The organism is Verrucomicrobiota bacterium (genome assembly GCA_016200005.1).
GTDB lineage: Bacteria > Verrucomicrobiota > Verrucomicrobiia > Limisphaerales > PALSA-1396 > PALSA-1396.
Map to the genome: position 1 here is coordinate 1 of JACQFP010000034.1, position 57,671 is coordinate 57,671.

The following is a 57,671-nucleotide window of genomic DNA, read 5'->3' on the forward strand; positions in this document are numbered from 1 at the left end:
CGCAGCCAACAACCCAAAGCACAATACAAAACCACCACCGACTTCCAAGCTGCCATGGGAGAAAACAACCTCGCCAAAGCCATGCGATTCGTCACACGCAAACGTCCATGCCTCTAAAAACACGCTCATGCATACGCGCTGAACATTTGCCTTCGTCGCTCTTTAGTGTTGGCTTTGAGGCTGATTTTTGATTAAAGAGTGGGCCGGAGTTTTGATGATTTGAAAAAAGCGATGGAAACGGGAACGAACGGTTTATGAGTCTGCCGCCATCCCATGTCTTGTTGGTGGAGGATGACCTTAAAATGCAGGAGGTGCTCGGCGCCCTGTTGCAGGAGGACAACATAGTGCTCGCCAACGCCGCTACGGCGGAACAGGCATTGGCTCAGGTGCGGGAAAGCAAATTCGACCTGGTGTTGTTGGATCTGGGTCTGCCCGGCACCAACGGCTTCGAGGTGTTACGCGAGCTTAAGAGCAATCCCTCGACCCAATCGATTCCGGTTATCGTCCTGACCGCCTGGAACAGCACGACCGACAAATTGCGCGGATTTGAGCTGGGCGCGGTGGATTATCTTACCAAACCGTTCGAGGCCGCGGAGCTGCGTGCCCGCCTGTGCGCCGCCTTGCGCGCCAAACATCTGCAGGATGAGTTGACGCAGACCAACCGGGAATTGGAAGCCGCGCGAGTGGCCGCCGAAACCGCCATGCGCGCCAAGGCGGAGTTTCTGGCCAACATGAGCCATGAAATCCGGACGCCCATGAACGGGGTGATCGCGATGGCCGGTTTCCTCCGCGAGACGCCGCTGAACAACGAGCAGCTCGGCTACGTGGAGACCATCCATGCCAGCGGTCAATCCCTGCTCACGATCATCAACGACATTCTGGATTTTTCCAAGATCGAGTCCGGCAGGATGGATCTGGAACATCAGCCGTTCGATCTTCGGGCCTGTATCGAAAGCGCGCTGGATCTGCTGGTGCCCAAGGCGGCGGAAAAGCAACTGGACCTCGCCTATCAGGTGGACGACGCAATCCCCGCGATGGTTCTGGGTGATGTCACGCGGCTGCGCCAGGTGTTGGTCAACCTGATTGGGAACGGAATAAAATTTACGGCGGCCGGCGAAGTCATCATCCAGGTCAAAGTCGAGGCGTCCACCCAACCGGCCACGCTGACGCCACCGCCGGAATCAGTGCCGGCGCCGGCCAAACCTTGGGAACTTCATTTTTTTGTCCGCGACACCGGCATTGGCATTCCGTCTGACCGGGTTGACCGGCTGTTCAAATCGTTCAGCCAGGCGGACGCCTCCACGACGCGCCAGTACGGCGGCACGGGACTGGGACTGGCCATCAGCAAACGGCTCGTGGAACTGATGGGCGGGCGGATCTGGGTCGAGAGCGTGCCCCAAAAAGGTTCCACCTTTCATTTCATTGTTCCCTTGCAAGCTTCGCCCGAGATCGCGCGGTTTTCCTTGCGCGGACCGCAACCGCAATTGGCAGATTTGCGGGTGTTGATCGTGGATGACAATCCGACGAACCGTCGCATCCTCACCCTGCAAACCGGCAAATGGGGGATGATCCCGTGCGGCGCGCAGAGCGGCAGGCAGGCTTTGGAATGGCTGCGCCAAGGCGAGCCTTTCGACCTCGCCATCCTCGATATGCAGATGCCGGAAATGGATGGATTGATGCTGGCCGGGGAAATCCGCGCGTTGCCCGGAGCGCGTTCCATGCAACTCATCTTGTTGACTTCGACCGGGGTCCGCGCCGACGATCCGGCTTTCGCCCGCCTCGCCTTCGCCGGGTGCCTGACGAAACCGGTCAAACCAGCGCAACTGTATGAAACGCTGGTGCGGGTCATTTCCAACACCCAGCCGGCCCCCAAGAAAGCCGTCGCGGCGCCGGCCAGGCCGGACATCAAGCTGGCCGACCGATTGCCATTGCGCGTGCTGGTTTGCGACGACAACCTCATCAATCAAAAAGTTGCGGTGCGCCTCGTCCAACAACTGGGCTACAAAGCGGATGTGGCCAACAACGGACAGGAAGCCCTCGAGGCTTTGGAACGTCAACCGTATGATTTGATTCTCATGGACGTGCAGATGCCGGTCATGGACGGCATGATGGCCACTCACCAGATCCGCCAGCGGCAGCAGGAAAAACCTCGATTTCCCAACTTTAAGTCCCCCATCATCATCGTCGCCATGACGGCCAAAGCCATGCCGGGAGATCGGGAAAAATGCCTCGAAGGCGGCATGGATGATTACCTCGCCAAACCGATCCGGTCGGAGGATATTTATTCCATCATTGAACGATGGGGTTCCATCGCGGCCGCCGCCGTGCCGGCCCAGCCCTCGCCCACCGTGGCCGTCACTCAACCGCCGCCCGCCGCGGCCCCACCAGTGGACGCGTCTCCGGCGGTCCCCGACGCGGAGCCGCCCGTCAACATGGAACGGCTGCTGGATTTCGCGGGCGGGAGCGCGGATAATTTGCGCGAACTGATCACCCTCTACCTGCAACAAACCGGGGATCAAATCGAAAAACTCGAAACGGCCGCTCGCGCCGGCAACGCCCCGGAAGTCAAACGCCTGGCCCACAGTTGCGCCGGCGCCAATGCCACCTGTGGCATGGTCACCATCGTCCCGCTGCTGCACAAACTCGAACGGATGGGCAATGAAGCCGACTTGACCGAGGCCTTGCCGGTTTGCGACGAAGCGTTCCGGCAATTCGACCGCATCCGGCGTTTTTTGTCCGAGTATCAGGACCGGCATCTCACCAACAACCTTTCCGCTTGATCAACTCACCATGAACAAACTGCTTTTAGTCGATGACGATAAAATGATCGCCAATATCTATCGGAACAAATTTTCCCTGGAAGGCTTCAAGGTGGAAATTGCCGGGGATGGACAAGAGGGGTTGGACCTGATGCAAACGTTCCAGCCGGACGTGGTCATCCTCGATCTTATGCTTCCCAAGATGTCTGGGGTTCAACTCTTGACGGCCATTCGCGCCATGCCGGGGTGTCAAAAATTGCCGGTCATTGTTTTTTCCAACACTTATCTGAGCGGCACCATCCAAGAGGCTTGGAAAGCCGGCGCCACCAAATGCCTCTCCAAAGGCAGTTGCAGCCCGGCCCAACTCATCAAGCTCGTCCAAAACACCTTGCGGCCCCCGGCACCGGCAGCCGAGGCCGAGCTTAAAACCGTCCCCGACCAAACGCCCGCGCCGGCGACACCCGGAGACGCCGATACCGCGTTTCAGACGAAATTGCGCGAGTCCTTTATTGAAAGCTTGCCGGCGACGTTGAACATCCTGCGCGCACAGCTTCGCGGATTTTCCAAAGCCGGGAACGAATCCGAGCGCCTGAAGCTACTGGAGGAGTTATGCCGCAAGGTTCACGCCTTGATCGGCAACGCGGGCATTGCCGGGATGCAGCAGGTCGCACATTTCTCCGACGCGGTCGAAGCCCTGCTCAAAGAACTGTCCGAGAAACCCAAAAGCATCAACGCCTCCACCTTGCGCACCGTCGCGAGCGCCATCGATTTTCTCGGCGTGCTGTTTGAACCGGCTCATTTTTCCAAGAACCTGAATACCGACACGGCCAGTGTCCTGGTGGTGGATGACGAGGAACTCTCGCGGCGGGCGGTCGTTCACGCGTTGGAAAAAGCAAAACTCACGTCCGTGAGTGTGGAAGACCCGCTGGAAGCCTTGAGATTGCTTGGCGAAAAATCCTACGATCTGGTCCTGCTGGATGTTGATATGCCGGGCATCAACGGCTTCGAACTTTGCACCAAGTTGCGCACCATGCCCGCGCAAAAGGCCACGCCGGTCGTCTTCGTCACCCGCCTCACCGACTTTGAAAGCCGGGCAAATTCCATGATCAGCGGCGGCACGGACCTGATCGCCAAACCGTTTTTGTTCATGGAATTGGCCGTCAAAGCTTTGGTTTATATCATGCGCAGCCGCCTGGGCGCAAACTCGTGAACCGTGTCATTGAAGCACCGTGCCATACTCGTTTCGCAAGCCGGCGACACCCGGGACTTTGACTTTCCCCGTTTCCCTGACTAGGGTCTGAATCATGGAAACACTGTACGCGCCCTGGCGAATTGAATATATTCTGGCGCCCAAAGCGTCCGTCACCGAGCGCTCCATTTTCAGCCAGCTCGCCCAGTCAAACGATGATGCGGCCAATTACATCATCGCCCGTGACCGGACGTGCTACGCCGTCCTCAACACGTATCCTTACACCGGCGGCCATCTGCTGGTCGTGCCGTACAAACAAACTCCCGACCTCGACGGCCTCACCGACGCGGAACTCACCGATCTGTGGAAATTGACCCGCCGATGTCTCAAGGCCCTCTCCCAAGTGATGAAGCCGGACGGCTTCAACATCGGCATCAACCTCGGCAAGGTCGCCGGCGCCGGCATCATGGACCATCTGCACATCCACGTCGTCCCACGCTGGAACGGTGACACGAACTTCATGCCTGTCATTGCCAACACCACCGTCCTGCCGGAAGCTCTGGCTGATCTGGCAACTAAACTCCGCGCCGCACTCGTTCAATGAATTTTTCAATTTGCATCTTTAATTTTTGATTTCATCAATGCCTTCCGAAACACTCCATTTCGAAACCGCCCGCCTCGCCCAGCAACTTTTCAACAACGACACCCGCAATCTCCAGGCGCTCGAACACCAGCTCGGCGTGAAAGCCGCCGCCCGCGATGGCTGGATCAAACTGGAAGGCCCCGCCGACGCCATTGAACGCGCCAAGCAACTGTTTCTTCTGCTGGAAAGTTCGTTGAAAGCCGGTTCGCCCGTGCGCAATCGGGAATTTGCCCACGCCCTCGACGTCATCCGGCACGAAGGCGCGTCCACCCTCAAAGACCTGATGGCCGACCGCATCCAGACTTCCGACAAGAAAACGAACGTCACCCCAAAAACCGTCGGTCAAAAAAAATATCTCGAAGCCATCCGCCAGCACGACGTGACTTTGGGGATTGGCCCGGCCGGCACCGGCAAAACCTATCTGGCCATGGCCATGGCGGTGGCCGCCCTGCGGGAAGGCAAGGCGGCCCGCATCATTCTCACCCGCCCGGCCGTCGAAGCCGGTGAAGCGCTCGGTTTTCTGCCGGGCGACCTGTACGAAAAGATCACGCCCTATCTGCGGCCACTGCACGACGCGCTGCACGACATGATGCCGCCCGATGAAATTCAAAAAAACATGGAGCGCGGCACCATAGAAATCGCACCCCTGGCCTACATGCGCGGCCGCACCCTCAATCACGCGTTCATCATCCTGGATGAAGCCCAGAACGCCACCACCGAACAGATGTTCATGTTCCTGACCCGTTTGGGCCACGGGGCCAAGGCGGTCATCACCGGCGACATCACCCAAATCGACCTGCCGCCGCACAAATATTCCGGCCTGGTCGAGGCGCATCGCGCTCTGCAACGCATAGACGGCATCGCCATCGTGGAGTTCAGCAAGCGCGACGTGGTCCGGCATCCGCTCGTTCAACGCATCATCGCCGCCTACGAATCGCACCGGAACCAGACCAATGAGCGGTGAACTCTCGCTGCAAAACCGTCAGCGTATCCGTGCCGTCAATCTGCGCCTGCTCCGGCAAATCACGAACTTTCTCCTGACCGATCTCCTGTCCGTCAAGGATTCCAGCCTGGGCCTCCACCTCGTGGCTGCGCCCGAGATGACCCGGCTCAACGAGGACTTCCTCGACCACTCCGGCACCACGGATGTCATCACCTTCAACCACGCGGACCACGCCACCCGCCACACGCATCACGCAGCACGTCTTCACGGCGAAATCTTTATCTGCGTGGACGAGGCCGTTATCCAGTCCCGCCGGTTTCGCACCACCTGGCAGTCGGAACTGGTCCGCTATCTCGTCCACGGCCTGCTTCATCTGCGCGGCCATGACGACGCCCAACCCGCCGCCCGCCGCCAAATGAAGCGCGAAGAAGATCGTCTGGTGCGCCAGCTCACGCAGCAATTTCACCTTGCGCTTCTGGACCGCGCGACGCGATCTACTGGCATTATCCCCACTACGCGAACCAGGGCTGCAAACCGGGCGGGATCATTCGTCAGGGCGACTACAAGCTGATTGAGTTTTACGAAGACGGACACCTGGAGCTTTACGATCTCAAACAGGACATCGGCGAAAAAAATAATCTGGCCGACAAAATGCCGGACAAGGCGATGGCGTTGGAACTGAAACTCGATGCCTGGCGTCGCGATGTGAAAGCGCAGATGATGAATCCCAATACCAGTTACGATGCTGGCGCGAAAACGGGAAAGTAAACACCATACCCTCCGCCTCCTCTCGTCGTCGGCTGCCTGGCCCCGTAGCCGCCGAGGTAACGAGGTGGACTTGGAGTAGGGTTACGTCTTGGGAATCCGCCTCATTACTTCGGCGGCTACCATGCGAGGTGGCCACCAACCCCGTAGCCACCGACGTGAGGAGGTGGACAAAGGCGGCGGAAATAAAACGCTCGCAATTCTGTCCCGCCCGGTTCATGTTTGGCCATAACCAGTGCAAACGAAACCATGAAACATGGCGCCCGCTCTCTGCCTTTGCCCGCCGTAGCCGCCGCCGTTGTAGCCGCCGTTGTAGCCGCCGACGTAAGGAGGCGGATTCCCGTTCCCTGTAGCCACCGAGGTAACGAGGTGGATTCTTCCTCCCTTCCCTCCGCCTCATTACTTCGGCGGCTACATCGGTGGATTCCTCTTCTCCTCCTTTTCCTCAGCCTGACCGCCCCCGCCCAGCCCTTCACCAACTCCGCCACGCTCGCGGCGGCCCGCGACGGCACCAATCTCGTCGTCACCTACTCGCTGGCCAACACGCAGGGCTGGGTCACGCTGTTCCAGGCAGACAAGCCGGAGATGCTGCTCTCCAATGCCCAGCCGGTGGACCTCGCGCCCGCGCCCGCTTCCGGCTCGGGCCAGTTCACCGTGCCGCTCGACCCGACGGCGCCCACGCGCTTCTATCGCCTGCTCATCGAGCAATATCCGACGCGCGGCAAGGCGCTGGTGTTCGTCAACGGCCCGCTCGACTTCGACGCCATGCGCCTGACCTACGGCGCCATCACCAACAACGATCAAAGCACCAACTCCGTTCACACGAACAGCACGCCAATGATTTTCCGACAACCAGTTCAAGTCTGGCTCAACCACCTTGGCTACTACGACACCAACGGCGTTCTAGTCGGCGATAATGGTGGAATGCTGAATGGAAAATATTCGAGGCCGGATGTTTCGTCGATAGACGATCCTGGACATGGCTTTCTTCCCATTAGCCCGCTTCAGTCTGTGAGCAACGACTTTCGGGTCGACTACGCTGGCGATGCCAACGTTCCGGCCAGAGAAGCCGTTATTTGGAGCACGGAAGCTCAGATGTATTACGACGTGGACAATTACCGCTCGACACAGTTGACGGACGCATTCATTCAAGAGCTTCAACTGCCCGCTCAAATCGAACAAAATTTAATTAATCTGCAGTACCGGCCGGATTTGAATATGGGATCGCCTCCTACAATGGCAAAACCAATTCTAAGAGCTCTTGAGGATTCCGGCACCTCATCATATCTCCGTCTATACCCAATCGGTAACGCATATAGTGTTTCTTTAAGAACTCGGGCAGCAAGCTATGTTTCCTTCCCTCCACTCTCGCTCGGTTACGATTCGGAAGCCTTCGTCGGGGATTACGTTGGCTTGGTCTTCTTTTGGGTTTTTGGCACGAACAGCGGTTATGGCGGTGATGCGTTCTACGGACAGAACAGCGAGTGGATAAGCAACGTCGTTTCCCCCGTTAACAATGCTCTCTCCGCTTGGATCGGCTACCGCTATTTCGGCAATTCAGAGATTTACCGCTACATCGATTATAGCAAGCGCATCTGGGGTGGACGACCGTGCGGCGGCACCGGCATTCCGTGCGACCAAGGGCAGAACATTCGCAACGTGATGATGTTCGATGAAGCCAATACTTCGCATGACGGAGTCTTTCCTTATCTCTGGCCCGCAAATGTCGCTACTGACCCAGTGTCGGTTGCATTCTCCATTGATGACGGCCCGGCGGTGTCCGACCTGGCCGCGCTTTACATCGCCGCCATTTTTTACGACCTCGCGCATGAAGCCGGGCTGGGCTTGCACAAGACCGATTTGCTGATCTGGAAAACCATTTCGCTCATCACCGACAACGTGAACTTTCCGATGCGGGCCTTGGGCGGCAAGGTGCAGGAAGCCGCGCGCGCCCTCTGGCCAGACCCGCGCCCCGGTCGCGCCGGCCTGAGCCTTTACGAGGAAGACGTCGTCGATGTCCTCACCTCCCGCGGCATCCCGATGAACGGCGTCGCCGATTTCCGCACCAACCTGCCGGTGGCGATTGGCGTTTTTCCCGGCAGTCTGGATGTCAGCAGTGCAAACCGTTTTGGGTCGGGACATCCTGAAACTCAGCCGGCGGTCAACAGTTACGGCGCGTTCAGTGGTTTTATGAATGGCTACACGCAAACGAATGCAGCACCAACCAACTATGTCGCGTACCAATTTTACAAACACTCCAAGTACGGCCCATGTGACGAACTGCGTTTGACCGACGGAACACTCGACGCAACGACGGGCGTGTATAACAACGACGGGAGCTATTATCTCGTCCTAACAAACCGCGACCTCGGCAACCTTACTGTGCTGGCTCCTGGTAATCACATCAAATGGGCGCGAATGCGTTTCCGCTGCCCGAACGAAGCCACTGGGTTCTACGCCGAGGATGTGCGTCCGTTTGGTTTCCGGCTGATTGCGGCCACGCCCAACGGTTTTTCCTTCACCGCCACGGCACTCTCGGAAACCGCCACCAACAAGACCTATCAACTCACCATCCTCGATCCCTCCGTGGCCACGATCGGCACGGCCACGTACGCCTGGACGTTCACCGATTACTTGGGAAACACAAACAACGTGGCCGGCAGCGTCGTGTCTCATACCGCGCTCAAAGATCAACCGTTCACGTTGAGCATCGCCCGCACCCGCGCCGCCCAAACCGACACCCTCACCCTCCGCGAACGCGGCAATGATTTGGATCGCAACGGCGGGAATGCGTTTGTGAGGAATCTTGTCCCGTAGCTTCCGCCTCCGATTGTAGCCGCCGACGTAAGGAGGCGGAGGGGAAAAGGAAATTCCACCTTCTCACGTCGGTGGCTACGGTGGCTGGTGGCAGTACGAAACCGCCTCGTTACCTCGTCGGCTACGGACGTTCGCCGGCAGCGTCGTGTCTTACACCGCGCTCAAAGATCAGCCGTTCACGATCAGTATCGCCCGCACCCGCGCCGCCCAAACCGACACCCTCACCCTCCGCGAACGCGGCAATGATCTGGATCGCAACGGCGGCAATGCGTTTGTGAGGAATCTCGTGCCGTAGGTTCCGCCTCATCACTTCGGCGGCTACGGCGTAGCCGACGCCAGGCCCGTAGCCGCCGACGTAAGGAGGCGGACGGCCCGGAATCCACCTCCTTACGTCGGTGGCTACGTTTCGGTGGCTACTTCGCGGCGGCTACTTCCACGCTTGACATCTAATCCAACAGCTTCCATACCCGCCGCATGATCCCGCCGCGCAAAGGGAAACTTCCCCGGCTCGAACGTCATCATTACCAGGGCCACGCGGTCATCTTCTGGACGAACACGCTCGAAGAACGCGCCCGCGGCTGGCTCACCGCGTCCTTTCACGCCACGTTCCGGGAAGTGATGCTCCACACCGCCGCGCGCGAATACCTTTTCTGCCCCGCCTACTGCCTCATGCCGGATCATCTGCACCTGATCTGGATGGGTCTGCGCCGCGGGAGTGACCAGCTTAACGCGATGAAATTTCTGCGCACGCATCTGGAGCCGGCGCTGGGTGGCGGTCGCGCATGGCAGCATCAACCGCACGATCACGTCTTGCGCGAAGAGGAGAGGCAGCGGAATGCGTTCGCCAGTTTCTGTTTCTACACGCTGGCCAATCCGGTGCGCGCCGGCCTCGTAGCCGCCGACCAGAATCCACCTCGTTACCTCGGTGGCTACCGAACCGGCTACCCAACCGGCGTAGCCGCCGAGGTAACGAGGCGGACGGGTCAGGATCCGGAGGAATCCGCCTCCTCACGTCGGCGGCTACAGGCGGCGGAATGCGACTGGCCTTACAGCGGGGCGATCATCCCCGGCTATCCTGACGTTCATCCGCTGGATGAGGATTACTGGCCATTGTTCTGGAAACTTTACGTCGCCGAGCGCGATGCTGAAGCGCCACCGCCATCATTGCCGCCCCTCAAGTAGCCGCCGACGTGAGGAGGCGGAGGGAAAGGGGAAAAAGGAAATCCACCTCGTTACCTCGGTGGCTACGGACGGACAGAACGGAATCCACCTCCTCACGTCGGTGGCTACGGAGCTACTGATTCAAGCGGCGGCGCAGGGTTTCGATGCCCTCGCGATAGACGCTGAACACTTCGTCACGCTCGTGGTCATCGGCAAACTGGGCTTTGCTCTCGATTGAACGGATGCTCCGCTCCATCTCAGCGATGAGTTCGCGCGCCGCTTCCAGTTTGAAAACGCTGCGTCCGGTGAATTCAATGTAAACGGGACTTGTGTGCGCAAAGAGCGGCGCGCCCATCTCGTTTGTGTGAGTAATCGCCCCACCGTTGCTGACGCGCAGAGCAATCCAGCCCGGTTCGTTGGCCTCGATCGCCGTCGTCATGTCGGCTTCAAAATGTTCGCCCGCGGGATGACTGGTCACGCGTTGAACCACGAGGCCATTTTGCACCAGTTCGAGTTGTTGAAAATCCTCTCGGCTTGCGCCGTGAGCGCGAACTTCAAGGCGACTTGATTGATCGAGGCGAATCGTGTCGCCGATGTTGTGTTCGCCCAAGTGGAGTTCGAGCAAAGGGCCGTTGGAAATGAATGTCTTGCCCGCCGTCAATGCGCTCAACCAGTTTTCAACGGTCGGCGGTTTATCCAGTTGAACATAGACGCGGGAAAAATCGTAGATGAACCAGTCCGTGCCGGTGGAGAAGGGGACGCGCAAGCCGATGTTCAGATAGCGATAGAACGTGTCTTCGTAACCACCGCGGCTGCCGCCATCAAAAATGTTGAGGGCGTCGAGCTTGCCCGCCACCCAGTCGGGCACGTCCTCGAAACCGAACGCGTTGTGACACCAGATAACCGTGGCGGCATCGCTCCGGCCTTGCTCGATGCCGCGTCGCAATGTCGGCGCGTCGTTGCCTCCGCCCATGATGCCCGGTCCGATGCTCACCGGTTGAATGAGTTGCTTGATGTTCAAAAACATCACGTGCCCGTAACCTTCGCCTCCAGTGCCAAAGTTGTGACGCATTTCTTCGCCGTGGCCGAATTGGACACCGCCGCCGGAGAGACGATATAGATCCTGCTCGGAATAAGTGTTGGAAATGTAGTTCCGATCAGCGTTGATTCGTCGCAGGTAGGAAACGAAAACGAGTTCGAGGTCGTCAGCTCGGGAAACATTTTTCAAATACTCGTCGGCCTGCGCGCGTGTGAGACGATTCAAGTGCAGATGCGTGTTGCCGCTGTGCCAGCCATCGTTGGCTGCGTGATGGAAACGTTTTAGAGGCAGTACAACTTCGCTTTTGCTTTTGCCACTCAAGTCGAGGGACTTGCGTGCGGTTTCAGTTTCCAAACCGGAGAAGGCCTCGACTTGCACACGCGCGCGTGGAACAACAACAATTGTCGGTTCGACCAACGCGAACCATTGTCGAGCCGGATGAGAATTTGCAGGTTGCTTCGGTCTGCGGTTGAGCGGCAGCCAGTTGAAAACCAGAACCGGGATCGAGGGAAGCTTCGTACGCAGCCAGTGTGTCTTCGTGCGCTGGTGCCGATGTGATAGGCAGAAACAGCGTCAAGGCGAATCCAGCGAATCCCACCGAAATCAGTTGCCTCTTTGTTTTCACTAGGGTCGTGGCTGTGGTTCTGTACGAATCCACAAAATGAACTATCGCGACTTCAATTTCTTTAAATCCTCCACCAGAAACTGCGCGACGTCCTTGAACTTGGGAATGTTGGCCGGGTTGATCTCCATCAACGTCTGGTGCGCAGCCAGACAGGTGCGGGACACTTCCTGTCGCGTCGGCGTGGTCGTGGTCTGCGGCAGCGACTCCATGTTTTCCAGCGGCAACGGGTCGCCACGGACGATCTTGAAGAGGTGCGCCACGCCGAGATTTTCCAGCAACTCGGAGATGCGGGAGTTCGGATTCAGCAATTCGATGGCGGAGCCCGCCTTTGTGGCGTCCGGCGAAGCCAGTTTCAATCCGAACCCGGCCAGGACGCCGACAAAGGTGCTGTCCATCAGCAAACAGTCGGTAAGGTCGAGCAGATAACGGTCGTAGTTCTTCTGACGGAGTTCGCTGAGGAGCGTCTTGAAATTGACGCTGGAATCAAAATTAGCGCGCCCCTCAATCTTGAGCAGGACTATCCTTTCACTGACGGAAACCAGAAGTCTGACAGATGGCGTGCTCATGCGGCGATGTGCGAGTGAAATATGAATGGTGTAACCGTGACGTCAAGCAACTGCCGCGGATTCTGCCCTAAGGTCGCCGCCTTGCGCAATCTGCACCAGGGTTTGTTGCAGGATCAAAGCGTCGTCGAGGTTGCTGAAAATCAAACGTTGATTGCATTGAAGCAATAAATCCATGGCCCGCACTAGTTCTGCGCTGCTGTAACGTCGCGCGTGCGGCAACGCTTTGTAAAGGACGTACGGATTCATCGAAAGCGGATTGAGTCGCTTGTCATCGGGCAATGAATCCGCGGGGAGCCGCTCCAATTGGGCTTTGAAACGGTTATAATCGCCGTCAGCCTTTAACCAGCCTTCGCGCAGCATTTCCTTGAGGAACAACATGACACGCACCTTGGTGATCAGCCCGTATAGCAGTCCGATCTCCGACTTCTTCTTGTCAAATTGAAGTCCCCACAATTCTTCGTCCAGTGTCCGCAACACGCGCGGCAGGTCGCGGTCGCCCAGGGCATCGCCGAGCGCAAACGCATGCGCCTGTTTGTTGCGAGTGACAACGGCGTTGACGTCCTCGACTTCGATGCGGGGTCGGTCGCCGACGTAAAGAGTCAGCTTTTCGATTTCGTTGCTGAGCAGACGGGCGTTGATGCCGGCGCAGTTGACGAGTTCCGCCAGGGCTTCGTCGGAGATTTCCTTTTTCCGGGCACGCAGCGCGCGTTGGGCCGTGATCTCGGCTTCGGCGGCCCAATTCTTATCGTCAACCGACCACGCGGCAAACGGTTGAACGACGCCGATTTTTTCGATCGCTTTGTAAAATGTTTTGCGTTTGTCAACCTTGGCAGCGGTGATGAGCAGGCGGACATTTTCCCACTGAAACTCCCTCAATTCCTTTGCCACGTCCGCCAGTGTTTCAGTCACAGCCTGCGCGCCAGCGGTACGCTCATCGCCAAGAAAATTACAATTCTGAAACCAGACGACCTTGCCAGTGCCGAAAAAGGGGAGCGTCTGCAATGCCTCGCGTAACTTGGCCAGCGCTTTCAATGCTTCGCCACTGTTGGCGGCGCCAGCATCAATTATTTCATGGTCCATGCCGCCCAACTCGGTGGTCCATTGCTGATAGAGTTGTTTGGCTCGTTGACTGACGGCGAATTCGTCTTCACCACAGACGAGCACGAGTGGGCCGGACGGCTGGGCGTCGGAGGCGGGCATGGGGATTATTCCGACTCGTCGCTGTTCTCATTGATGCGCTGCAACACCTCGCTCATGTCCTCGACCTGTTCAAAAAGCGGCGTGGCGACGAAGATGGGGCGTTTCTGGGCGGCGGCGATGGCGAGGCAATCGCTGGGGCGCGCGTCAATCTCGACAATCTTGCGGGCCAGTTCGTTCTGTTGCTGGAGAATCAGACGCGCGTAGTAAGTTGCGTTTTTCAGTTCCGTGATGATAACGCGTTCGACGGTGATGTTGAATCCTTTGAAAATGTTGGCGATCAAATCATGGGTGAGCGGTCGTTCCTTGGGCTGGTCGCGCAGAAACATGCCGATGATGGCCCCCATGTTTTGCTCGACGTGGATGACGAAGACCTTCTCATCATTCCCGACGAAGATGGCGCAGCCACTGTTGGCCGGCAGGATGCCGCGAATCTGCACGGGCAAGACATCGTTCTTCATGTCTTCAGCTTATTGCGCTTGGGAAAAAAAACAAGTCCTTCAATTGAAATAACCGCGAAGCATGTCCGACCGCCGACACCGTCGTCTGAATCCGGTCTGCATGAAAATGCGTTGCCAAGGGGGAAACGCTTCGCCCACAATGACCCCTGTGAATCTGCGCGAACAAATCATTTCGCTCGACGGTTTGCCGGCATGGCGAAGGACATCGCGTTCCGCCGGGAAAAAGCTCGTGGTGACGAATGGTTGCTTCGATTTGTTGCACGCCGGTCATGTGATGTATCTGGAGGCGGCGCGTAATCACGGTGACCTGCTGTTGGTGGGGGTGAACAGTGACACGTCCGTGCGCGCGCTCAAGGGCGAGGGCCGCCCGCTCAACGCCGAAGCAGATCGCGCGCTCGTGGTGGCGGCGTTGCAGAGTGTGGGTTGCGGCTGCATTTTTCCGGAGCGCGAAGCCACCCGGTTTTTGTCGCTGGCCCAGCCGGATGTTTATGTCAAAGGCGGCGATTATACGCTGGAAACCCTCAACCAGGAAGAACGTCGCGCGGTGGAAGGCGCCGGTGGAAAAATCGTCGTTACGCCGCTCGTGCCGGGTAAATCGACAACTGCGCTGTTCGGAAAAATGAACGCAGGCTGATATCCCGCCCACTTTAGGAAATGGGCAACTGCCGATGGAAAATTGTTCTCGCCTTAGCCTCAACGCGTTCGTTAGACGATGATTTCTTTTACCACGCGACCACTCACGTCAGTGAGACGAAAGTCGCGGCCACTCGAACGGTAGGTGAGCCGCTCGTGGTCAAGTCCCATGAGATGCAGAATCGTGGCGTGAAAATCGTGAACGTGCACCGGCTTTTCCGCAACGTTGATCCCGTAATCGTCGGTCACGCCGTGAGTGATGCCGGGTTTGACGCCGCCGCCCGCCAGCCATGAGGAGAAGGCCCAGTGATGGTGCTCGCGGCCTTTGGCTCCGGGATCTTTGTTAAACGGCGTGCGGCCAAATTCGGTGGTCCACACCACGAGCGTGTCATCCAACATGCCGCGCGCTTTCAAGTCTTTGAGCAAGCCGGCGATGGCCTGATCCACGTTCTTCGCCAGTGGGGTGTGGGTAAGCATGTCGCCGTGGGCATCCCAGTTGTTGGAAGAACCAGAGTCGATCAATTCAATGAAGCGCACGCCGCGTTCTGCCAGCCGCCGCGCCACCAAGCATTGCCAGGCAAATCCTTTGGTGCTGCCGCGTTCGAGTCCGTAAAGTTGCAGTGTCGAGTCCGATTCCCGCGACAGATCAAACGCTTCCGGCGCTTCCGTCTGCATCCCGAACGCGGTTTCAAAAGATTTGATCCGCGCTTCCAGTTGCGAATCGCCGGCGCGGCTTCTCAGGTGTTGTTGATTCAATGACTTCAGTTCCTGCAATTGCAACTCCTGCAACTTCGCCGAGGGTGCGCGCCGGTCCAGATTGGCAATGGGCACAGCGCCGGGAATGACGCGCGTTCCCTGATGATGAGCAGGCAGGAAATTCGAATCCCAAACCTGTTCGCCGGCGTACGGCGAATGGGGCGCAATCACCATGAACGAGGGCAGGTTCTGATTAATCGTTCCCAGCCCATAACTGACCCAGGACCCGATGCTGGGTCGGGCAAAAGTGAACGAGCCGGTGTGCGTTTGCAATGTGGCCTCGTAATGATTGGTGTGATCGGATTTCATCGAGCGGATCACACAGAGATCGTCCACACACTCCGCGATGTGCGGAAACAGATCGCTGACTTCCGTGCCGCACTTGCCGTGCGGTTTGAACGGCCATTGTGGTGTTTTGAGGAGCATCGAGTAATCACCCGGCTTGCCTTGAAATTCATTCACGGAAACAGTTTTCCCGTGGTCCGCAAACAACCTGGGTTTGGGATCGAACGAATCGACATGCGAAACCCCGCCGCTCATGTAAAGAAAAATGACCCGCTTGGCGCGCGGCGGAAAGTGGGGCGGTTTGGGTGCGAGTGGATCGGAGAGGATACGGCCGTCCTCTTCAGCGGAAACCAATTGCGCCAGGATTCCTGAAAGCAAAAGCGAACCGCCTGCCAGCCGGCGAATCATCTCCCGGCGTGTGCAGCCATAGGTTGAGTTGTTCATAGTGTTGTCTTCAATCAACATAACAGAATTCGTTGCTGCTGAACAGCACCCCCGCATAACTCGCCCAAGCCATTTCCAGATGCTTCGAGGCCGGGATGCTGGTCGTTGTTAACTCATCAAGACAATTGCGCAGATAATTTTCTACGGAATGAACTTCCGCATCCGATGGCGCACGACCCAAGGCGAGTTGGTAGGCGAGGATGATTCGTTGATGATCGTCGGCACGGGCGTTGATCAATCGCGTGGCGAACTTTTCGGATTGTTCATGGACGAAAGGATCATTCATGAAAAAGAGCGCTTGGAGCGGCGTCGTGCTGACCGCTCTTGCGGCCGTACTCTCGTTCGCGTCGGCGCCGTCGAACAAGGCCAGATACGGATGCCGTTTGATCCGTTGAACCATAAGATAGACGCTGCGCTGCTTGCTCTCATAGACGGCAAGGAACGGTGCGTGCTGGGTAAAGTTCCGTCTTTCCGCCGGCGGAAAGGAATGAGCGCCGCCCACCGTCAGGTCCAGATCGCCGCTGACCATGAGGATCGCGTCGCGCAAAGATTCCGCGTCGAGCCGGTGCCGGGAAAAATTCCACAACCACTCATTATCGGGATCACACGCAAAGTTTTCAGCATCATTCCCGCTGGAAAGTTGATAGACCCGCGAAAGCATGATCAGCCGATGCATGGCCTTGACCGACCAGCCGCTCTCCACGAACTGAGTCGCCAGGTAATCCAATAATTCAGGGTGCGTGGGAGGTCGGCCTTGTTTGCCGAAATTATTCGGAGTGCGCACGATGCCAGCGCCGAAATGATGCTGCCAGATTCGATTCACCATCACGCGCGCGGTCAAAGGATTCCGCAGGCTGGTCAGCCACTCCGCCAGTTGCAATCGCCCGCTTCCCGACGTGTTGGGAGGCAACTCCTGACCACCGAGCACCTGCAGGAAGCGACGCGGCACTTCGAGACCAGGTTTATCCGGGTCTCCTCTCAACTGCATGCGAGCGTTGTGCGGCGTGCCTTCGACCACGCCGTAAGCCAGTTCGACTGGTCCATCCTCGAGTAAGGCCGTCAGTTCCCGTTTGGTTCTTTCGAGGTCGGCCTTCCGTGTTACAATCTGTCGGCGAAGCTCGTCAGCTTTTGCGCGACGTGATTCGCCATCACCATCCGCCAATTGAACCGCGCGAGCCTCCAACGGTGGCAGGGGCATTTCACGCACCGCAAAATTATCAGCATCGAGTGCCGGCTTCACGCCCTCAATGTGGCCATAGCTGTCGATGAACGTGTAATCCACCGCGCCATCCCAGCCGCTCGCGAACTCGCCCTTAAAACCGATGCTCTCAGCGTCCGTTGTAGGCGAGGAGTTTATTGCACGGGGCGAGTCAGGCGTTGCGATGGTGCCGGTGTAAGTTTTGTCTTTGAGATTTAACTCGAGCTGGATCTGATACCATTGACCGATACGCACCGGGCAAACGGTTTCACGGGCATTGGCGCTGCGGCGGTAAAACTCTTTTCCATTAAAAAAGAGCTCCACGGCTGCCGAACCGCCAGCCCCATGTCCAAGGTAAAACCGCCATGAACCGTCACCGCCCGCGTCATTGTTCACACAGCGGAAATCGAAACTTGCGAACAGCTTTTCCGTCTTTTCCCTTTTCCAGGTGTTGGTGAGTGTCTGACCAAATCCGTTGTAATCACCACTGTTCGGCAAACGCACGCCAAGTTTGCCGGGTGGATATAGATTGCAGAACGGGCTTTGCGCCGCCGATGAAATCCCGACGACGCTTTTTGGGCCAGGTCCCCACGGTTTTGTGGGCGGCGTGTCGTCCGCCTGCAATTCGAAATCGCCATCAAGGCCCACGAGGGATTGCAACTCATCGGCGAGCGCAACGGTACTGGCTTCACCGGTCGTCGAGCCAAGGGACGCCAGCGAGATCGAGACCGGTGTGATCGATGTTTCCTCGACCGCAAGGTTGTCGAGTTCAATGCCGGGAAGCGCTCCCTCTGTGCCGCCACGGGAATCGACGGCCACAAAATCAATCGTGCCCGGCCAGTTTGCCGAGAGCTGTTTGCAGTTGAAAGGGATGTTGGCGCCCGTCGTGGCGATGGTACCGGAAACAGTGTTCCCGCTGAGATTGAGCCTAAATTGCAGGTTGTGCCATTGGTTCGGTTGCAAACGGCAGATGGTGTCGAGAGTGTCGCTGGAGCGAATGGAAAGGTCAGTTGAGGAGATGAGGAATTCCACCGCGGGTAACGACGGTTGCGCTCCGATCCAAAAGCGGTGTGCCCCGCGCGTAGCGGCATTGTTGGTTGGGATTCGGAAATCGAGGTTCACGTGCAGTTCGTGGCAAGTGTCCCGGCTGCGCGGAGGATGCAGCGCTTGCGCCAGGAAATATCCATTCGTGGTGGACGGGACATTCACGCCGACTTTTCCCAAGGCATACCGGTTCTTGAAAGGGCTTTGCGCCTCCTTCGTGACCGCGATGTTTCCCGCGTAAGTCCACGGCGGCACCAGGACGCCTTTGCTCCCGCCCGCGGCAACTGCTTGCATCTCGAAATCCCCATCCAAATCGTCGAGCGAGCGCAGTATCGTGGCTGGCACCGGTTGCTTTGATCGTTCGAGGTTGTCCGACAGCGACGCGACTTGTGCCTCAAACGCGCGCCATTTCGACATTGATTCCTTCACCGGCAGCAATGGAACCAGCGCGCGATGCTTTTGCTTTTGCTCCGAGCCGGGGAACGCGTAACGGGTGCTATCGAAGATTCCGTAAAGGGCGTAGTAATCGGCAATCGATACGGGATCGTACTTGTGATCATGGCAACGCGCGCAACCGAGCGTCAAACCGAGGATGGACTTTCCCAAAGTGCCGATGGTGTCCTCGATCGTCAGGTGGTGATAGTTTTCACTGTCAAAACCGAACCGGCGGGAAATCGCCAGGTAGCCGGTGGCGATGACGTTCTCCGCGTATTTTTCGCGCGGCGCGTTTTGCGCCAGGATATCGCCGGCGATTTGTTCGCGAATAAATTGATCGTACGGTTTGTCCTGATTGAAAGAGTTGATGACGTAGTTGCGGTAGAGATAGGCTTGAGGCACGGGATAGTCGGCCGTTTCACCAGCCGTGTCAGCGTAACGAACCACATCAAGCCAATGTCGTCCCCACCGTTCGCCGTAGTGCGGCGAGGCCAGCAATCGATCCACAACTTTGGCGAAGGCTTCCGAGGATTTATCTTTGAGAAAGGCGTCGATTTCGTCAGGAGTTGGTGGCAGGCCGATCAAATCGAACGTGGCGCGACGAATCAATGTGCGCTTGTCGGTTGGCGGTGCCGGGTTGAGTTTTTTCTCTTCCAATCGGGCCAGGACGAAACTGTCGATGGGCGACAGTATCCAGCGGGCGTTTTTAACTTTGGGGATGGGAGGCGTTTGTGGAGATTGAAACGCCCACCACTTGGAAGTTTCGAATTTCGAGTTTCGAGTTTCGAGTTTGACCGCTCGTGGATCGGGTGCGCCCATTTTCACCCACGCTACCAGATCAGCAATCTGCGCGTCCGGGAGCTTCTTGTCCTTGTGCGGCATTTGCAGATCCTTGTCGGTCTGGCGAACCGCTTTGATGAGCAGACTTTTTTCCGGGTCGCCGGGAACAATGGCCGGGCCGGTGTCGCCGCCTTTCAGCAATCCTTCGCGCGTGTCGAGGAGCAACCCGCCTTTGACCTTCTCGCTTTGTGCGCTGTGACATTTGTAACAATGCTCGACCAGCAGCGGGCGGATTCTTTTCTCGAAGAATTCAACGCCATCGTCGCCTGCGGCGCCGAAAGCGTCGAACAGCCGCGCGGACAGCAAAACAAGAATCGCGATGAATAACTTCAAACCGGACATGGCTGTTGGGTCTTATACAACTGTACGGAGATGAAGGGAAGACTCTATGATGGCCTGCTGGATCTGATTGGGATTGAATCGGCCTCTGGAATGTCATAAGAATCGAGCCAATGGAAAAGCCTCATAAGCCCGACACGGTTCTCGACGAATCCGGAAATCCAATTTCTAAACCGGCGGACACCGTCGACGATCTAAACCTGCCACCAGGAACTCAAGCACTCATCGAAACACGACTAAATGGTGCTTTAGATATGCTCCGGAATGATGCACAAACGCACCGAGAATCGCTTGCCAAGAGTAATGAATCGAAGCTCGAAGAGCTAGCAAAGAAGAAATGGAAACCGCTGGCTACGGTAGGATGGACAATTGCCGCGATACAGTTTGTTGCGATGTTAATCGGGCTCTTCAAAGGCAGTGGGATTGAATCGGCCTCTGGAATGTCATAAGAATCGAGCCAATGGAAAAGCCTCATAAGCCCGGCACGGTTCTCGACGAATCCGGAAATCCAATTTCTAAACCGGCGGACACCGTCGACGATCTAAACCTGCCACCAGGAACTCAAAGAACAAGCGACCTGGATCGCGACATCTCCAATAAGCAGGCAAGCCTTGCCAAAAAACAGATTGCTATCGACATGCAGCAGCATATCCAGGAATTGCTGGTTGATGCGAAAGGCGCGGGCAGTTTAGCCGCATACCGTGAAATTCAATCACTTGACCGACAGACTAATTCTGTTAGCAATACGGCGAAAGCAGCGGTGACAGAAATCAATTTGTTCTTCAACGCATATGCGTATGGCAATTTCCTCAATCGCGTTTTTGCGGATTCAACCTCGGCTGTTGGAATTGAAACGCCAGTCGACCAAGCTGTCTTCGAGTTAACATCCCCGTGGTGGACTCAGCGGGAAACTGCTGCCTATAGACTGGCAGAGCTAAAGAAGGATAACACCATAGCCCATCTTTGTGAGGCGCTGATCGTCGAGACCAACCTTTTCGTTGTCGCCAAGATTACGAGGGCTCTGAACGAAATCACAGGCCAGAGCTTTCAAGCACTAGAGATAGAGTCGGTGGAGAAATGGTGGAATGCGAATAAAGGGTTGATCAAGTACCTCTCCCCGTATCGTGAGCTTAAGGTGTTTTTTAATTCGGATGGAACCCATACATTCTACATGGGTACTTCAGGAGCAAAGGATTCACTGGCCCCGCTCAAGAGGGTGAGCACAGCCGAGCCGGCTGCATGGTGGGCGCGGAGTTTACTCGGCTCTTCTTACATGGTGCTAGGGGATATGGAGAATGCCGAGAAGGAGTTCGCGGAAGTCGAAAAAGCATTGCCTCACTATGGAGAACTGCAGTTTAACAAGGCATACATGTATCTCATTCAATACAGGGGTGAGAAAGCGGTCGAACCCTTAAACAAAGCGCTCTTGGCCAGACCGAGCCTCGAGAAGAAAGCCCGCGAGCTTTTTCCGCGCGAGTTTCTATCAGATCCGCGAATGAAATGGCCGAGTGCTGCGACAAATTCGAATAATCCAAATAGCGTGAAGGGATTCTGAGTACACTCCGAAAGAGTTCAGTCAAAATCAATTCTTGTTATTGGCTCGGTTCGGCCTCGGCGCAATCGCGCAACTTAATCAGGACATCACCACATTGCGCGTGACTCAAGCGAGAGCGTTACCAAATCACGCGGACCGGGTAGGCTTTGAACTCCGGGTCGGCGGATACGACTTCCCAGTTCTCGTGGTTGGCTTGAGCAATTAACAAACGATCGAACGGGTCTTTGTGATGCAAGGGCAGATTTTCCAAAGCCAGCGCGTGCACAAGTTGGACGGGCAGGATTTGCAGACCGTTGGTCGTTTGATGACTGGTAATGGTTTCGGCGAGCGAACGGCGCAGGCGCAATTTGCCCAGGGTGATTTTAATCTGCATCTCCCACGCGCTGGCCGCGCTCAACCAAAGCGTGTTGTTGACGTCGGAGCACGCGTTCTTTGCGGCGGCGGAAAGTTTGGCCTGTTCGCTGTCCAACCAGAGAAGGACCTGGGTGTCGAGCAACAGGTTCATCCGGCTTTTTCACCCAGCCAAAACGAATCCGGCAGCGGCGCGTTGAAATCGTCGCTCATCCAAATCTCGCCCTCGTGCAAACCGAAGATGCGCGGGCCTAACTTTGCGGGCGCGACAACGGGCACGAGGCGGGCTTTGCCTTTTTGCGGGTCCTGGATGATGACTTCATGACCCGCTTGCGCAAGTTCGAGCAATTGAGCGAGCTTGCCTTGGGCTTCCGTGACGGACAGCGTCATGCTCATGGCAAAACATTACCTGCGGCCGCACAAACTGCAAGGCTGGAGATTGGCACGTCGAACCAGGACACCTTCGCGTTACGCGTTACTCAAGCGAGGATGGGATGGATCACGTTACCATAGACATCCGTGAGACGATAATCGCGGCCGTCGTGGCGATAGGTGAGCCGCGTGTGGTCAAGGCCCATGAGGTGCAGGATCGTCGCGTGCAAATCGTTGACATGGACCTTGTCTTTGACCGCGTGCCATCCGAAATCGTCGGTTTAATATTGTTTGGTTTTCTCCCCTTGACATTCTAGGTAAGCGCCCTACACTCCCCTAGAACATCTAGGAAAGACTATGCCAACCACAAAAGCTGAACTCTTACAAGGGACATTGGACCTGCTCATCCTGAAAACCCTCGCTGCCGGGCCGATGCACGGTTACTCCATCGCTCAGCGCATCCAGCAACGCTCTGACGATGTGCTCGTGGTGGAGGAAGGCTCGCTCTACCCGTCGCTTTATCGAATGGAGGAGAAGGGGTGGATTGCCGCGGAGTGGGGCAAGTCGGATAACAACCGGCGGGCGAAGTTTTATTCGCTGACACGCGCCGGGCGCAAGCAACTGGAGGAGGAAACGGCGATCTGGGAGCGCGTTTGCCGCGCTATCACGCTGGTGTTGGAGACGGCCTGACCTCGAACTCACGCGGCATGAAAACGCTCCTCACTTTCTGGCGCTGGCTTCGTTCGCTCGGACAGAGGCGAGCGGTGAAGCAGGACATCGATGAGGAATTGCGCCTCCATCTGGAAATGCGCACGGCGGAAAACATCGCGGCGGGTATGGCGCCGGAGGAAGCTGCACGTGAAGCCCGCCGTCGCTTCGGCAACGTGCAAAGCATTCGTGAGAAATGCCGCGAAGTTCGCGGCGCGAGCTTTGGCGAGACGACATGGCAGGACGTCCGGTTCGGGTTGCGGATGCTGCTGAAGAATCCCGGCTTTGCGGTCGTGGGGGTGCTCACGCTCGCGCTCGGTATCGGAGTGAATACGGCGATCTTCAGTCTGGTCAACGCTGTGATGCTGCGGCCACCACCGTTTCCTCAACACGGGCGACTGGTGTTTTTGTCCGAGAAGTCGCAGCACATGGATGACATGTCTATTTCGTATCCCAATCTCCTGGATTGGCAGGAACAGAACCAGGTCTTTGCAGGAGTCGCTGGCTTTCGGGGTGAAGGATTCAACCTGACGGGCAAAGAGCGGCCAGAACGGGTGGAAGGTTATGCAGTTTCTGCCAGCTTCTTCTCCGTCATGCGCGTGGCGCCACTCCAAGGACGAGTGTTCAGTCCGGACGAGGACAAACCGGGTGCGAGCAAAGTCGTGGTGTTGAGCGAAGGACTTTGGCAACGGCGTTTTGGCAGTGACGCCTCCATATTGAATCAACCGATTAGCTTGAACGGCGGAAGTTATACGGTCATCGGAATCATGCCGCGCGCGTTTCAATTTCCGCGCACGGTCGAGCTCTGGACGCCTTTGGGACTGAATTACGCGCAGGAAAACTGGAAGCAACGCGGAAATCATCCGGGCATTTACGCCATTGCCCGAATGAAACCCAGCATCACTCTCGAACAAGCCACCGCAGAGATGCAAACGATCGCAGCGCGTCTCGCACAGCAATATCCCGACTCGAACACCGGAAATAGCGTTACGATCATGAGTCTGCGCGAACGAATGGTTCGCCAGGCGCGCCCGGCCTTGCTGCTGTTGCTTGGTTCGGTGTTGTTCGTCTTGCTCATTGCCTGCGCGAACCTGGCCAATCTCCTCTTGGCCCGGTCCGCTGCCCGTCAGAAGGAGTTCGCTATTCGCGCGGCTTTGGGTGCTGGGAAATTTCGGATTGCGCGACAGTTGTTGTCCGAAAGTCTGGTGCTGTCGTTGCTGGGTGGAATGTTCGGCCTGCTATTGGCGTCGTGGGGCATTCAACTGCTCAATCAGATCATTCCCGCAGAAATCAGAGAGGCGATCGTCATCAACCTGGACGGCAAAGTACTTGCGTTCACTTTAGGCGTTGCGCTTTTGAGCGGAATCGCTTTCGGTCTCGCTCCGGCCCTACAAGCCGCGCGACCAAACCTCACTGAGTCCCTGAAAGAAGGCGGGCTTGGCACTGGCGAAGGCCGAAGCCGTCACCGTTTCCGGAAGGCATTGGTGGTGTCGGAAATCAGCGCGGCTTTGGTTCTATTGATCGGGGCTTGCCTGCTGATCCGGAGCTTCGGTCGCGTGCAGGCGGTTTCTCCAGGCATAGACACAGAGAATGTTTCGGTGATGTATTTTTCTCTGCCGCAATACAGATACCGCGAGGAACATCAACAACAGACATTCTTCGACGAACTAATCCGCCGCACCGCAGCATTGCCGGGAGTGAACGCTGCGAGCATCACGACTACACCGTTGGGCCACTGGCAGACCGGTTACGAAGTTCACGGCCAGCCCAAGCCACCTCCGGGGCGGGGTCACCTCTGCGACATCGCAACCGTCAGTCCGGATTATTTCAAGGTGATGGGAATTCCGTTGCGACGCGGCCGCGGCTTTTCGGATGCGGACAACGAGCGCGGGCAGAAGGTGGTCATCATCGACGAAAAGTTCGCCAACAAATTTTGGCCAGACGCAGATCCGCTCGGACAGCAAATCCAATTGGGAGGAGACACGAACGAACTGCTTTCGATTGTGGGTGTCGTGGGTCACGTGAAGAACTACGGGGTGGACGCCGCTTCAAGGGAAGAAATCTATCTGCCGGTGAAACAACACTCGCAGGCTGCCATGAACCTGATGATTAAGACCGCACGCTCGATGCCAGAGCTCGCGGCCACTCTCCGCGGCGTGGTTCTGGCAATGGATCCTGACCAGCCTCTGACTTCGCTGCGAACCATGGAAAGCATTTTGGGCGAAAGCACGGCTCCGAGACGAATCACGATGTTGCTGCTCTCAGTTTTTTCGGGATTGGCAGTGGCGCTCGCCGTCGTGGGAATCTACGGCGTTATGGCTTATTCGATCAGCCAACGCACCCGCGAGATTGGCGTCCGAATGGCCCTCGGTGCCCGGGCGCAGGACGTGCTCAAGCTGATGCTCAAACAGGGCGGTCAACTCATCGTGATCGGAGTGTTGCTGGGATCGGCTGTCGCGCTTGGGCTGACGCGCTTCATGGGCCGACTGTTGTTTGAAGTCGAACCCACCGATCCGCTGACGTATTTGACAATGCCGTTGCTGCTGGCTGCCGTGGCGCTGTTGGCTTGTTACATTCCAGCCCGTCGCGCCGCGAAGGTTGATCCGATGGTGGCGTTGAGATACGAATGATTCTTTCAAACTTATGCAAACAACCATTCCATTAATTCAATTGAACAACATCGAGAAGGTCTTCCTCACCGACGAAGTGGAGACGCACGCGCTGTCCGGCGTCCAGCTTGAAATCCGCCACGGCGATTACGTCTCCATCTCCGGGCCGTCGGGTTGTGGCAAGTCCACGCTGCTTTCCATCCTCGGCTTGCTCGATTCGCCGACGAGCGGCAGCTATCAACTGCGCGGCGAGCCGGTGGAACATCTCGACCACGCTGCGCGTGCGCGCGTGCGTAATCGCGAGATCGGCTTCATCTTCCAAAGTTTCAATCTCATCGGCGACCTGAACGTCTGGGAAAACGTCGAGCTGCCGCTGACGTATCGTGGACTGACCGCGGCCGAGCGGCGCGAACGCGTGGACGAGGCGCTGGCGAAAGTTGGCATGACCGCGCGCGCGAAGCATTATCCGGCGCAGCTCTCCGGCGGTCAGCAACAACGCGTGGCCGTGGCGCGTGCGCTGGGCGGTCGTCCGTCCATCCTGCTTGCGGATGAACCGACCGGTAACCTCGACTCAAAAAACGGTGAAGCCGTCATGGCGTTGTTGCGCGAATTGCACGCCGAGGGCGCGACCGTCTGCCTCGTCACGCACGATGAGCGCTATGCCCGCGACGCGCAGCAGACCATTCATCTGTTCGACGGGAAGATTGTGAATGAGGAAGTGGGGGCAACGCGATGATCGACGCTTGCGAAAATGAATCGCATCACGGAATGAGAAATCCGAATGCCGAAATCCGAGATCCGAAAGAAGTCCGAAGCCCGAAATCCGAAGGGTGGGACGGGAAGCCGTTGGCCGTTTCGGGATTCGGAATTTGGATTTCTTTCGGATTTCGACCCTCGGATCTCGGATTTAGCAAAGTGAGCCTCCTCACGTTGGCTGCTACATAAGGATTGACCATGGACGTTCCCATTTCACCAGCCGTTCGGAAGCGACGCCAAACACGTCGTTGGTTCATCGGCTTGGCCGTCGGCCTTGTGCTGGCGCTGGTCACGCTCGGTTTATCACGACTTCAACCCGCCGCGCCGCTCGTTGAAAATGCGTTCACCGACACCGTCAAGCGCGGCGAGCTGCTCCGCCAGGTGCGCGGCAACGGTTCGCTCGTACCGGAGGAGATTCGCTGGATTCCGACCATCAACGCGGGCCGCGTCGAGAGCATTCTGGTGTTGCCCGGCGCGCGCGTCAAAGTGGACACCGTGCTCGTGGAGTTGGCCAACCCGGAAGCCGAGCAGGCAGGATTCGACGCCGCGTCGCAGGTCAAGGCCGCCGAAGCCGACATGGCTAATCTGCGCGTGCAATTGGATTCGCAAAAATTGACCCAGCAGGCTGCGGTGGCAAGCGCTCAGGCCAATTCCAGCGCCGCGAACCTTGACCTCGAAGTGAATGAGGACCTCGCCAGGAGCGGTCTGGTTCCGGCGCTAATCTTGAAACAGTCCAAGGCAAAGGCCGACGAGCTTGCCAAGCTCTTTGAGATTGAGCAGGAACGATTGAAGATGTGTGGCGAAGCCGCCAAGGCGCAGCTTGCCGCGCAGGAAGCGAAAGTCGCACAACTCCGTGGCCAGCGCGACTTGAAGCAACGTCAAGTGGACGGGCTTAAAATTCGCGCCGGCATGGACGGTGTTTTGCAACGGCTCGGCGACCTCACCAATCCGCTGCAGGTCGGCCAGCAAATGGCGGCGGGTGCGATCATTGCCCGTGTCGCCAACCCTGCGAAGTTGAAGGCCGCGATCAAAATCGCGGAAACACAGGCCAAGGATATTCAAATCGATCAATTGGCTGAGATCGACACGCGCAACGGCGTCATTCCCGGCCACGTCCTTCGCGTTGATCCAGCCGTTGAGAATGGCACGGTGACGGTGGATGTGGGTTTGGACGCGCCGCTGCCGAAAGGTGCGCGGCCCGATTTGAGCGTCGATGGGACCATTCAACTGGAGCGATTGAATGACGTGATGTATGTTGGAAGACCAGTGCAAGCTCCGCCGGACAGCACGGTGGGGTTGTTCAAGGTGGTGGAAGGCGGCAAAGCGGCGATCCGGGTGTCGGTGAAGCTGGGCCGTGGTTCGGTGAGCGCCATTGAAATCGCACAAGGATTACAAGTCGGCGATCAAGTAATCCTGTCCGACATGTCGCAGTGGGACCGGTTCGAGCGCGTGCGGTTGAAGTGAGACTATGTTGACGGTGGCGGTGGCAGTCGAGGAGTTGATCGCGTGGGCATCGCAAACTTACAACACATCAATCGAATGGCTCGTCATCCAGATGGCAAGCTGCTGGAATCGAGCCTTCAACGTGGTCGTCAACTGCTCGAAGAAGCGCCGATTCTCGGGAGTGTCCTCAACATCTAGCCCGACTTGGCGGATTCGAGGGAGTAAAATGCGCAAGTGCTTGAAAGTCAGCGCACGCATTTCCTAGGTCTTCACTACAGACCCGGTTTGGCCAGGGGGTTGGGAGCGGTGATTTTGGGCGGCGGTTGGGGCGGTAACTCCAGCTTCAATCTTTGCAGGAGTAGTTGCACGTCAGTCTCCGGTTGCGTGTAACGACTCAAGACCACCGTGCGCTCATCGGTCGTGGGCAGATGCACGTCGAGCATTTGCATCGTGGCAAGCTTTTCCAGCACGGCGCGCGGCGTCAGTCCGGGCGCCAGGTCGCGCAAACGGCGGCGCAAGGTGACATGCAAACAGTAAGCCAGAAAGGAAATGAAAATGTGCGCTTCGATCCGGTGCTCCAGTTGATGATGAATGGGACGCAGGGCCAGGTCGTCTTTGAGATTTTTGAAGGCGGCTTCCACCTCGGTGAGCTGGATGTAAAACTGCCATAGTTCTTCGGCGGAACGTCCGCGGGTGATATTGCTGCGCAACAAATAGCGGCCTTCTCGTTGGCGCGCCGGCCGCAGTTGGTCTTTGCGCAGGGGGAAGGAAAGCTGCGCCGCTCCGGCGGCCACGGCCGTCTGGATCAAACGCGCGCCCACCGGATAATCGTGCAGCGCGGCGCCCAGTTTCTTGAGCCACTCATCGCGCTGGAGTTTCATCTTCTGCAATTGGTGGAGCCGTTGCCAGAGTCCCTTGAGTTGGCGGCGGCGCATGGCCCGTTCTTTGTTCACCCGGTCTTGGCTCTGGGCCAGCACATACAACTCCTGACCTTCGACCAGCAGTTTGACGGACATCCCAGCGCGTGCCCTTGCGGCTGGGCGGCAGGCGCGCGGCCCAAAACCGATCCAGCCCCACTTGCTCCCAAAGTTGGCCGGCCAGCCAGCACGCGCCCCACTGCCGGGGCCGATGCAGCGAGAGTTGGCTCAGCCGAATCCGCACGATGTCGGGATCGGCCACCGCGCCGATCCGATCCTCGGGAAACAACGCCACCGTGCGCGACCGGGCCTGACCCTCCTCGAAAATCTCGATGGTCTTGCGCCAGGCCACTTGCTGACGGTCGTTGATCTCCCCCAGGTAAAGTGCGTGCCGCTGAACCACGCGACCGCCGGCCAGCCGCCGGTTTTCCACCAGACTGTAGTAGCGATGTTCCTTGCCGTTTTTCTTTCGCGTCGTGTAGCGCAAAAACATAACGGCGGTTGATTATGCACACTTCCTTGGGCATGGGAATAGGGTAGGTCTTCACTACAGGCAGTTTGGTCCTTTCGGAGACTGGCCTCCTCAGCAAATCAAGCCCTTGTGTCACGAAAAAAGTTGCACCGCAGGTTGAATCCGCCAAGTCGGGCTAATGTTGATCTGCGCAGATTCGACAAGGCCTGTTCTCAAATGTTGATGACACAGGAAATCCGTGTTCATCGGTGTTCATCCGTGGTTGAATCCCTTCTATGAATTCGAAGTTCATGCGCGAAGCCATCCGCATCTCGCTCGAAAAGATGCGACGCAATCACGGCGGGCCTTTCGGCGCGGTCGTGGTGAGAAAAAACAACATCGTCGGGCGCGGCTGGAATCGTGTCACCTCGACGAATGATCCCACTGCCCATGCCGAGATCGTGGCGATCCGCGACGCTTGCCGTCGGTTGAAAACGTTTCACCTCAACGATTGCGAACTCTACACCAGTTGCGAGCCATGCCCGATGTGTCTCTCCGCGATTTACTGGGCGCGCATCCGGAACGTTTACTATGCCAATACGCGCAGGGACGCGGCCAAGATCGAGTTCGCCGATGATTTTCTTTATCGTGAAATCGTCCAACCAGTTTCACGTCGAAAGATTCCGATGAAACAACTGCTGCGAGGGAAGGCGATGAAGGTTTTTGCCGAGTGGAGCGCCAAGGCGGACAAGATTCGGTATTGACGAACTTGGTCTGGTGCTGCGGCGTTCAGCTTCGGGCATGGCTGAAAATGCGCGTCACCTCGGCTTCCGCTCGTGCCTCCGTCCAGTCGGGATGCTGCGACTTGAGCCACGCCGATTTCATTCGCCGCGCGGTCCAGTAAAGCCCTTCCGCCCGTGCAAGGCGACGCTCCGGCGTCATCCGCCGCTAAATGGCGATCTGTTCTGGGCTGTTCATCCGCAAGCTTGACTGGACTGTGCGCCGGAAGACCGGGACAGGCAAGTTCATTGGCGGTTTCAACCACTATTTCAAAACAAACACCCCAATCGAAATACTCCACGTGCAATTACCCGGGGCTCAGATTCGGGTGCGTTCGGGGATGTCGCGAAGAACACCACAATCCAATCGGCTGTGGATGAATACCCCTGATACTGCCAATACACGAACTTACCCTTTCGAGGTAATTGCTCCTCTATTTCGTGGAACTCCTGCGGCAGCTTGCGAGACGAAGAAACGCCTTTGTACATATCTCGGATACGTTTGAGGAACTGTCGCCGAGTTTCGGTATGTGACCATCCCTCCCTGCCCATGATCGCAGTCACTTCAGACAACGTCTGCCCGAGCTGAATAGACTTAGCAATGTTTGGGTCGCGGCGAAGCGGTAGCGTGCCTTCTGGCCAGCCATCCGGATAAGGTCGGAAATCGCCTGCTGCTTCGGCACGTTTAGCAGCTTCGTGTAATTGCCGCTGTCTATCTGCCAAAAATGGAAGCGGAGATTCATCTTTTGCTGAAGACTCCTTGCGCGGTGATGCACACCCCATCAGAAGAACCGTCAACGCTAATGACGCGAAGGCTCTCATGGTTTCGCCGAAATATCCAGCATCCGCTCAATCGGCAACCGCGCGCGCTTCAAAACTTCTTCTGGCAATTCGATGCGCGGTTGCAGTCTGGCCATGCAGTCGCGCACTTTCTGAAGCGTATTCATCTTCATGTATTTGCACTCGCTGCAACGACAGTTGTCCGTCGGCATCTTCATCACGTCGAACACGGGCGCGCAGAACAATTCCTTGTCCGGCGCTTCCTTCTTCATCCGGTGGATGATGCCGGATTCAGTCACCACCACGAACCGTTTCGCCGGATTGGTCTTGACGTAGTTCACCATCTTTTCCGTTGAGCAAATCGCGTCTGCCAGATCGCGCACTTCGCGAAGACTTTCCGGATGAACCACAATCTTTGCGTCCGGATACTTCTCGCGCATTCGCAGGACAGCATCGCGACGAAACTCGACGTGCGCGTAACAATTGCCGCGCCACAGCGTCATGGGGCGACCGGTCTGTTCCATCACCCATGCGCCCAGGTTTTCGTCGGGCACAAAGAGCAGGTCTTTGTCCTTGGGCGACGCCTCGACGATTTTGACGGCGTTGCCGCTGGTGCAGATCACGTCGCTGAGCGCCTTCACGTCCGCGCTGCAATTGATGTAGGCGATGGTGTAGAAGTTTGGATTGGTCTTTTGAAATTCGCGCAGCTTGTCGGCGGGGCAGCTTTCTTCCAGCGAGCATCCGGCGTCCTTGTCCGGCAGCACGACGATTTTGTTGGGGTTCAAAATCTTCGCCGTCTCGGCCATGAAATGCACGCCGCAGAACACGATGACATCGGCGCTGGTCTTGGCTGCCTGTTGGGAGAGACCGAGCGAATCGCCCACGTAATCCGCCACTTCTTGAATCTCCGGCACCTGGTAATTATGCGCGAGGATGACTGCATTGAGCTGCTTCTTGAGCGTGAAGATCTCGCGCGCCAGCGGATCGAATTGCCCCTTCGGCATCGGCTTGCGCACTTCGAGTCCGCTTAAACCACGCGGTTGAATGTCAGTTGCGTCAATCACAAGGAGAAGTTACAGCCGTGAATTCAGACCGTCAACGTGCGCGTTGGAGTTCAAGCTTGAGCATGTTTCCTTGGCACGCGTTGGATTGAAGCTCAGAACAAGCTAAATCTTGAACACCAACTCAGCGCGCACCTGCCTCTACCTCACTCGCGATGCCGCGCCAGAAAGCCCGGTTCTTTACCGGCCAGATCGGCGCGGCGTTGTTTGGCCAGCAGCGCGCCGTACACCCGCACATCTCTGACAAGCATGGCCAGACGCTTTTTCAATGCGGTGCTGACTGGTTTGCCACCTTTGACATCCTCGCCTTCCACGAAGGAAACACCGTAGGGCAATGACCAGGCATAACACTGCCGCGCCACGGTGCGAAGTTGATCGGTGACAGTGAGACCTTTTTCGTGCGAAGCGACAATGGTGGCGAAGAGTTTGCCGGCGAATTCATGCCAGAAATGGTCGAGGAAATTCTTCATCGCGCTGCTGATGCTCCCGTGGTAATCGGGCGTCCCCAGCAGAATGACATCCGCACGTTCCACGCGCGCCTGCAACGCTGCGTAGTGCGGCGTGTCATGAGCCGTGTCAGGATTGTAAAGAGCGAGCGGTTCTTTTTCCAGATCGAGCACGTCCACCGAACAACCGTCCTCCTGAAGTTGTTTGGCGACATGAAGGATGACTGTTCGTGTCACCGAGTCGCGATGCAGACTGCCGATGACGGCAAGAATTTTCAGAGCGGCATTGGCCATGGAAGGAGTGTAACAATCGCCAATGACGAATGTCGAATGTCGAATCAGAGCGTCAAGAGCTGCTGAGCCAAAAGATCATTCCGCGAGGCCGCTGGCTTGAAGCACGCGCACCAGTCCATACGCGATGGCGCCGCTGACGGGAATCGTCCAGACCCACGCCCAGACCATGCGTTCGACGACCGTCCACTTGATGGCATTGAAACGCTTGGCGGCGCCAACGCCCATGATGGCGGCGGAAATATTATGTGTGGTGGATACCGGGATGCCGAGGTGCGTCGCGAGGAAAATGACAGTGGCAGAACTGGCTTCGGCGGCAAAGCCATTGATCGGTTGCAGTTTCACCATCTTGTGGCCGAGCGTCCGAATGATGCGCCAGCCGCCGACCGCGGTTCCCGCCGCCATCACGAGCGCACAGGTGACTTTGATCCAGAGCGCGATATCCATGTCTTTGCCCGGAGGCGGTTCGGGGGTGTGCAGAAATGACAACCATCCCGGCAGGTTTTCGAGGTGTCCAGCCTTGGTGCCGGCGAGCAACACCAGCGCGATGATGCCCATCGTTTTTTGGGCGTCGTTGGTGCCGTGCATGAAGCCCATGGCGCCGGCGCTGAAGATTTGGGCCTTGCCAAAAAACCGATTGACCGAGAGCGGCCGCATTTTGTGCAAGGCCAGATAGAGGAGCGCCATGATGCTGAAGCCCAGGATCAGCCCGGCCATCGGCGAGGTGACCATCGGCGCGATTACTTTCCACAAGAGTCCCTTGCCCAGATACCAGTGTTCACTGTTTGGCTGTGACCAGATGATCACACTCCAATTATTGTGAGATGCCGCCAGCGCCGCGCCGCACAAACCGCCGATCAGCGCATGGCTCGAACTCGAAGGCAACCCAAACCACCAGGTCAGCAGATTCCAGACAATCGCTCCAAGCAGCGCGCAAATGATGATGCCGGAAGTGATCGTCACCATTTTGGAGTCCACCAAGCCGGAGGATATTGTTTTGGCGACGGCGGTGCCCCACATCGCGCCGACCAGATTGGTGACCGCGGCCAACACGACGGCCTGGCGCGGGGTCAACACCTTGGTGGAAACGACGGTGGCGATGGAATTGGCGGTGTCGTGAAAGCCATTGATGTATTCGAAGACCAAGGCCACCAGGATCACGGTCACGATGAGCGTCATGGCGCGTTACGAATTCTTCAACACGATGTGGGAAATGACATTGCCCGCGTCACGGCAACGGTCGATGACTTTTTCCAGCAGTTCGTAGAGGTCTTTGAGCACGATGACCTTCACCGGATCATGCTGGCCGTTGAAGAGGGCACGCAACAACTCCATGATGGCCTTGTCCGCTTCGCCTTCCAGATGTTGCAGCTTGTCATTGAGCGATTTTATTTTTTCGAGATTGGCGCCCTTGCGCAGGTCTTTCACCATCGCGAGCACCGTGACGGTTGCTTCTTCAAGCAGGTTGATCTGCTTGGAAAAATCCACGCCGCGCACCAGTTGCGGCGAGAGCAGCATTCGTTCCCCAAACTTTTCCACCGTCTTTGGAATTTTATAGAGCGCGTTGGAAAGCGCCTCGATGTCTTCGCGTTCCAGGGCGGTGACGAAGGTCGTGTACACAGCCTCGCTGATCTGCCCGGTGATCTGTTTGTCCTTGCGCCGCGACTGCACGAATTCATCCAGCGAGGCGGTGTGTTCGGGGCTTTTGCATAACTTGATCAACGCCTGGACAGCGTTTTGCGCTTCCTGGGCGCTGGCCTCCAAAAGGTTGAAAAACTTGTCTTCCTTTCCAAGAAGTCTTTGCAATGAGAACATAATGTCGCCAGTTGTCACACAACCCGAAAAAAAGCGCACGAAAAATTTCTGACGGGTTTCCGGGAGCGATGTGCTGATTAACCGCCCACTCCTTCCGGAATTTCGTCAACCCCTCAACCCGGCATGCGCCAGAATAAATTGCTTGGTCGGCCAACTCACCGCCGATATATTTTCGCCCATGAATCATGTGGGCATAGGGTACGACGTTCATCCGCTGGTTGCCGGACGCAAATTGATTTTGGGCGGCGTCGAGATCCCTCACCCCAAAGGTCTGGAGGGGCATTCGGACGCCGATGTGTTGATGCACGCGGTGTGCGATGCGATCCTCGGCGCGCTGGGCGAACTGGACATCGGGCACTTCTTCCCCAACACCGACCCGCGCTGGCGGGGCGCATCAAGCAAAGTCTTTTTGCAGGAGGCCGCGCGACAAGTGACGTTGCGCAAGGGGAAGATCGTCAATGTTGACGCCACGATTATTGCTCAACAGCCCAAGGTGTATCATCACATCCAGGAAATGAAGGTGAACATCTCCGCCGCACTGGGGATCGACGCCAGCGCAGTGGGCATCAAAGCCACCACCAACGAGCACCTGGGTTTCATCGGTCGCGAGGAAGGAATCGCCGCGATGGCCGTGGCCAGCGTGGATTTACCGTAAACCAAGATGGCAAAGGCGGAAATCAGTTGGAAGCGGCGGGCCGAAACGGGCGAGCGGTTGGAGGTTTATGCGCACCATGTGGGAAATCGTTGGATTTTTTACGCGCGTGAGCGACGTTTGGGCCAATGGCAGATTGTGGCCAACCCGCCGCTGGAGGACTGGCTGGAATTGCTGGATGCCATCCGGCGTCGCATCAATCGCCGGTTGTTGCGACCGGAAGAAGAAGCGCGCGTAAAGAAAACCATCATAGAACGCTTTCCCGAAGCAAAAGTATGAAATCCTCTCCGCTGATTCTGATTTCACCCAGCACGGAATCCAAGGGCGCGGAATTCGGAGACACCTCGATCAGCCTGTCCGAAACATATTTGCACGCCATCATGGCGGCGGATGCCGTTCCGGTGGTGCTGCCTTGCACGACCTCGCGCACCGTCATCGCTGAATGTGTGAGGCGTTGCGACGGCGTCATGCTCACGGGCGGCGATGACCTCAGCCCGCAACTTTACACGAGCCGTTTGACCCCGGCGTTGCGCAAGACCACGTTGCCAAACGATCCGGAGCGCGACTTGCGGGAGTTGTTGTTGATTGACGAAGTGTTTCGCCAGCGCAAACCGCTGCTGGCGATTTGCCGGGGCCACCAGATGTTGAACGTGGCGCTGGGGGGGACACTCGTGGTGGACATCCGGCGGCAACTGCCCGACGCCATCAATCATCGCCGCATGGACAAACGAAATGAAGTAGTGCACGAAGCGCGATTGACAGATGATTCGTTGCTGGCCAAGATAACCGGCAGACGGACGTTGGGCGTCAATAGCACGCATCATCAGGCGGTTGCGCGGGTGGCCAGACCGCTGCGAGTGACGGCCAGCAGTGCCGATGGTGTGGTCGAGGGAATGGAACTGAAGCCGGAAGCGGCGGGCTTGTTGCCGTTCCTGATGGCCGTGCAATTTCATCCGGAACGCCTGGTGACGCGCCATCCGGAACATCAGACCATATTTTCCAGTTTCACCCTGGCCTGTGATTTGAATCGGAAAAAAAGCTTATGAAGGCGAAAATACTCGTGGTGGATGACGCGGCGGAAATCCGCGAACTCCTGGTTTTCATCCTGGAAGGCGCCAACTACCAGGTCTCCCTGGCCGAAGACGGCGCCGCCGTGATGAAGGCGTTCACGCAGCCCCAACCGGACATTGTCATCCTGGACCTGAATCTGCCGGATGCCAATGGATTGGATTTGCTTCCGCAAATCAAAAAGGAATGGCCGGAGACGCAGGTCATCGTTTTGACGGGCAATGCGACTTATGATGCGGCGGTCGAGGCAACCAAACGCGGCGCGTTTCATTTTCTGAACAAACCGTTCGACCGGGAGACGTTGTTGGTCACTGCCCAGCGCGCCCTCGAGCATAAACAACTGAACGAAGAAGCCGGCGCTTTGCGCAAAGCGCTTTCCGCCATGAGCGGCGGCGGGGCGCCCATTTTCCAGAGTCCGGCCATGAAGACGGTGGTGCGCACGGTGGAACGAGTGGCCACGGCGGACGTTTCTGTTTTGATCACCGGCGAAAGCGGCACCGGCAAGGAAATCATTTCCGACCTGATTCATTACATGAGTTCGCGCTCCAAGGGGCCATTGATCAAAATAAACTGCGCGGCGCTGCCCCGGGAACTCATCGAAAGCGAATTATTCGGTTCGGTCAAAGGCGCATTCACCGGCGCTCACACGGACCGCGACGGATTGTTCCGGCTGGCGGAAAACGGCACCTTGCTGCTGGATGAACTCTCGGAAATGCCGGTGGACACCCAAAGCAAATTGTTGCGTGTCTTGCAGGACCAGGAGGTCCGGCCGGTCGGCGGTAAAACCAGTTACAAAACCAACTGCCGCATCATCGCAGCCACGAACCGCAAGGTGGAAGACGCCATCAAGGAGGGCAAGTTGCGCGAGGATTTGTATTACCGCATCAGCGCCATCTCCGTGCATCTGCCGCCCCTGCGCGAGCGGGTCGAAGACATCATGCCCCTGGCCAATTCATTTTTGAAACGCTTCGCCGCGCAAGCCAATCGGAACCTCAGCGGGTTTACCCCGGCGGCGGTGGACCGGTTGCGCGCCTTCGACTGGCCGGGCAACGTGCGCCAGTTACAGAATGAAGTGCAGCGCGCCGTGTTGCTGTGCGAGGGCAACACCGTCGATGCGCCCGATTTGTCCATCACCACGGCAAAGAGCGGCGCGGGCGTGACCGCCGGGATGGTGGGCGCGACCGATACCGCTGCAATCAGCGACACGAGCTTCACGTTGCTGGAAGGTGTCGAGCGCAACGCCATCGTCCAGATGCTCAAGGAGACCGGCGGCAACAAACTCGAAACCGCCAAACGCCTCGGCATCGGCCGCCAGACCCTCTACAACAAGATCAAGGCCTACGGGATCGACGTGTAGCAGGTAGCCGTGGACGTCCGTCCGCGCCAATCTCTCCGCGAACGGTTCACCCGAAGTTAGCCCGTCCATTCCTCGCGACAATTTGCGCCGACTCACGTCAGCGGCTACTTCGGCGTAGCCGCGAACGTCAGTTCGCGCTAATCTCGTCCCACGCACGCCAGTCCGTTGCCACCGAATTCCCACGCCCCCAAACCTCGTTCCTCGTTCTCGCATTATCTGCCGCGCTTGAAACGCGAGTTCTATCAAGCCGATGCCGTTGTGTTCTGGACCATGCCTGTTTCCCAGCGTGCGCAGGGCTGGCTGACCGACCGTTTTCATGACATTTTCCGCGAGATGCTGCTGCACGCGGCGGCACGCGAAGGTCTGCTTTGCCCGGCCTACTGCCTCATGCCCGACCACGTCCATCTTGTCTGGATGGGCCTGCGTCGTGGGACCGACCAGCGCAATGGGATGAAATCTCTCCGCGCGCAACTCGGTCCGTTCCTCAAACCGGCGAAGTTCCAGCATCAGCCGCACGACCATGTGCTCACCCCGGAGGAGCGGCAACGTCACGCCTTTGGAGTCGCCTGCGCGGATTACGTCTTGCTCAATCCACTGAAAGCCGGGCTGGTGAAATCGTCAACGGACTGGCCGTATCTCGGCGCGCTGATTCCGGGCTATCCGCGACTGAACCCGTTCGATGCCGGGTATTGGACATGGTTTTGGAAACACCACTTCGCCGTGCGCGAACCGGGCATCCAGCAGCGCGTTCTGCCGCCGCGTGAGATGGAATGACGACCGTAGCCGTGGACGTCAGTCCGCGCTGATCTCTTCGCGAACAGACCTTGCGAATCGGGTAAACTTTCGTGATCGGGAAGTTTGCGCCGACTCACGTCGAGCGGCTACCCAATCGTCGTAGCCGTGGACGTCAGTCCGCGCTGATGTCCTGAAAGAAGAACGGCGCCGACTGACGTCGGCGGCTACGGGGAGTTTTTCAAATATCTCTCAATCCCGTCCCGAAAAAGAATCGGTTTAAGACCAAATAACTCATTCGCCGGTTGCGGATTTCCTATGTTGTCCTCCTGCAACATGACAAGCTGATCACGATTGAACGGCGGCGGTTTCCCCAGCAGTCGCGCGAAAATAAACTCAAGCATCGCCGCCTGATAACGCGCCACTTTCATTGGCATGTGTAATTTCAGACGCATCCGTCCCGTCACCGAAAGAATCTGATCCAGGATTTCTTCGAGCGTGAGCACTTCGCTACCGCACAAATCGAACGTCTGGCCATCGGACTTTGGTTCGGTGAGCGCCTTGACAAAGCAAGTCGCCACGTCCGCAACAGTAACCGGTCGAAATTTGCTCTGTCCGCTGCCCATCACCGGCACCACCGGTAAAAATCGGCTCATCCTTGCGAACAGGTTTACGAATTGGTCGTCCGGACCGTAAATGATCGAAGGTCGGAAGATGGTGAAGTTGATTCTGCTGCCACGAACGATTTCCTCCGCCGACCACTTCGATTGGTGGTAACGCGATAGGGCATTGGCACGCGTGCCGAGAGCGCTCATGTGCAGCAAGCGTTTCACTCCAGCTTGTCGGGCCGCGGCCACAACGTTCTGCGTGCCGCAAGTGTGGACGTTTTCAAAAGTGTTTTCGCCCACCTCGCTGATGATGCCGACAAGATGAATTACCGCGTCGCAACCGGTCATTGCGCCAGCCATTGACGGCGCATGAAGGACGTCGCCCGGATGAACTTCAATTAGCTGGTCTGCCTCAGCTTCGTGCACGCGCAGCGACCGACGGTTGCGGGCCAGGACGCGCACCGAATACCCCGCCGCGTGCAGTTGCCGCAGGATTTCCCGTCCTACAAAGCCCGTTGCGCCTGTGACAAAGACCTTCATAACACCCAAAAGAAGTGTTGAAGTGTTGGAGTATTGGAGTGATGCGACCAGGTTTCCACTACTCCATTACTCCATTACTCCAACTTTCCCAATTCCTCCCGCACCAGCGCCACCAGCGGTTTCATGGTCTTCCCGTTGAATTCAAACCGGCAACCCGCCGCGGCAAATAATTCCGGCAACCGCCGCGAACCGCCCAACGCGAGCGCCTGCTTGTATTCCTGCAAGGCTTTGGCCCTGTCCCGCCGGGAGTTTCCCCAGACCTGCAATGCGCCGAGTTGAGCGATGCCGTATTCCACGTAGTAAAACGGATGCAGAAAGATGTGCAACTGGCGATGCCAGAGATTCGCCCGCGCCTTTTCGTGACCCGTCCAATCCACCTCTCCGCCGAAGCGATCCATCAACGCCAGCCAGGCTCTCCGCCTTTCCGTCCGAGAATGATGCGGGTGCGCATAAATCCAGTGTTGAAAGGCATCGACAGTGGCGATCCACGGAAAGATTTCCACAATCCCTTCCAGATGATCGCGGCGCGCCCGTTTCGCGTCGGGTGGAGAATAAAATTCTTCGATGAATTCGTTGCCCAGCAATTCCATGCTCATGGACGCCACTTCGCAAAACTCGATCGGCGCGTGGCGATAAGCGTGCAAGTTCTCGTCCCGCGTCGCGAGCGCATGAAACGCATGACCCGCCTCGTGCAAAATCGTCTCCACATCACGCTGCACGCCGATGGCGTTCATGAAGATGAACGGCAGCCGCGCTTCCGATAAAGTGGATTGATAGCCCCCTGGCGCTTTGCCTTTGCGATTGTCAAGGTCGAGCAGCCGCAGGTCGTTCATCTGTTTGAAACCGGACGCGAGTTCCGTGTCGATTTGATCAAAAATCTTCTGCGTCGCGGAGACCATCTTCCCCACCTTGTCGAATGGGCACAGCGGCGGACGGTTCAACGGGTCCACCGCCAGATCCCACGGGCGCAGTTTGTCCAGCTTCAATTTCTTTCGACGTTCGGCTTGCAGTTCGCGCACGATGGGCACCACCTCGTGCTCGATGGCGTCGTGGAATTTCAAACAATCGTCCGGCGTGTAATCAAACCGGCGGTTGAGGCGGAAGGCATAATCGCGGTAATTCCTGAAGCCGGCGTTCTTCGCGATGCGTTCGCGCAACGCGACAAGTTGGTCGAAGATGGTCTCGAACTTTTCTGCTTCCCGCAGCCGCCGGTTGACCACGAGTTCCCAGGCCTCCTTTCGCAACGCGCGGTCCGGTTCCTCGAGGTAACGGCTCATTTGCACCAAGGTTTTTTCCTCGCCGCGAAACCGCACGGTCAACGAGCCGGTCAGTTTCTGATACTGCTGGCCAAGTTTCGCTTCCTCGGTTTCCAACGGCACATTTTCCGCCCGGTAAAGTTCAACGTGGACAGCGGTGTTACGATCGAAAACTTCATATCGCCGCTTCGGCAACTGCCGACGCAATGGATGCGCGAGAAATATCTGCGCGAGCTTGAACTGTCGCGGCTTGAGCTGCGGTTCGATCTGTTCGACGAAATGCAAATATGCCTTCTCGGCCTCGGCGTGGTCCGTGTGACAGGTCATCGCGATGTAGCGGCGCGACGATTCCTCATCCAGCGCCGCCGTCAACTCGCTCCCATCGAGCAGCCAGCCTTCGAACTCCGTCACGGATTTGCATTGCGCAGCGAGCGCTTCGAGCCGGTCGAACAACGGCGCGAGTTGAGACCATTCGCCCAAATCAACCTTGGCGGGAACGAAGCGGCGCGGCGAATGGGCGGGCAACTGTCCGAATGGTAATAAACTCATGTCCGAAGGATACTGAGAAATCATGGCACAAGGCCAGATTTGTTATCCTTTCATCAGGCTGAAGTTCCCAGTCGAGAATGGTTCTAGGTGCGATGGTTCAAAGTTTGAGAGAAGACGCGGCGCGCGAGGAGTGTTGAGCAGATTGGCATCGCCGGCAGATTCTTTCCGTCGCCACGCCGCGGGTTTTGGCGATTTTCGCCCAAGACTTAACGTTGCAACGAACAATCAATACACATCTCGCTGGTAGCGCTTCTCGGTCTTCAACCGGCAAACGTATTCAGCAGCCTGCTCCAGCGTGCGACCACCGCCGATTTGGATGAGCTGATGCAGGGCACTGTCAACATCTTTGGCCATGCGCGTGGCATCGCCGCAGACGTAGAAGTGCGCGCCGTCTTCGAGCCAGGCGAAGAGTTCTGGCGCGTGCGCCAACATTCGATGCTGCACATAAAGTTTATCCACCTGGTCGCGGGAGAAAGCAGTGTCGAGTCGGGTCAACGCTTCCTCCCGCAGCAGTGATTGCAACTCGTCGCGATAAAGAAAGTCAGACTGGTCGTGTTGATCACCGAAGAACAGCCAACCCCTTCCCTTCGCTGCCACCGCACGACGTTCTTCAAGGAAAGCGCGAAACGGTGCGATGCCCGTGCCCGGTCCGACCATGATCATGGGGCGGCTGGGGTCGGTGGGCGGACGGAAGTTTTTGTTTGTGTGGACGAAGACGGGAACAGGCGCGTCACCTTGGGCGCGATCGGCGAGGAAAGTGGAGCAAACGCCTTTGCGCGGACGGCCCAGTGATTCATAACGAACCACACTCACCGTGAGATGCACTTGTCCGGCGTGCGCTTTCAGGCTGGACGAAATGGAGTAAAGCCGCGGCTGAAGTTTCTTGAGCAAGCCGACGAATTCGCTCGGTGAAAACTTCATGCTGGGAAATCCAAGCAACAGGTCAATGATTTCCCGTCCCCAAAGAAACCGGGTCAGTTCGCCGTTGGCGTCCGGCGCGGAAACTTTGTTGAGGAACTCGTCCCCGGTGCGCGCCGCCAGGAACTCCAGCAGCGGCTTGGGAATACGGGTGATTTCATAATGGCTCGCGAGCGCCTCGCTTAACGCCACGTCGCTCCCCGTCTTGCCGGGCACCGATTCCTCACCGCTCATGCCCAATGCGACGAGGAGTTCCGCGACGAGAGCGGGATCGTTCTGCGGCACGACGCCCAGCGCGTCGCCGGCCTCGTAGTTGAGGTCAGAGCCATCGAGCGAGATTTCAAAATGCCGAACGTCTTTGGCCGAGCCGGGCGCGTTGAGCTTGCGGTTCGTGAGCAGGCGAGCGGGAAATGGATCGTTTTTCGAGGATCGTGCGCGGCTTTCCCCCTCACCCTTGCCCTCTCCCCCTCCATGGGGGAGAGGGGAAAGCAATGCACGACTCACGCTATCTCGAGAGAGTGTCGAATTGTCTTCAACCTCACACTCGTCTTTGGCCTGAGAATGATTCTCCCTCTCCCCGTCGGACGGGGAGAGGGCCGGGGTGAGGGGTTTCTGTGTGTCTGTCAAAGCGCCCAACACACCATCCAGCCATTTGGCGAAAGCCTCCTCGTACTCCACGTCACAATCCACACGTGAGTGGACACGCGTCGCACCGAGCTTTTCCAGCCGCGCATCAACATCTTTGCCGAACCCGCAGAACTTCGCATAGTTCGAGTCCCCGAGCGCACAGACGCTAAAGCGCAGGTTCGACAAGGCCGGCGCGGCGTCCCTTACCAGAAAATCCCAGAATGCCTTCGCATTATCCGGCGGGTCGCCGTCGCCGAAGGTGCTGGTGAGGATGAGCAGATGCGTATCCTGCGTCAGACTGCGACAATCAAATTGCGCCAGATCACACACAGTTGGAGCATAGCCGCGTTGGCTGGCGGCTTTTGCCGAGCGCTTGGCAAGGGCTTCGGCATTGCCGGTTTGCGAGCCGAAAAGGATGGTCAGCGGTTGAAGGGGCGTCGCGCTTCGCCCGGTGTTTTCCCCACCGGGCGACGCAACAGATGCGCGCGAGAACAAGCCCGCCAGAAAACCGTTCAGCCACGCGCGCTGCTCCTGCGTGAACGGAGCGTTCTCCGGGATGACGGGAATCATGGAGGTCGGATCTGTCATTGGGGCGCGGTGCGCGAAAAAGGCTCCAAGCTCCAAGCTCCAAGCTCCAGAAAAGCACCAAGGATCAAGCACCAAACCGTGCGCGTCACAACTTGGTGCTTGGAGGTTGTAGTTTCTCTGGTGCTTGGATTTTGGTGCTTGGATGTTTTCATCCTCATTCGGAAAACATTTCCTGCAATTGTTTCACTTCATGGCGGCGGGTGAATTCGGCAAAGCTTTCACCAGAGTTGCGCCGGGCGAGGTAAGTCGTCAGCACGCGCTCCAGCAGTTTGAGCAACTCTGAAAAGGGAATGCCCTTGAACACTTCCTTGCCGATGGCCTGCTCGTGACCGAAGCCGCCGCCGAGCGTGACGTTGTACGCCTCCACCGATTCGCCGCTCAACATCGTCTTCACACCGAGCAACCCGATGTCACCCACGTAATGCTGGGCGCAGGAGTTCGGACAACCGGTGAGGTGAATGTTGATGGGTTGATCGAGTTGCAGGCGCTTTTCCAGATGGCGCGCCAGCGCGACCGCCTGGGCTTTGGTGTTTGTGGCAGCCCATTTGCAACCCGCGTTCCCCGTGCAGGCAACCAGTCCGCCTGCGATGGCGCTGGCGGAATGGTGAAGACCCATGCGCACGAGGTTGCGTTTGACGGTTTCTACAAAACCGTCGGGCACATCCGGGATCAGCAGGTTTTGCCACGGGGTCAGCCTCAAGTTCCCCGAACCGTAATTCTGCGCCAGGTCGGCCAGCCGCCGCATCTGACGCGTGTTCAGCCGCCCCACAGGAATCACCACGCCGATGTAGTTGCGCCCGGTCTGCGCCTGTTTGTAAACACCGATGTGGCCGTGCCGGATCGGCGGATGCGCGGGCACGCATTCCGCGCGCGAGAAATGGATGAGTGGGAACGCGAGTTTCTTTTGCGTCGCTTCGAGAAATGTCGGGATGCCCCACTTGTCGATGAGGTATTTCAAACGCGCCTTCTTGCGGTCGGTGCGGTCACCGTGCTCGTTGAAAACGCGGATCATCGCTGCGGCAACCGCAACGCACTCGGAGGGTTTGATGAGAATGCCGGCGTCCTTCGTGAACTGCTTGTGACCGGTGATGCCGGCTAGTTCTACGCGGAAATAAACGCCGGATTGAGGCGGAACGAGTGACTCGTTCTTGTTCGAATCAGCCCCCTCACCCTGACCCTCTCCCCCTCGGCGGGGGAGAGGGAAGGGCAATGAACGCTTCCCGATATTCCCAGCCGCGACCGATTCTCCGGCGGGCTGGCGAAGGTTCTCCCTCTCCCCTTCCGAAGGGGAGAGGGTCGGAGTGAGGGGAGCGGAAGTGGATGAAGTTTGTTTCGCGCTCGATCCATCCACGCGCACCGCAACGAAACCGATGTCATTCGTGTCCGCGACGACGCTGACCGAACCTCCGCCGTCAAAGGCCACGTTGAACTTTCGCGGCAGACCGTAAAGATCGCGGTGATTGAGAATGTAATGATGCAGCGCCTTGGCCAGCGGTCGCGCGTCAATCAACTCCGCCGGATCAATGCCGGCCGTCGGCGAAGCAGTGATGTTGCGCACGTTGTCCACGCCCGAACCGCGTGCGGTCAAACCCAGCTCCTGCAGTTTGGTCAGGACTTTGATGATGTTGCGCGGCGCAATCTCACGAATTTGAATGTTCGAACGCGTGGTGATGTCGGCGTGGCCGTTGCCCCATTCGTCTGCGATATCGGCCAAGCCGCCAAGTTGCGCCGAAGTCAACTCACCTGCTGGAATACGACAACGGAGCATGAAAGAGTTTTGCACCGGCCCGACCCAAAAGAGCCCGAAGTAACGGAAACGGAAGGTATCCTCCTCGTTCGGCGCTTTGTCCTGTTCTGCGTGCGCCAGCAAACGTTCCCAACCGTCCAGCGGGTTCTCTTCGAGTTTCCATCGCTCCTGCTTGGTCAAGTCGGACAAGGGTGTGCCGAAGCGGGCCTCCTCCAGAGGTGCGGCCAGATTTTGTCCTGCTTGCGCTGGATCAGCGGTGATGAGTCCCTGGTTCGTTGTTCCAACAAACGGGATCAAACCTCGTTGCGCAACACCCGCCATGAAGCCGGCAAGATACTCCTTCTGTTCCGGTGTAAACTCACCCGAAGCGGGTCCCGACAATTCAATCACATTTGATTCTGCCGTTTTCATAACTCTGATCCGTCTCCCCCGATTTCCCCCTCACCCTGGCCCTCTCCCCCTCCGAGGGGGAGAGGGGAAACCAACCAATCACCTCCGGTTATCTGAGCAACCATCTGGTAAACTCCGTCTCTCGCATCTCGACGATGCCGCGAAGGATTCTCCCTCTCCCCTTCTGAAGGGGAGAGGGTCGGGGTGAGGGGAAATGCGGACGTGTTCATGACCGGGCCCTTTCCAACCGCACCGCGCTGAACTTCAGTTCCGGTTGCCGCGAAATCGGGTCGGCTGCACTCGTCGTGACCGCGTTGACGCAGCCGTCTTCACGAAAGGACTGTCCCCAATGAAACGGCATGAAAAGCGTGCCCGGCGTGACCGAGTCATCCACTCGCAACGTCGTGCATGCCGCGCCGCGCGATGAAACCAGTTGCACCGCGTCGCCATCGACAATACCGAGGCGTTGCGCATCGGTTGAGTGTGCAGCGGCAAACGGACTGGGGTTGGTCTTGTTCAGCTTGGCGACATGGCCGGTCTTGGTCCGCGTATGCCAATGATTCGCCAGACGACCGGTGATCAAAGCCATCGGGTATTCCGCCGTGAGTTCATCCTTGGGTGGCAGATAGCCGACGGGATGAAACCGGGCGCGACCATTTGGCGTGGCAAAAACTTTCCGACGATAGCGGCGGCTGATCCCGTGACTGGAATAATCGGGACACGGCCACTGGACGGCATGGCGCTTGAGCCGCCGGTAGCTGATGCCGTTCATCTGTAATTGATAAACATCCGAGCAACAGGATTTATGCTCCTCGAAAATGTCGGCGGCGCGGTTGTAGGAAAACTGTTCTTCGAAACCCAGGAGGGCGGCGACGCGGCAGGCGATTTCCCAATCGGGACGCGCGTCGCCCGGCGGCGGCAGGCAGGGCTGCATCAAACTGACCCGGCGCTCGGAGTTGGTCATCGTGCCTTCCATTTCCAGATTCATCGCAGCCGGCAGCACGACATCGGCATACAGGGAAGTTTCCGTTGGATGATAACAATCCTGCACGACCAGCAGTTCAAGGTTTCGGAGTGCGCGCCGGATTTGATTCGCATCCGGCATCGTGGCGAGCGGATTACAACCGACGATCCAAAGCGCCTTGATCTTGCCCGACTCCGCCGCCTCGAACATCCGCACTGCATCGAGGCCGGGCGTGGGTTGAATTTTTTCCGCGCGAACCCCCCAGATTTTGGCGATCTGCTCGCGATGCGCCGGGTTCGTGACCTCGCGATGCCCCGGCAGCAACCCGGACATATAGCCGACTTCGCGCCCTCCCATTGCATTCGGCTGACCGGTCAAAGAGAACGGTCCGCTTCCAGGGCGGCCCACTTTGCCGGTGGCGAGATGAAGATTGATGATGCCGAGATTATTGGCGACGCCGTTGGTGCTTTGATTGGCCCCCATCGCCCAAAAGCTCAGCGCCTCGGCTGATTGACCGAACCAAAACGCCGCCCGATGTATGTCCAACTCCAGAATACCGCACACTTTCGCCGCCCGCGCTGGCGACCAGGCTTCCGCAACTTCACAGAGAGTATCCCAGCCTTCGGTGTGATTGCGGATGAAGCGTTCGTTCGTCCATCGTTGTGAAATAAGGAGGTGCAGGATCGCGTTGAGCAATGCCATGTCCGTGCCCGGACGAATGGCCAGATGCAGATGAGCCGCGTCCGCCGTCGGCGTGCGGCGCGGATCGACAACAATGATGCGCGTGCGCTTGCGGGTGGCGCGCTTTTTGATTCGCTGCCACAACACCGGATGGCATTCCGCCATGTTCGCGCCCAGGATAAAAAAACATTCTGCATGTTCGATGTCGTCGTAGCAGGTCGGCGGCGCGTCCGCCCCAAAGGCCAGATTGTAGGCGCTGACGGCGCTGGCCATGCACAGGCGTGAGTTCGCGTCGATGTTGTTGGTGCCAATCGCGCCCTTGGCCAGTTTGTTGAAGACGTATTGCGATTCAGTTGTGAGCTGTCCGGAAACATAAAACGCGACGGCATCCGGACCGTGCTGGCGAATGATTTGCTTGAATTTTGCGGCGACACCTTCCAGCGCGGTGTCGAGGCCGACCGGCGCAAAAGCTTGAGAGCGGCCGTCGCGCCGCAGCGCCGAAGTGAGTCGATTGGGTGTATTGATAATCTGATCCACCTGCGCGCCTTTATTGCAGATGCCGCCACGACTGGAAGGGTGATCCTTGTCACCTTTGACCTCGACGATGCGGCCGTCGCGGACTTTCACCGCCAGTCCGCAGCCGACGCCGCAGTAAGGGCAGATGGTTTTGACGGTTTTATCCATCAAACAGTCTCCAGTTCCTGACCTGGGACAACCGTCGTGACGGGACGGACACGGCCATGTTCGGCGATCCAGTTGCCTATCCAATCGCGTTGGGCGATCAGAAGGCAGACCAGCGCAAACACGACCAGACCGGCAAACGCCATCAGCCCGAAAGCATACGAACCGGCCGCCTGCTTGAACGAGCCGAGCAACGTCGGCAGGAGGAAACCGCCCAACCCGCCGGCTGCACCTAGGATTCCCGTCGCGGCGCCCACCTGCTTGCCGTAGCGTTGCGGCACGAGTTGAAACACCGAACCGTTCCCCGCCCCCAAACAAGCCATCACTAGGATGAACAGCGCGACCGCGACCATCAGCGAGGTCGTTTGCGCCACCGCCAGGACGAGCAGTCCCACCACAGCGTAAAGAATCGTCAACATCCGGATGCCGCCGAGTTTGTCGGCCAGCAATCCACCCACCGGACGCAGAAAACTGCCCGACAAAACGCAGAGGGAAGTCAGATCGCCAGCGTGTATTTTGGTGACGCCAAATTGGTCGCGAAGATAAATCGAAAGAAAACTGGCCAGGCCGACGAAGCCGCCGAACGTCACCCCGTAGAAAAAACTGAACAGGTAAGTGTCCCGCTGCTTGAGCACGGCCAGAAACTCCGCTGAGCTTTGGCGGCGGGCCGGCTGTGGAACGTCCTTGGCGAAGATCATGAAAATCACCGTGACGATTGCCAAAGGCAGCATCGCCAGTCCGAACACCGCGTGCCAACCGTAGGCTTCGGCCAGACGCGGCGCAAACAACGTGGCGAGCAGCGTGCCGGAATTTCCCGCGCCGGCGATGCCCATCGCCAGCCCCTGATATTTGGCAGGATACCAGCGACTGGCCATCGGCAACGCCACGGCAAAACTCGCCCCTGCCACGCCCAACAACATCCCGACGAGATAAACTTTCGAAATCGAATCCGCCCAGAGCCATCCCGCCAGCAAGGGGATCAGGGTGGCAACGAGACCAATGCAACCAGTGCACTTGCCGCCGAGCCGATCGGCGAGCTGGCCGGAGACCAATCGCAAGAGTGACCCGCCCAGCAGTGGCACCGCCGCCATGAATCCTTTTTGTGCGGGACTTAACCCGAAATCCGCCGCCACATAATTTCCCAACGCTCCCAACAGCACCCAGATCATGAAGCTGACGTCGAAGTAGAGGAACGCGCTGATTAGCGTTGGCAAATGACCCGCCTTTAGGAACGGCATATTGGCTCTCATGTCACGTTGCCAAAAGCACTCAAAACGCCAGCGACCGAAACCCGGCAACGAAACTCATTGAAACGTTTTCACCGATGCGTTGAATGCCATTCAACCATCGCGGCGTTGCTTGATTTGATGCCGTCGCCACGCGATCAGCCTGCCCTCGGCGACAACATTTCCACGCTGTGAACGCGGCTGGGCGGTGAGCAGTTGCCGGTGATTTCACGCGAACCACTGCACAATTCTCGCCATCGTGGACAAACGCTGACAGGTGGAAACAAGCACGGTGCACACGTACCGCACCGTCGCGGCCAAGCAGTCTTGCTTTGTAATAATTCTTGAAGCCGGCGGTTGGCTGCGTTTATTAACGGCCACAGAAAATCATGAAGGGCTCTAACTGCTCCCCGACTGTGACGTTTGATCAATGAAAACCTTTTTGAGAATAATCTCTGGTCGCCGCCGATTCGCCACCTGGACGCTTGCTTTGTTCCTGAGCGCAATCGGCAACGAATCGACTTCTTTGATTCGGGCTGACGAGGGCACGAACAAGCCTCCCCTACGGCTTGACCGTGCTTTTGTGTTTGGGCGCGCAACCGATTCCGCCGGCAGCGTCAACAATGTCGCTTCCGAGTCCGACCTCATCGGCCCGGCCAAGCAACCGCAGTGGACGGCGCGTCGCGCTTTTGCCGAAACGGACATTTACGTCATCCCACCCGGCGAGATTGAGTTCAATCAGTTTTACATTTCATCGCACTCGCGAAACGCGAAACCGGAAAATCTGTTTGAGACCGAGTTTGAGTTCGGTCTGCCCTGGCGCACGCAGTTTGACGTGGAAGTGAACTACGCCATCGAGCGTGGACGACTTCATTATGATGAGACGCTGCTGGAACTTCCGCATGCCTTGGCGGACTGGGGAAAGATCCCCCTCAACCCGGCGGTCGCCGGCGCCTGGCGCTTCATCAACGAAGAGCCGGACGCGTTCGTCATCCGGCTGTTGTTAGCCGAGGAAGTTTGCAAGAAAGTGCACTTTGGCGCAAACCTGACCTACGGCCGACAAATCGGCGGAGCGCACGAAACCGCCTACGAGCTTAACGTCGCTCTCAGTCATGTGATGATTGATTCTAAATTGACCGTCGGCATGGAAATACTCGCCGAGTTCGAAACTGAAACGGAAGGCACGCCCGGCGTACCAGGGGTCGATACCGAACGTACCACCAACGTCATGCTCGGCCCTTCGATTCTCTGGAAACCAACGCGAACAACCCACTTGGGCTTGGTGCCATTGTTCGGGCTGACGTCCGATTCACCCGTTGTGGAAGCTTTCGTGGTTTTCGGCTTCGATTTCGGCCCGTTTGGCTGGAATCGTGGCGAGCGAGAGAACGAAGGTGGTTTCGGGCCTCTGCGCAAGCGACGGTGAGGCAGTCGGCGGTTTTCGAGCGGGCAGTTTGGAGCAGCTCGCCATTGTGCGACGGAATTAATATTTCTTGAAGCCGGGTTTTGGCTGCTGCTTAATGAAGTTGCCAGGGCCCATGGAATGTGGACTTACGAACCCCGCCAGGGCAGGAATGCAGCAACGGTAGTTTGCTCCGCATCCGCCGTGGTCACCCTGGCACTCTCGATTTACGATTTGCGATTTTGGATGGACGATTAACGAATCAAATTGCAACCGGCGCGTAAATCGTAAATCGTAAATCGCAAATGGCTTACCAGGTTATAGCGCGCAAGTACCGCCCGCAGCGTTTCGCCGACGTCGTCGGCCAGGAGCACGTCACACAGACGCTCACCAACGCCATCGCACAGAAGCGGATCGCGCACGCCTACCTCTTCGTCGGCCCGCGCGGCACCGGCAAAACCACCATCGCCCGCATCTTCGCCAAATGCCTCAATTGCACCGGCGGTCCCAAGGTGGACTTCGACGACAACGATCCGCGCTGCATCGAAATTACCGAAGGCCGCTCCATCGATGTTTTGGAAATCGACGGCGCGAGCAACAACGGCGTGGAACAAGTGCGCGAGTTGCGAGAGACGGTCAAATACATGCCGGCCTCCGGCCGGTTCAAGATTTACGTGATTGACGAAGTTCACATGCTCTCGACGGCGGCGTTCAACGCCCTGCTCAAAACGCTCGAAGAACCGCCGGAGCACGTGAAGTTCATGTTCGCCACGACCGAGCCGGAAAAGGTTTTGGCTACGATTCTCTCTCGTTGCCAGCGGTTCGATTTGCGACGCATCCCCGCGGCGCTCATCGTCAAACATCTTGCGCATATCGCCAAACTGGAGAATGTGAAAATCGGTGACGACGCGCTTTATGCCATTGCCCGCGGAGCTGACGGCGGAATGCGCGACGCCGAATCGACACTCGATCAACTCATCAGTTTTTGCGGTGAGAAGATTGAGGAGTCGGACGTGCTCTCGATGTTCGGCCTGACGGCGCAAGGCCAGATTTTGAAACTCGCCCATGCCATTCTGGCTGGCAATGCGGAGACGGCCTTGACTGAATTGAACGACCTCGCCAAGCATGGCAAAGACCTCGCGCGGTTGTTGTCGGACTTGCTAAATCACTTCCGCAATCTGCTGATCTACCAGGTCTCGCGTGGCGATTTGAAATTGCTCGAAGTTTCCGAAGTCGAAGCCGCTTCCCTTGCCGAACAATCCGCCGGGATCAGCACCGACGCATTGACCCGCATCATGGAGGTGCTGACGGACTGCGAGAGCCGTTTGCGCGACGCGGCCTCGAAAAAGATCTTGATCGAAGTCGCGTTGCTCAAAGCCATGGAAGCGCGGAGCGCGGTCAGTCTTGATTCCGTGCTCAAGCAGTTGCAGGACTTGCGCGGCAAAAACAGCGCCAGCGTATCGCCCGCGCCGGTGGCCGCGAACGTGAGTTCGCGGACTGTCGCCGCAGTTGCGCCAAAGGTTGAGCGTTCCGTGGTCAATAATCCGCCGACTCACGTCGGCGGTTACGAAGCGCCCGCATCGACGACAATGTCAGTTGCGTTGGAAGAAACGCCCGGAAGCTCCGCTGGCTTGTCCGGTCTTTGGTCGCAGGTGATCGAGGCGGTGGGCCGCGTCAGTCCGTTCACGCGCAGTTATCTGCTTGAAGCGCATCCGGTGTCGTTCGCCAAAAACGTTTTCACCATTGGCTTTGATCCGGAGTTTGAGGACCACATCGGACTGGTGGACAACGCCAAGAATCACACCCTGCTCCAAACCAAGCTGGATGAACTCGGACACGCGAACGTCCAGATCAAATTCATCAAAGCCGAAAGACCGGCGGGTGCCGGTGTGGCTCCGGTTACGCAACCAACGGCGGCAACGGTCGCGGCAACGCAAAGCATGGCCAAGCAAGCAACCACGCCGGCAGCGCGCGCGACCGTTGAGAAACCAACCCCCTTCAACAAGGACGAATTCAAAAACGATCCGCTGATCCAAAAGGCGCTGGAGATTTTCAAGGGCCAGATCGTCGATGTCCGTGCCTAACTCTCAACCCTCAACTCACAACCAAAGAAATGTCCAGCATTGGCAAACTCATGAAACAAGCTGCGCGGATGCAGCAACAGATGGAACAAATCCAGGCACAACTAGCCGCCCGCACCGTCGAAGCCACCAGCGGCGGCGGCGCGGTGAAGGTGGTTGCGAAATGCGATGGTTCCATTGCTTCCATAAAAATTGACCCGCAGGCACTCAACGCCGCCGACGCTCAATTGCTCGAAGACATGATCCTGACCGCCGCCAATCAGGCGCTGTCCCAAGCCAAGGAGATCTCCAACACGGAAATGGGCAAGGTGACTTCCGGACTTAATCTTCCTGGGTTGACCTAGTTCGCCTCTTTCCTGTTCCTGTGGCTTCACTTCCTGAACCGATCACTACGTTGATTGCCGCGCTGAGCAAGTTGCCCGGCATCGGCCCGCGTTCAGCCGAACGAATCGCGCTTCACCTGGTGCAGAGCGAAACTGATTTCGTCAAACAACTCGCTCAAACCCTCCTCGACGCTCGTGGGCGCATTCAGGTCTGTCCCGTTTGCGGCGCGTTGGCGGAAAAAGTTCCTTGCTCCATTTGCGATGATCCGCGCCGCGACGTGGGACTTGTTTGTGTCGTCGAACGCGCCGTTGATGTCATCAGCATTGAAAAGTCGGGGACATATCGCGGCAGATTTCATGTGCTCGGCGGCAAGATTTCACCGTTGAACGGCGTCGAGCCGGAGGATTTGTGCATCGCGGAACTGGAATCGCGCCTTGCCAAGGAACCGATCAAGGAAATCGTGATCGCGTTGGGCACAGACGTGGAAGGCGACGCGACCAGTTTTTATCTGGCCAAACGGCTCGCGAGAAAAGGGCTCAAGATCACCCGCATCGCGCATGGTCTGCCGGCGGGCAGTGGTCTGGAATTTGCCGATGAATTGACGCTGAGCCGCGCACTTGAAGGACGAAGGGAAATGGAATGAAAGTTCCTGAGGTTGTCGTTTTCGATCTGGGCAAAGTACTGGTGGATTTTGACTACGGGATTGCCGCCCGCAAAATCGCAGCACGCGGCACCAGGACCGGCGAGGAAGTCCAGGGTTTTCTCGACCACTCTCCCCTACTCTTCCGTTACGAGACCGGCCTGGTAAGCCGACACGAATTCTTTGAAGAAGTCCGTCAAGCGACAGGGTTCGCCGGGAACTTCGAGGAGTTCGGATCATTTTTCGCCGACATCTTTTGGGAGATTCCTCCGATGATTGAAATACACGCCACGCTGCGGCGGCGCGGAATTCCGACTTACATTTTCTCGAACACCAACGATCTTGCGGTCGAACACATCCGCCGGAATTTTCCATTCTTCAGCAATTTCGATGGGCACATCCTTTCCTACGAAGTCGGCGCGATGAAACCCGACGCGAAAATCTACGAGGCGCTTGAGCGCTTGGCCGGCAAGCGCGGCCCAGAAATCTTGTACTTCGACGACCGCCAGGAAAACGTGGATGCCGGCGCGGCGCGCGGCTGGCAAGTGATTTTGCAGGAGTTGCCGGAGAAAACCCGAGGCGCAGTTCAAAAACTCGGACTGCTGTAACTTCGCGGCGCATCAGAACGGCGCAACCTAAAGGTTGAACTCCAACCCACGGCGGGCGGCGTTGGAGTTCAAGCTTCAGCTTGTCCGGATTAACTGGCGCGGCTGGAAAACGGAGGCCAAATCTTCCCAACGCGATTGAACTTTGGTGCCAGGACGCAAATCAATTGTTCCTCCCGATGCCGGGCCACCTCCTCGCTGGCGCAAACGTCAAACTCGATCCGGGCAACTTGATGAAGCAGGCGCATAATGCGGCGTGAAAGGCGTTCCGGATTGGCAACGCGATAACTCGCCAGTCGCTTGCGGAGATTTTTTGCCTTGCCGACATAGAGCACACCCGCTTCGGCGCCGCAGAAAAAATACACGCCGGGACTGGTTGGCAGGCGGTGAAAGAAATCATCGCCGAACCGCTCGACCAGCGGGCGCGGCGGTGGAAAGAGCCAGAGTTGATGCGCAGCCATGAGCGCATTTAACGAAACTCGCTGGGTCAAAAGCTGTCCATCACGAAAAATCAACCTTCGCAAGAAGTGCCTCGGAATTTCACCGCGCAGACGCCGGGGGGTTGCTTCCGCCCGAACCCAGCAGGCCGGAGATCGGGAAATCCGGGTCGCCGATCGAGAGGAGCCGCTCGGCCATGTCGTTCAGCGCGAGGCGGGTTGCCCGAAAGCGTTCCGCGAGCGTGTTGAAGATCGGCGCGAGCTCGTATTTCTGAGCCAGCCGATGGTCACTGGCCAGGCGGTACTGCATACGCCCCAGTTCTTCGTAATAACTTAATCCGGGAAAGCCGCGCGTCTCCGCGCGTAGGCGGATGTGTTCGGGGAACACGCCGGAAAGAAAGAGCGAACGGTTGCCGATGTGGACACGAATAAAAAAGCTGGTGCGATCATCGGCGGTCTGGAGGGCGGCCATCATTTCGAAAAAGTAATCGAGCGGATGGGTCTGGCCGGGCGCCGCGCAATTCACCCGTTCCGTGCGGGAAAACTCAGCGAGCACCTCGGCCACGTAATCCGCCACCGCCCGGTCTTTGATGTCCGAGCGGCGAAAGACCTGCCGCACGAGGATGTAGAAATAAAACCGGCTCGAAACCCGCAAACAACCGCGATGCTCCAACAGCGCGTGCAGCAACGCCTCGTCGTCCAGGATCAAGTCGCGCGACTCCTCATCCGCCAGCAACCGAACGAGACATTCCGTCGTGCCAATCTTGCGACCGAGCACCGACAAAATAAAATCGATGTCTTCAGCCGTAAACTGGACCCGGCAATTTGGTTGAATCACATTCATCATCTTTCGCTCGCTTTCAGTTTTGACGAATACGACCACGCGCGCCCTTCAGCGCGCACCCGGACCGTCACTCGCTGCCTGTTGAATTATACAGCAGATTAGATTCCATGAAAAGCATCGCGGTTCAACCCGGTTGCGATGTGCGTTATTTACCGTCCTTCCCGATCTTTGCAACCTCAAATCCTGATCAAGAACAGAAACGCGCGGCGTGGTGCGCCGGGCGTTGGCGGAAATTTTGACGCACCGCGTGAAAATCCATACACTGAGCCGGTGTCCTGACCAACACATCCGTGCGAGAGAATGAACATTGCTGGCGTGATTCGCCACGCCGCGATATGGACTCCTTGATGAATCGGATCACAACGCGCTCCCGTCGCCAGGCGATGGACTGGAGTCTGGTGCTTGTCAGCCAGGGGATTGAAACCGTAATCGAGCAATCAGAGGATGGGACGGGTTGGGGATTGGTGGTGGATGCTCGAGACTATGAGCGAGCCGTCAGCGCCATACGCCAGTACCGTGCGGAGAATCGTCACTGGCCGTGGCGACAACAAACGCGCTGGCCGGGATTATTGTTTGACTGGACGAGCGTGGTCTGGTGTCTGGCGCTCGCCCTGTTTTATTGGTTTGGTGAAACTCGCGCGGTCGATCTCCGTTCAAACGGAGCGATGGATAACGCAGCAGTTTCGGCCGGCCAATGGTGGCGACTGTTCACCGCAATCACCCTTCACGCCGACGTTGCGCATCTCGTCGCCAACGTCACCATCGGATTCGTGTTGCTCGGTCTGACGATGGGGCGTTACGGAACGGGTGTGGGTCTGCTCGCCGCAGTGCTGGCCGGCGCCGGTGGCAACGTCGCCGACCTGATTGTTTATCACGCGCCGCATCGCAGCCTGGGCGCGTCGGGAATGATCCTCGGTTGCCTCGGACTACTTGCTGCTCAATCCATGTCGCTTTGGCGACAACATCCCCTAGCCACGAAATACGTGGTCAGCAGCGTTCTGGCCGGCATCATGTTGTTTGTCTTGTTCGGGCTGACGCCGGGGACGGACGTTGTGGCGCACTTTGGTGGATTCGCAACTGGCCTCCTGCTGGGTGGAATTCTGGCGCACGCTCCAACGAAGTTCTTGCACAATCCCAAAATCAATCTTGTCAGCGGTACGCTTGTCGCCGCACTGATGATGCTCGTTTGGGGACAGGCGATGGGCAGACTAAACTAATGTGAAAGTCTGAATTGGTCTGGAGCGGCAGGCCAAGCCAAGCAAGAAAAGTCTGATTTTCGCCAAGAAAAGTGAAGCCACAACCGTTCGCTTCACCCATTATCTCACCTCAAGAATGCATAATTGATGTGCTGCCGAACCGAATCTGATGGGCCATCCGGGTGTCCATTTCCCATCAGCGGCGCGCATAAATGCCAAGGAATGGATTTTTAAACATTCGCCATGCGAACAGGAAATGTAAGGTTATCCGCGGGTCAAATCGGGACAAGCACTGACGCCTCGATCATTTCCAACACGAAAACCGCATTCCTGTTCATGCCACCGAGACCCTTTGCAGTTTTTTGCGCTTTACTAGTCGCTGCCGGATTGATCGGCGGACCGCCTGTAGTTCAGGCGGCTGGCTTGGTGGCGGCGTATTCGTTCAACGAGGGCACGGGGACGACCGTTGCGGACGCCTCTGGCAACGGCAACACGGGCACGATCGCAAACGCGACCTGGACCCCCGCCGGCAAGTTCAGCAACGCGCTATTGTTCAATGGGACCAATGCGCGCATAACCATCAGCGATTCGCCTTCCTTGCATTTGACGACCGGCATGACATTGGAGGCGTGGGTGAATCCGTCCGCCGTGGACAGCGCATGGCGCGACGTGATCTACAAGGGGAATGACAACTACTATTTGATGGGCACCACATCGACGGGCGGCGAGCCAGCGGTGGGCGGATACTTTGGCGGGGTCAATGCCAATCTGTATGGCCCGTTGGTGCTGAGCTTGAATACCTGGACGCACCTGGCGGCGACTTACGATGGAGCAACGCTTCGATTATATGTGAACGGAGTCCAAGTCTCGAGTGCGGCGCAGACTGGAAATATTCTTACCTCGTCGAACCCGTTGCAAATTGGCGGAGACAGCATTTTCGGACAGTACTTCCAAGGGATGATCGACGAAGTGCGTGTCTATGATCTGGCCTTGAGCGCCAGCCAGATTCAAACCGACATGAACACCTCCATTGGTCCGCCGGCCAATCAGCCGCCGGTGGCGCAAGCGAATGCCACACCGAAGGCAGG

Annotated in this window: 50 protein-coding genes, 1 other RNA gene and 2 pseudogenes (1 of these 53 running past the window's edge); 30 read left to right on the plus strand and 23 right to left on the minus strand. The window is 57.6% G+C overall.

Going from position 1 to position 57,671, the window contains the following annotated elements; translation table 11 throughout:
- Nucleotides 1-254: 254 nt before the first annotated feature.
- The 9 genes from HY298_12695 (at nucleotide 255) to HY298_12735 (ending at nucleotide 10,298) form a co-directional block, all read left to right on the plus strand.
- Nucleotides 255-2,780: a response regulator gene (locus HY298_12695; GenBank protein ID MBI3851115.1), complete on the plus strand. Its 2,526-nt coding sequence runs from the start codon at nucleotides 255-257 to the stop codon at nucleotides 2,778-2,780.
- Nucleotides 2,781-2,790: 10 nt separating this feature from the next.
- Entirely contained in the window at nucleotides 2,791-3,969 is a 1,179-nt protein-coding gene (locus HY298_12700) for a response regulator (GenBank protein ID MBI3851116.1), read from the plus strand.
- Between the two features lie 94 nt (nucleotides 3,970-4,063).
- Entirely contained in the window at nucleotides 4,064-4,552 is a 489-nt protein-coding gene (locus HY298_12705; protein MBI3851117.1) for an HIT domain-containing protein, read from the plus strand.
- 37 nt (nucleotides 4,553-4,589) lie between these two features.
- Nucleotides 4,590-5,555, plus strand: coding sequence for a PhoH family protein (locus HY298_12710; protein MBI3851118.1), 966 nt, complete (start codon nucleotides 4,590-4,592; stop codon nucleotides 5,553-5,555).
- Nucleotides 5,545-6,105, plus strand: a complete 561-nt coding sequence (ybeY, locus tag HY298_12715) for an rRNA maturation RNase YbeY (GenBank protein MBI3851119.1) — start codon at nucleotides 5,545-5,547, stop codon at nucleotides 6,103-6,105. Before HY298_12710 ends, ybeY begins: the two co-directional genes overlap by 11 nt.
- Nucleotides 5,994-6,302, plus strand: a complete 309-nt coding sequence (locus tag HY298_12720; GenBank protein MBI3851120.1) for a DUF4976 domain-containing protein — start codon at nucleotides 5,994-5,996, stop codon at nucleotides 6,300-6,302. The genes ybeY and HY298_12720 overlap by 112 nt, the downstream gene beginning before the upstream one ends.
- A gap of 246 nt (nucleotides 6,303-6,548) precedes the next feature.
- Entirely contained in the window at nucleotides 6,549-9,116 is a 2,568-nt protein-coding gene (locus HY298_12725) for a hypothetical protein (protein MBI3851121.1), read from the plus strand.
- A gap of 145 nt (nucleotides 9,117-9,261) precedes the next feature.
- Nucleotides 9,262-9,411: a hypothetical protein gene (locus HY298_12730; protein ID MBI3851122.1), complete on the plus strand. Its 150-nt coding sequence runs from the start codon at nucleotides 9,262-9,264 to the stop codon at nucleotides 9,409-9,411.
- Between the two features lie 179 nt (nucleotides 9,412-9,590).
- A complete protein-coding gene (locus HY298_12735; protein ID MBI3851123.1) occupies nucleotides 9,591-10,298 on the plus strand; it encodes a hypothetical protein in 708 nt (235 codons plus the stop codon).
- A gap of 112 nt (nucleotides 10,299-10,410) precedes the next feature.
- On the opposite strand, the gene HY298_12740 is transcribed toward HY298_12735, so the two are convergent.
- From HY298_12740 to HY298_12755, 4 genes are all read right to left on the minus strand, one after another.
- On the minus strand, nucleotides 10,411-11,694 hold the full coding sequence (locus HY298_12740) for a CehA/McbA family metallohydrolase (GenBank protein ID MBI3851124.1): 1,284 nt from the start codon (nucleotides 11,692-11,694) through the stop codon (nucleotides 10,411-10,413).
- A 288-nt stretch (nucleotides 11,695-11,982) separates the two neighbouring features.
- Entirely contained in the window at nucleotides 11,983-12,507 is a 525-nt protein-coding gene (locus tag HY298_12745) for an STAS domain-containing protein (protein MBI3851125.1), read from the minus strand.
- A 42-nt stretch (nucleotides 12,508-12,549) separates the two neighbouring features.
- Nucleotides 12,550-13,707 (minus strand): DNA polymerase III subunit delta, encoded by a 1,158-nt coding sequence (holA, locus tag HY298_12750; GenBank protein MBI3851126.1) that lies wholly within the window; start codon nucleotides 13,705-13,707, stop codon nucleotides 12,550-12,552.
- 5 nt (nucleotides 13,708-13,712) lie between these two features.
- The gene (locus HY298_12755) at nucleotides 13,713-14,165 is read right to left on the minus strand and encodes a bifunctional nuclease family protein (GenBank protein MBI3851127.1); all 453 of its coding nucleotides are present in this window, start codon (nucleotides 14,163-14,165) and stop codon (nucleotides 13,713-13,715) included.
- A gap of 139 nt (nucleotides 14,166-14,304) precedes the next feature.
- Here HY298_12755 and HY298_12760 point away from each other — a divergent pair, with 139 nt between their 5' ends.
- A complete protein-coding gene (locus tag HY298_12760) occupies nucleotides 14,305-14,799 on the plus strand; it encodes an adenylyltransferase/cytidyltransferase family protein (GenBank protein ID MBI3851128.1) in 495 nt (164 codons plus the stop codon).
- A 71-nt stretch (nucleotides 14,800-14,870) separates the two neighbouring features.
- On the opposite strand, the gene HY298_12765 is transcribed toward HY298_12760, so the two are convergent.
- Nucleotides 14,871-16,283 carry a DUF1501 domain-containing protein gene (locus HY298_12765; GenBank protein ID MBI3851129.1) on the minus strand — a complete coding sequence of 471 codons (1,413 nt, stop codon included), beginning with the start codon at nucleotides 16,281-16,283 and terminating at the stop codon, nucleotides 14,871-14,873.
- Between the two features lie 10 nt (nucleotides 16,284-16,293).
- On the minus strand, nucleotides 16,294-20,142 hold the full coding sequence (locus HY298_12770) for a PSD1 domain-containing protein (GenBank protein MBI3851130.1): 3,849 nt from the start codon (nucleotides 20,140-20,142) through the stop codon (nucleotides 16,294-16,296).
- A 110-nt stretch (nucleotides 20,143-20,252) separates the two neighbouring features.
- Between HY298_12770 and HY298_12775 the strand changes: the two genes are divergently transcribed.
- Together HY298_12775 and HY298_12780 are read left to right on the plus strand one after the other, a co-directional pair.
- Nucleotides 20,253-20,588, plus strand: a complete 336-nt coding sequence (locus tag HY298_12775) for a hypothetical protein (protein ID MBI3851131.1) — start codon at nucleotides 20,253-20,255, stop codon at nucleotides 20,586-20,588.
- A gap of 11 nt (nucleotides 20,589-20,599) precedes the next feature.
- On the plus strand, nucleotides 20,600-21,694 hold the full coding sequence (locus HY298_12780; GenBank protein ID MBI3851132.1) for a hypothetical protein: 1,095 nt from the start codon (nucleotides 20,600-20,602) through the stop codon (nucleotides 21,692-21,694).
- A gap of 118 nt (nucleotides 21,695-21,812) precedes the next feature.
- Here the strand turns inward: HY298_12780 and HY298_12785 are convergent, their stop codons facing one another.
- The 3 genes and pseudogenes from HY298_12785 to HY298_12795 all read right to left on the minus strand — a co-directional run bounded on the left by HY298_12785 (nucleotide 21,813) and on the right by HY298_12795 (nucleotide 22,698).
- On the minus strand, nucleotides 21,813-22,199 hold the full coding sequence (locus HY298_12785) for a type II toxin-antitoxin system VapC family toxin (GenBank protein ID MBI3851133.1): 387 nt from the start codon (nucleotides 22,197-22,199) through the stop codon (nucleotides 21,813-21,815).
- Nucleotides 22,196-22,441: a type II toxin-antitoxin system Phd/YefM family antitoxin gene (locus tag HY298_12790; GenBank protein ID MBI3851134.1), complete on the minus strand. Its 246-nt coding sequence runs from the start codon at nucleotides 22,439-22,441 to the stop codon at nucleotides 22,196-22,198. Before HY298_12790 ends, HY298_12785 begins: the two co-directional genes overlap by 4 nt.
- An 83-nt stretch (nucleotides 22,442-22,524) precedes the next feature.
- A pseudogene (locus HY298_12795) lies at nucleotides 22,525-22,698 on the minus strand (DUF1501 domain-containing protein).
- A gap of 76 nt (nucleotides 22,699-22,774) precedes the next feature.
- On the opposite strand from HY298_12795, the gene HY298_12800 reads away from it, so the two are divergent.
- The 4 genes from HY298_12800 to HY298_12815 all read left to right on the plus strand — a co-directional run bounded on the left by HY298_12800 (nucleotide 22,775) and on the right by HY298_12815 (nucleotide 27,954).
- On the plus strand, nucleotides 22,775-23,107 hold the full coding sequence (locus tag HY298_12800) for a PadR family transcriptional regulator (GenBank protein ID MBI3851135.1): 333 nt from the start codon (nucleotides 22,775-22,777) through the stop codon (nucleotides 23,105-23,107).
- A 17-nt stretch (nucleotides 23,108-23,124) separates the two neighbouring features.
- Entirely contained in the window at nucleotides 23,125-25,755 is a 2,631-nt protein-coding gene (locus HY298_12805) for an ABC transporter permease (protein MBI3851136.1), read from the plus strand.
- Between the two features lie 13 nt (nucleotides 25,756-25,768).
- Nucleotides 25,769-26,470: an ABC transporter ATP-binding protein gene (locus HY298_12810; protein MBI3851137.1), complete on the plus strand. Its 702-nt coding sequence runs from the start codon at nucleotides 25,769-25,771 to the stop codon at nucleotides 26,468-26,470.
- Nucleotides 26,471-26,688: 218 nt separating this feature from the next.
- Nucleotides 26,689-27,954, plus strand: a complete 1,266-nt coding sequence (locus HY298_12815; protein MBI3851138.1) for an HlyD family efflux transporter periplasmic adaptor subunit — start codon at nucleotides 26,689-26,691, stop codon at nucleotides 27,952-27,954.
- 251 nt (nucleotides 27,955-28,205) lie between these two features.
- On the opposite strand, the pseudogene HY298_12820 reads toward HY298_12815, so the two are convergent.
- Nucleotides 28,206-29,343, minus strand: a pseudogene (locus HY298_12820) (hypothetical protein).
- 254 nt (nucleotides 29,344-29,597) lie between these two features.
- On the opposite strand from HY298_12820, the gene HY298_12825 reads away from it, so the two are divergent.
- Nucleotides 29,598-30,065 (plus strand): nucleoside deaminase, encoded by a 468-nt coding sequence (locus HY298_12825; GenBank protein ID MBI3851139.1) that lies wholly within the window; start codon nucleotides 29,598-29,600, stop codon nucleotides 30,063-30,065.
- Nucleotides 30,066-30,350: 285 nt separating this feature from the next.
- Here the strand turns inward: HY298_12825 and HY298_12830 are convergent, their stop codons facing one another.
- From HY298_12830 to HY298_12850, 5 genes are all read right to left on the minus strand, one after another.
- Nucleotides 30,351-30,902, minus strand: a complete 552-nt coding sequence (locus HY298_12830) for a hypothetical protein (GenBank protein MBI3851140.1) — start codon at nucleotides 30,900-30,902, stop codon at nucleotides 30,351-30,353.
- Nucleotides 30,899-31,864, minus strand: coding sequence for a quinolinate synthase NadA (gene nadA / locus HY298_12835; protein ID MBI3851141.1), 966 nt, complete (start codon nucleotides 31,862-31,864; stop codon nucleotides 30,899-30,901). Before nadA ends, HY298_12830 begins: the two co-directional genes overlap by 4 nt.
- A gap of 203 nt (nucleotides 31,865-32,067) precedes the next feature.
- On the minus strand, nucleotides 32,068-32,661 hold the full coding sequence (locus HY298_12840) for an NAD(P)H-dependent oxidoreductase (GenBank protein MBI3851142.1): 594 nt from the start codon (nucleotides 32,659-32,661) through the stop codon (nucleotides 32,068-32,070).
- A gap of 75 nt (nucleotides 32,662-32,736) precedes the next feature.
- Complete coding sequence (locus tag HY298_12845; protein MBI3851143.1) at nucleotides 32,737-33,837, minus strand: inorganic phosphate transporter; 1,101 nt, start codon at nucleotides 33,835-33,837, stop codon at nucleotides 32,737-32,739.
- A gap of 6 nt (nucleotides 33,838-33,843) precedes the next feature.
- Nucleotides 33,844-34,473, minus strand: a complete 630-nt coding sequence (locus tag HY298_12850; protein ID MBI3851144.1) for a DUF47 family protein — start codon at nucleotides 34,471-34,473, stop codon at nucleotides 33,844-33,846.
- A gap of 178 nt (nucleotides 34,474-34,651) precedes the next feature.
- Here HY298_12850 and HY298_12855 point away from each other — a divergent pair, with 178 nt between their 5' ends.
- The 5 genes from HY298_12855 to HY298_12875 all read left to right on the plus strand — a co-directional run bounded on the left by HY298_12855 (nucleotide 34,652) and on the right by HY298_12875 (nucleotide 38,324).
- Nucleotides 34,652-35,128 carry a 2-C-methyl-D-erythritol 2,4-cyclodiphosphate synthase gene (locus tag HY298_12855; GenBank protein MBI3851145.1) on the plus strand — a complete coding sequence of 159 codons (477 nt, stop codon included), beginning with the start codon at nucleotides 34,652-34,654 and terminating at the stop codon, nucleotides 35,126-35,128.
- Nucleotides 35,129-35,134: 6 nt separating this feature from the next.
- Nucleotides 35,135-35,404, plus strand: a complete 270-nt coding sequence (locus tag HY298_12860; protein MBI3851146.1) for a hypothetical protein — start codon at nucleotides 35,135-35,137, stop codon at nucleotides 35,402-35,404.
- Entirely contained in the window at nucleotides 35,401-36,171 is a 771-nt protein-coding gene (locus HY298_12865; GenBank protein ID MBI3851147.1) for a gamma-glutamyl-gamma-aminobutyrate hydrolase family protein, read from the plus strand. The genes HY298_12860 and HY298_12865 overlap by 4 nt, the downstream gene beginning before the upstream one ends.
- Nucleotides 36,168-37,550, plus strand: a complete 1,383-nt coding sequence (locus HY298_12870; protein ID MBI3851148.1) for a sigma-54-dependent Fis family transcriptional regulator — start codon at nucleotides 36,168-36,170, stop codon at nucleotides 37,548-37,550. Before HY298_12865 ends, HY298_12870 begins: the two co-directional genes overlap by 4 nt.
- 165 nt (nucleotides 37,551-37,715) lie before the next feature.
- Nucleotides 37,716-38,324: a hypothetical protein gene (locus tag HY298_12875; GenBank protein ID MBI3851149.1), complete on the plus strand. Its 609-nt coding sequence runs from the start codon at nucleotides 37,716-37,718 to the stop codon at nucleotides 38,322-38,324.
- 185 nt (nucleotides 38,325-38,509) lie between these two features.
- On the opposite strand, the gene HY298_12880 is transcribed toward HY298_12875, so the two are convergent.
- From HY298_12880 to HY298_12905, 6 genes are all read right to left on the minus strand, one after another.
- Nucleotides 38,510-39,430 (minus strand): complex I NDUFA9 subunit family protein, encoded by a 921-nt coding sequence (locus HY298_12880; GenBank protein ID MBI3851150.1) that lies wholly within the window; start codon nucleotides 39,428-39,430, stop codon nucleotides 38,510-38,512.
- Between the two features lie 74 nt (nucleotides 39,431-39,504).
- Nucleotides 39,505-41,235 carry a M3 family oligoendopeptidase gene (locus tag HY298_12885; protein ID MBI3851151.1) on the minus strand — a complete coding sequence of 577 codons (1,731 nt, stop codon included), beginning with the start codon at nucleotides 41,233-41,235 and terminating at the stop codon, nucleotides 39,505-39,507.
- Nucleotides 41,236-41,460: 225 nt separating this feature from the next.
- Nucleotides 41,461-43,350: a sulfite reductase subunit alpha gene (locus HY298_12890; GenBank protein ID MBI3851152.1), complete on the minus strand. Its 1,890-nt coding sequence runs from the start codon at nucleotides 43,348-43,350 to the stop codon at nucleotides 41,461-41,463.
- Between the two features lie 172 nt (nucleotides 43,351-43,522).
- Nucleotides 43,523-45,526: a NirA family protein gene (locus HY298_12895; protein MBI3851153.1), complete on the minus strand. Its 2,004-nt coding sequence runs from the start codon at nucleotides 45,524-45,526 to the stop codon at nucleotides 43,523-43,525.
- A gap of 205 nt (nucleotides 45,527-45,731) precedes the next feature.
- Nucleotides 45,732-47,834, minus strand: coding sequence for a nitrate reductase (locus tag HY298_12900; GenBank protein MBI3851154.1), 2,103 nt, complete (start codon nucleotides 47,832-47,834; stop codon nucleotides 45,732-45,734).
- Nucleotides 47,834-49,081 carry a NarK/NasA family nitrate transporter gene (locus HY298_12905; GenBank protein MBI3851155.1) on the minus strand — a complete coding sequence of 416 codons (1,248 nt, stop codon included), beginning with the start codon at nucleotides 49,079-49,081 and terminating at the stop codon, nucleotides 47,834-47,836. Before HY298_12905 ends, HY298_12900 begins: the two co-directional genes overlap by 1 nt.
- Before the next feature lie 418 nt (nucleotides 49,082-49,499).
- On the opposite strand from HY298_12905, the gene HY298_12910 reads away from it, so the two are divergent.
- The 6 genes from HY298_12910 (at nucleotide 49,500) to HY298_12935 (ending at nucleotide 54,109) form a co-directional block, all read left to right on the plus strand.
- On the plus strand, nucleotides 49,500-50,480 hold the full coding sequence (locus HY298_12910; GenBank protein ID MBI3851156.1) for a hypothetical protein: 981 nt from the start codon (nucleotides 49,500-49,502) through the stop codon (nucleotides 50,478-50,480).
- Between the two features lie 101 nt (nucleotides 50,481-50,581).
- Nucleotides 50,582-50,678: signal recognition particle sRNA small type (gene ffs, locus HY298_12915), an RNA gene on the plus strand.
- Between the two features lie 83 nt (nucleotides 50,679-50,761).
- Entirely contained in the window at nucleotides 50,762-52,540 is a 1,779-nt protein-coding gene (dnaX, locus tag HY298_12920) for a DNA polymerase III subunit gamma/tau (GenBank protein ID MBI3851157.1), read from the plus strand.
- A gap of 29 nt (nucleotides 52,541-52,569) precedes the next feature.
- The gene (locus HY298_12925) at nucleotides 52,570-52,881 is read left to right on the plus strand and encodes a YbaB/EbfC family nucleoid-associated protein (GenBank protein ID MBI3851158.1); all 312 of its coding nucleotides are present in this window, start codon (nucleotides 52,570-52,572) and stop codon (nucleotides 52,879-52,881) included.
- A 20-nt stretch (nucleotides 52,882-52,901) separates the two neighbouring features.
- Nucleotides 52,902-53,504, plus strand: a complete 603-nt coding sequence (gene recR, locus HY298_12930) for a recombination protein RecR (protein ID MBI3851159.1) — start codon at nucleotides 52,902-52,904, stop codon at nucleotides 53,502-53,504.
- A complete protein-coding gene (locus HY298_12935) occupies nucleotides 53,501-54,109 on the plus strand; it encodes an HAD family phosphatase (protein ID MBI3851160.1) in 609 nt (202 codons plus the stop codon). The genes recR and HY298_12935 overlap by 4 nt, the downstream gene beginning before the upstream one ends.
- 89 nt (nucleotides 54,110-54,198) lie before the next feature.
- Here the strand turns inward: HY298_12935 and HY298_12940 are convergent, their stop codons facing one another.
- On the minus strand, nucleotides 54,199-54,567 hold the full coding sequence (locus tag HY298_12940; GenBank protein ID MBI3851161.1) for a nucleotide excision repair endonuclease: 369 nt from the start codon (nucleotides 54,565-54,567) through the stop codon (nucleotides 54,199-54,201).
- 79 nt (nucleotides 54,568-54,646) lie between these two features.
- On the minus strand, nucleotides 54,647-55,381 hold the full coding sequence (locus tag HY298_12945) for a hypothetical protein (protein MBI3851162.1): 735 nt from the start codon (nucleotides 55,379-55,381) through the stop codon (nucleotides 54,647-54,649).
- Nucleotides 55,382-55,734: 353 nt separating this feature from the next.
- Between HY298_12945 and HY298_12950 the strand changes: the two genes are divergently transcribed.
- Both HY298_12950 and HY298_12955 read left to right on the plus strand, forming a co-directional pair.
- On the plus strand, nucleotides 55,735-56,604 hold the full coding sequence (locus tag HY298_12950; protein ID MBI3851163.1) for a rhomboid family intramembrane serine protease: 870 nt from the start codon (nucleotides 55,735-55,737) through the stop codon (nucleotides 56,602-56,604).
- A 315-nt stretch (nucleotides 56,605-56,919) separates the two neighbouring features.
- A protein-coding gene (locus HY298_12955; GenBank protein ID MBI3851164.1) for a PKD domain-containing protein crosses the window boundary here: on the plus strand, nucleotides 56,920-57,671 show its 5' portion. 2,290 nt of this gene lie beyond the right edge of the window; only the first 752 of its 3,042 coding nucleotides appear in the window; its start codon is at nucleotides 56,920-56,922; the stop codon falls past the right edge of the window.

Coding starts and splice junctions, on each gene's coding strand:
- HY298_12695 (MBI3851115.1), top strand. CDS start 255: ATGAGTCTGCCGCCATCCCATGTCTTGTTGGTGGAGGATGACCTTAAA.
- HY298_12700 (MBI3851116.1), top strand. CDS start 2,791: ATGAACAAACTGCTTTTAGTCGATGACGATAAAATGATCGCCAATATC.
- HY298_12705 (MBI3851117.1), top strand. CDS start 4,064: ATGGAAACACTGTACGCGCCCTGGCGAATTGAATATATTCTGGCGCCC.
- HY298_12710 (MBI3851118.1), top strand. CDS start 4,590: ATGCCTTCCGAAACACTCCATTTCGAAACCGCCCGCCTCGCCCAGCAA.
- ybeY (MBI3851119.1), top strand. CDS start 5,545: ATGAGCGGTGAACTCTCGCTGCAAAACCGTCAGCGTATCCGTGCCGTC.
- HY298_12725 (MBI3851121.1), top strand. CDS start 6,549: ATGAAACATGGCGCCCGCTCTCTGCCTTTGCCCGCCGTAGCCGCCGCC.
- HY298_12735 (MBI3851123.1), top strand. CDS start 9,591: ATGATCCCGCCGCGCAAAGGGAAACTTCCCCGGCTCGAACGTCATCAT.
- HY298_12745 (MBI3851125.1), bottom strand. CDS start 12,507: ATGAGCACGCCATCTGTCAGACTTCTGGTTTCCGTCAGTGAAAGGATA.
- holA (MBI3851126.1), bottom strand. CDS start 13,707: ATGCCCGCCTCCGACGCCCAGCCGTCCGGCCCACTCGTGCTCGTCTGT.
- HY298_12755 (MBI3851127.1), bottom strand. CDS start 14,165: ATGAAGAACGATGTCTTGCCCGTGCAGATTCGCGGCATCCTGCCGGCC.
- HY298_12760 (MBI3851128.1), top strand. CDS start 14,305: ATGACCCCTGTGAATCTGCGCGAACAAATCATTTCGCTCGACGGTTTG.
- HY298_12765 (MBI3851129.1), bottom strand. CDS start 16,283: ATGAACAACTCAACCTATGGCTGCACACGCCGGGAGATGATTCGCCGG.
- HY298_12770 (MBI3851130.1), bottom strand. CDS start 20,142: ATGTCCGGTTTGAAGTTATTCATCGCGATTCTTGTTTTGCTGTCCGCG.
- HY298_12775 (MBI3851131.1), top strand. CDS start 20,253: ATGGAAAAGCCTCATAAGCCCGACACGGTTCTCGACGAATCCGGAAAT.
- HY298_12780 (MBI3851132.1), top strand. CDS start 20,600: ATGGAAAAGCCTCATAAGCCCGGCACGGTTCTCGACGAATCCGGAAAT.
- HY298_12785 (MBI3851133.1), bottom strand. CDS start 22,199: ATGAACCTGTTGCTCGACACCCAGGTCCTTCTCTGGTTGGACAGCGAA.
- HY298_12790 (MBI3851134.1), bottom strand. CDS start 22,441: ATGAGCATGACGCTGTCCGTCACGGAAGCCCAAGGCAAGCTCGCTCAA.
- HY298_12800 (MBI3851135.1), top strand. CDS start 22,775: ATGCCAACCACAAAAGCTGAACTCTTACAAGGGACATTGGACCTGCTC.
- HY298_12805 (MBI3851136.1), top strand. CDS start 23,125: ATGAAAACGCTCCTCACTTTCTGGCGCTGGCTTCGTTCGCTCGGACAG.
- HY298_12810 (MBI3851137.1), top strand. CDS start 25,769: ATGCAAACAACCATTCCATTAATTCAATTGAACAACATCGAGAAGGTC.
- HY298_12815 (MBI3851138.1), top strand. CDS start 26,689: ATGGACGTTCCCATTTCACCAGCCGTTCGGAAGCGACGCCAAACACGT.
- HY298_12825 (MBI3851139.1), top strand. CDS start 29,598: ATGAATTCGAAGTTCATGCGCGAAGCCATCCGCATCTCGCTCGAAAAG.
- HY298_12830 (MBI3851140.1), bottom strand. CDS start 30,902: ATGAGAGCCTTCGCGTCATTAGCGTTGACGGTTCTTCTGATGGGGTGT.
- nadA (MBI3851141.1), bottom strand. CDS start 31,864: ATGCCGAAGGGGCAATTCGATCCGCTGGCGCGCGAGATCTTCACGCTC.
- HY298_12840 (MBI3851142.1), bottom strand. CDS start 32,661: ATGGCCAATGCCGCTCTGAAAATTCTTGCCGTCATCGGCAGTCTGCAT.
- HY298_12845 (MBI3851143.1), bottom strand. CDS start 33,837: ATGACGCTCATCGTGACCGTGATCCTGGTGGCCTTGGTCTTCGAATAC.
- HY298_12850 (MBI3851144.1), bottom strand. CDS start 34,473: ATGTTCTCATTGCAAAGACTTCTTGGAAAGGAAGACAAGTTTTTCAAC.
- HY298_12855 (MBI3851145.1), top strand. CDS start 34,652: ATGAATCATGTGGGCATAGGGTACGACGTTCATCCGCTGGTTGCCGGA.
- HY298_12860 (MBI3851146.1), top strand. CDS start 35,135: ATGGCAAAGGCGGAAATCAGTTGGAAGCGGCGGGCCGAAACGGGCGAG.
- HY298_12865 (MBI3851147.1), top strand. CDS start 35,401: ATGAAATCCTCTCCGCTGATTCTGATTTCACCCAGCACGGAATCCAAG.
- HY298_12870 (MBI3851148.1), top strand. CDS start 36,168: ATGAAGGCGAAAATACTCGTGGTGGATGACGCGGCGGAAATCCGCGAA.
- HY298_12880 (MBI3851150.1), bottom strand. CDS start 39,430: ATGAAGGTCTTTGTCACAGGCGCAACGGGCTTTGTAGGACGGGAAATC.
- HY298_12885 (MBI3851151.1), bottom strand. CDS start 41,235: ATGAGTTTATTACCATTCGGACAGTTGCCCGCCCATTCGCCGCGCCGC.
- HY298_12890 (MBI3851152.1), bottom strand. CDS start 43,350: ATGATTCCCGTCATCCCGGAGAACGCTCCGTTCACGCAGGAGCAGCGC.
- HY298_12895 (MBI3851153.1), bottom strand. CDS start 45,526: ATGAAAACGGCAGAATCAAATGTGATTGAATTGTCGGGACCCGCTTCG.
- HY298_12900 (MBI3851154.1), bottom strand. CDS start 47,834: ATGGATAAAACCGTCAAAACCATCTGCCCTTACTGCGGCGTCGGCTGC.
- HY298_12905 (MBI3851155.1), bottom strand. CDS start 49,081: ATGAGAGCCAATATGCCGTTCCTAAAGGCGGGTCATTTGCCAACGCTA.
- dnaX (MBI3851157.1), top strand. CDS start 50,762: ATGGCTTACCAGGTTATAGCGCGCAAGTACCGCCCGCAGCGTTTCGCC.
- HY298_12925 (MBI3851158.1), top strand. CDS start 52,570: ATGTCCAGCATTGGCAAACTCATGAAACAAGCTGCGCGGATGCAGCAA.
- HY298_12935 (MBI3851160.1), top strand. CDS start 53,501: ATGAAAGTTCCTGAGGTTGTCGTTTTCGATCTGGGCAAAGTACTGGTG.
- HY298_12940 (MBI3851161.1), bottom strand. CDS start 54,567: ATGGCTGCGCATCAACTCTGGCTCTTTCCACCGCCGCGCCCGCTGGTC.
- HY298_12950 (MBI3851163.1), top strand. CDS start 55,735: ATGAATCGGATCACAACGCGCTCCCGTCGCCAGGCGATGGACTGGAGT.